Source organism: Haloarcula sp. Atlit-7R, from assembly GCF_003666065.1.
In the GTDB taxonomy this organism is placed as follows: Archaea; Halobacteriota; Halobacteria; order Halobacteriales; family Haloarculaceae; genus Haloarcula; species Haloarcula taiwanensis.
The window spans coordinates 112,604-166,343 of record NZ_QXIK01000003.1; the positions used below are offsets into that span (position 1 = coordinate 112,604).

General features: G+C 64.7%; 62 protein-coding genes, 4 tRNA genes and 1 pseudogene (1 of these 67 only partly in view). 36 read left to right on the forward strand and 31 right to left on the reverse strand.

Going from position 1 to position 53,740, the window contains the following annotated elements:
* The 3 genes in view from rpoB to D3D01_RS07800 are tightly spaced (at most 1 nt apart) and all read right to left on the reverse strand, a layout consistent with a single transcriptional unit that may run on beyond the window.
* Window positions 1-1,745: the 5' portion of a DNA-directed RNA polymerase subunit B gene (rpoB, locus tag D3D01_RS07790; protein WP_053969352.1), read on the reverse strand. 82 nt of this gene lie to the left of the window's left edge; the window shows 1,745 of its 1,827 coding nt (coding positions 1-1,745); the start codon lies at window positions 1,743-1,745; its stop codon lies off the left edge, out of view.
* A gap of 1 nt (window position 1,746) precedes the next feature.
* On the reverse strand, window positions 1,747-3,312 hold the full coding sequence (locus D3D01_RS07795; RefSeq protein WP_101351177.1) for a DNA-directed RNA polymerase subunit B'': 1,566 nt from the start codon (window positions 3,310-3,312) through the stop codon (window positions 1,747-1,749).
* Entirely contained in the window at window positions 3,312-3,539 is a 228-nt protein-coding gene (locus D3D01_RS07800; RefSeq protein ID WP_004515447.1) for a DNA-directed RNA polymerase subunit H, read from the reverse strand. The genes D3D01_RS07795 and D3D01_RS07800 overlap by 1 nt, the downstream gene beginning before the upstream one ends.
* Before the next feature lie 276 nt (window positions 3,540-3,815).
* Between D3D01_RS07800 and D3D01_RS07805 the strand changes: the two genes are divergently transcribed.
* From D3D01_RS07805 to D3D01_RS07835, 7 genes are all read left to right on the forward strand, one after another.
* Window positions 3,816-3,888, forward strand: a tRNA-Asp gene (locus D3D01_RS07805).
* 50 nt (window positions 3,889-3,938) lie between these two features.
* Window positions 3,939-4,011 (forward strand) — tRNA-Asp (locus tag D3D01_RS07810).
* A gap of 395 nt (window positions 4,012-4,406) precedes the next feature.
* Entirely contained in the window at window positions 4,407-5,060 is a 654-nt protein-coding gene (locus D3D01_RS07815) for a hypothetical protein (RefSeq protein WP_101351178.1), read from the forward strand.
* A 106-nt stretch (window positions 5,061-5,166) separates the two neighbouring features.
* Window positions 5,167-5,469, forward strand: a complete 303-nt coding sequence (locus D3D01_RS07820) for a winged helix-turn-helix transcriptional regulator (protein ID WP_121511809.1) — start codon at window positions 5,167-5,169, stop codon at window positions 5,467-5,469.
* A 68-nt stretch (window positions 5,470-5,537) separates the two neighbouring features.
* Window positions 5,538-6,026, forward strand: coding sequence for a metallophosphoesterase family protein (locus D3D01_RS07825; protein WP_101351180.1), 489 nt, complete (start codon window positions 5,538-5,540; stop codon window positions 6,024-6,026).
* Between the two features lie 107 nt (window positions 6,027-6,133).
* On the forward strand, window positions 6,134-6,907 hold the full coding sequence (locus D3D01_RS07830; protein ID WP_121511810.1) for a coenzyme F420-0:L-glutamate ligase: 774 nt from the start codon (window positions 6,134-6,136) through the stop codon (window positions 6,905-6,907).
* Window positions 6,894-7,871 (forward strand): 5,10-methylenetetrahydromethanopterin reductase, encoded by a 978-nt coding sequence (locus tag D3D01_RS07835; protein ID WP_121511811.1) that lies wholly within the window; start codon window positions 6,894-6,896, stop codon window positions 7,869-7,871. Before D3D01_RS07830 ends, D3D01_RS07835 begins: the two co-directional genes overlap by 14 nt.
* Here D3D01_RS07835 and D3D01_RS07840 read toward each other — a convergent pair.
* Both D3D01_RS07840 and D3D01_RS07845 read right to left on the reverse strand, forming a co-directional pair.
* Window positions 7,828-8,046, reverse strand: coding sequence for a hypothetical protein (locus D3D01_RS07840; RefSeq protein ID WP_004516066.1), 219 nt, complete (start codon window positions 8,044-8,046; stop codon window positions 7,828-7,830). The genes D3D01_RS07835 and D3D01_RS07840 overlap by 44 nt on opposite strands.
* Before the next feature lie 98 nt (window positions 8,047-8,144).
* Complete coding sequence (locus D3D01_RS07845; protein WP_121512094.1) at window positions 8,145-9,488, reverse strand: tryptophanase; 1,344 nt, start codon at window positions 9,486-9,488, stop codon at window positions 8,145-8,147.
* 162 nt (window positions 9,489-9,650) lie between these two features.
* Between D3D01_RS07845 and D3D01_RS07850 the strand changes: the two genes are divergently transcribed.
* The 8 genes from D3D01_RS07850 to D3D01_RS07885 all read left to right on the forward strand — a co-directional run bounded on the left by D3D01_RS07850 (window position 9,651) and on the right by D3D01_RS07885 (window position 18,832).
* Window positions 9,651-10,334: a class I SAM-dependent methyltransferase gene (locus D3D01_RS07850; RefSeq protein WP_121511812.1), complete on the forward strand. Its 684-nt coding sequence runs from the start codon at window positions 9,651-9,653 to the stop codon at window positions 10,332-10,334.
* 83 nt (window positions 10,335-10,417) lie between these two features.
* Window positions 10,418-10,687, forward strand: coding sequence for a hypothetical protein (locus D3D01_RS07855; protein WP_121511813.1), 270 nt, complete (start codon window positions 10,418-10,420; stop codon window positions 10,685-10,687).
* Window positions 10,688-10,881: 194 nt separating this feature from the next.
* A complete protein-coding gene (locus D3D01_RS07860; RefSeq protein ID WP_121511814.1) occupies window positions 10,882-11,841 on the forward strand; it encodes a MoxR family ATPase in 960 nt (319 codons plus the stop codon).
* Complete coding sequence (locus D3D01_RS07865; protein ID WP_121511815.1) at window positions 11,838-12,812, forward strand: DUF58 domain-containing protein; 975 nt, start codon at window positions 11,838-11,840, stop codon at window positions 12,810-12,812. The genes D3D01_RS07860 and D3D01_RS07865 overlap by 4 nt, the downstream gene beginning before the upstream one ends.
* A complete protein-coding gene (locus tag D3D01_RS07870) occupies window positions 12,809-15,043 on the forward strand; it encodes a transglutaminase domain-containing protein (RefSeq protein ID WP_121511816.1) in 2,235 nt (744 codons plus the stop codon). The genes D3D01_RS07865 and D3D01_RS07870 overlap by 4 nt, the downstream gene beginning before the upstream one ends.
* 44 nt (window positions 15,044-15,087) lie before the next feature.
* Window positions 15,088-15,381, forward strand: coding sequence for a stress response translation initiation inhibitor YciH (yciH, locus tag D3D01_RS07875; RefSeq protein WP_004516073.1), 294 nt, complete (start codon window positions 15,088-15,090; stop codon window positions 15,379-15,381).
* Between the two features lie 225 nt (window positions 15,382-15,606).
* On the forward strand, window positions 15,607-17,910 hold the full coding sequence (locus D3D01_RS07880) for a peptidase (protein ID WP_121511817.1): 2,304 nt from the start codon (window positions 15,607-15,609) through the stop codon (window positions 17,908-17,910).
* Window positions 17,911-17,950: 40 nt separating this feature from the next.
* Complete coding sequence (locus tag D3D01_RS07885; RefSeq protein ID WP_101351488.1) at window positions 17,951-18,832, forward strand: DMT family transporter; 882 nt, start codon at window positions 17,951-17,953, stop codon at window positions 18,830-18,832.
* Window positions 18,833-18,837: 5 nt separating this feature from the next.
* On the opposite strand, the gene D3D01_RS24010 is transcribed toward D3D01_RS07885, so the two are convergent.
* Window positions 18,838-19,002, reverse strand: coding sequence for a hypothetical protein (locus D3D01_RS24010; RefSeq protein WP_170082748.1), 165 nt, complete (start codon window positions 19,000-19,002; stop codon window positions 18,838-18,840).
* 122 nt (window positions 19,003-19,124) lie between these two features.
* Between D3D01_RS24010 and thiD the strand changes: the two genes are divergently transcribed.
* Window positions 19,125-20,513, forward strand: a complete 1,389-nt coding sequence (gene thiD, locus D3D01_RS07890) for a bifunctional hydroxymethylpyrimidine kinase/phosphomethylpyrimidine kinase (protein WP_121511818.1) — start codon at window positions 19,125-19,127, stop codon at window positions 20,511-20,513.
* 22 nt (window positions 20,514-20,535) lie between these two features.
* Here thiD and D3D01_RS07895 read toward each other — a convergent pair whose 3' ends face one another.
* From D3D01_RS07895 to D3D01_RS07915, 5 genes are all read right to left on the reverse strand, one after another.
* On the reverse strand, window positions 20,536-21,213 hold the full coding sequence (locus tag D3D01_RS07895; RefSeq protein WP_233563280.1) for a metal-dependent hydrolase: 678 nt from the start codon (window positions 21,211-21,213) through the stop codon (window positions 20,536-20,538).
* Between the two features lie 59 nt (window positions 21,214-21,272).
* Window positions 21,273-21,998, reverse strand: a complete 726-nt coding sequence (locus D3D01_RS07900) for a TVP38/TMEM64 family protein (RefSeq protein WP_121511820.1) — start codon at window positions 21,996-21,998, stop codon at window positions 21,273-21,275.
* 2 nt (window positions 21,999-22,000) lie between these two features.
* Entirely contained in the window at window positions 22,001-22,693 is a 693-nt protein-coding gene (locus tag D3D01_RS07905; protein ID WP_121511821.1) for a PHP domain-containing protein, read from the reverse strand.
* Entirely contained in the window at window positions 22,690-23,388 is a 699-nt protein-coding gene (locus D3D01_RS07910) for a phosphatidylcholine/phosphatidylserine synthase (RefSeq protein WP_121511822.1), read from the reverse strand. The genes D3D01_RS07905 and D3D01_RS07910 overlap by 4 nt, the downstream gene beginning before the upstream one ends.
* A gap of 105 nt (window positions 23,389-23,493) precedes the next feature.
* A complete protein-coding gene (locus D3D01_RS07915; RefSeq protein WP_121511823.1) occupies window positions 23,494-24,060 on the reverse strand; it encodes a GNAT family N-acetyltransferase in 567 nt (188 codons plus the stop codon).
* A 245-nt stretch (window positions 24,061-24,305) separates the two neighbouring features.
* On the opposite strand from D3D01_RS07915, the gene D3D01_RS07920 reads away from it, so the two are divergent.
* A complete protein-coding gene (locus D3D01_RS07920) occupies window positions 24,306-24,941 on the forward strand; it encodes a DsbA family protein (protein ID WP_121511824.1) in 636 nt (211 codons plus the stop codon).
* An 18-nt stretch (window positions 24,942-24,959) separates the two neighbouring features.
* Here the strand turns inward: D3D01_RS07920 and ddh are convergent, their stop codons facing one another.
* Both ddh and D3D01_RS23660 read right to left on the reverse strand, forming a co-directional pair.
* The gene (ddh, locus tag D3D01_RS07925; RefSeq protein WP_121511825.1) at window positions 24,960-25,886 is read right to left on the reverse strand and encodes a D-2-hydroxyacid dehydrogenase; all 927 of its coding nucleotides are present in this window, start codon (window positions 25,884-25,886) and stop codon (window positions 24,960-24,962) included.
* Window positions 25,887-25,940: 54 nt separating this feature from the next.
* Window positions 25,941-26,111, reverse strand: a complete 171-nt coding sequence (locus tag D3D01_RS23660; protein WP_158600446.1) for a hypothetical protein — start codon at window positions 26,109-26,111, stop codon at window positions 25,941-25,943.
* A gap of 165 nt (window positions 26,112-26,276) precedes the next feature.
* On the opposite strand from D3D01_RS23660, the gene D3D01_RS07930 reads away from it, so the two are divergent.
* Window positions 26,277-27,371 (forward strand): sulfite exporter TauE/SafE family protein, encoded by a 1,095-nt coding sequence (locus tag D3D01_RS07930; protein WP_101351192.1) that lies wholly within the window; start codon window positions 26,277-26,279, stop codon window positions 27,369-27,371.
* Between the two features lie 4 nt (window positions 27,372-27,375).
* Window positions 27,376-27,813 (forward strand): universal stress protein, encoded by a 438-nt coding sequence (locus tag D3D01_RS07935; protein ID WP_101351489.1) that lies wholly within the window; start codon window positions 27,376-27,378, stop codon window positions 27,811-27,813.
* A gap of 22 nt (window positions 27,814-27,835) precedes the next feature.
* Here D3D01_RS07935 and D3D01_RS07940 read toward each other — a convergent pair whose 3' ends face one another.
* From D3D01_RS07940 to D3D01_RS07955, 4 genes are all read right to left on the reverse strand, one after another.
* Window positions 27,836-28,354: an HPP family protein gene (locus D3D01_RS07940; protein ID WP_101351193.1), complete on the reverse strand. Its 519-nt coding sequence runs from the start codon at window positions 28,352-28,354 to the stop codon at window positions 27,836-27,838.
* Window positions 28,355-28,448: 94 nt separating this feature from the next.
* On the reverse strand, window positions 28,449-29,216 hold the full coding sequence (locus D3D01_RS07945; RefSeq protein WP_121511826.1) for a glycerophosphoryl diester phosphodiesterase membrane domain-containing protein: 768 nt from the start codon (window positions 29,214-29,216) through the stop codon (window positions 28,449-28,451).
* Between the two features lie 62 nt (window positions 29,217-29,278).
* On the reverse strand, window positions 29,279-29,626 hold the full coding sequence (locus D3D01_RS07950) for a thioredoxin family protein (RefSeq protein WP_121511827.1): 348 nt from the start codon (window positions 29,624-29,626) through the stop codon (window positions 29,279-29,281).
* A gap of 69 nt (window positions 29,627-29,695) precedes the next feature.
* Window positions 29,696-30,256, reverse strand: coding sequence for a sugar O-acetyltransferase (locus D3D01_RS07955; RefSeq protein WP_121511828.1), 561 nt, complete (start codon window positions 30,254-30,256; stop codon window positions 29,696-29,698).
* Between the two features lie 157 nt (window positions 30,257-30,413).
* On the opposite strand from D3D01_RS07955, the gene D3D01_RS07960 reads away from it, so the two are divergent.
* Both D3D01_RS07960 and D3D01_RS07965 read left to right on the forward strand, forming a co-directional pair.
* A complete protein-coding gene (locus tag D3D01_RS07960) occupies window positions 30,414-32,390 on the forward strand; it encodes a DUF460 domain-containing protein (RefSeq protein ID WP_121511829.1) in 1,977 nt (658 codons plus the stop codon).
* A gap of 113 nt (window positions 32,391-32,503) precedes the next feature.
* A complete protein-coding gene (locus D3D01_RS07965; RefSeq protein WP_121511830.1) occupies window positions 32,504-33,550 on the forward strand; it encodes a HAMP domain-containing sensor histidine kinase in 1,047 nt (348 codons plus the stop codon).
* 11 nt (window positions 33,551-33,561) lie between these two features.
* Here D3D01_RS07965 and D3D01_RS07970 read toward each other — a convergent pair whose 3' ends face one another.
* The 7 genes from D3D01_RS07970 to D3D01_RS08000 all read right to left on the reverse strand — a co-directional run bounded on the left by D3D01_RS07970 (window position 33,562) and on the right by D3D01_RS08000 (window position 39,256).
* Window positions 33,562-33,804, reverse strand: coding sequence for a hypothetical protein (locus D3D01_RS07970; RefSeq protein ID WP_101351199.1), 243 nt, complete (start codon window positions 33,802-33,804; stop codon window positions 33,562-33,564).
* Between the two features lie 38 nt (window positions 33,805-33,842).
* The gene (locus D3D01_RS07975) at window positions 33,843-34,253 is read right to left on the reverse strand and encodes an SCP2 sterol-binding domain-containing protein (RefSeq protein WP_121511831.1); all 411 of its coding nucleotides are present in this window, start codon (window positions 34,251-34,253) and stop codon (window positions 33,843-33,845) included.
* A gap of 117 nt (window positions 34,254-34,370) precedes the next feature.
* Window positions 34,371-35,093, reverse strand: coding sequence for an ABC transporter ATP-binding protein (locus D3D01_RS07980; RefSeq protein WP_101351201.1), 723 nt, complete (start codon window positions 35,091-35,093; stop codon window positions 34,371-34,373).
* Window positions 35,090-35,902, reverse strand: a complete 813-nt coding sequence (locus tag D3D01_RS07985) for an ABC transporter ATP-binding protein (protein ID WP_101351202.1) — start codon at window positions 35,900-35,902, stop codon at window positions 35,090-35,092. The genes D3D01_RS07980 and D3D01_RS07985 overlap by 4 nt, the downstream gene beginning before the upstream one ends.
* Window positions 35,895-37,004, reverse strand: a complete 1,110-nt coding sequence (locus tag D3D01_RS07990) for a branched-chain amino acid ABC transporter permease (RefSeq protein ID WP_101351203.1) — start codon at window positions 37,002-37,004, stop codon at window positions 35,895-35,897. The genes D3D01_RS07985 and D3D01_RS07990 overlap by 8 nt, the downstream gene beginning before the upstream one ends.
* Window positions 37,001-37,918 carry a branched-chain amino acid ABC transporter permease gene (locus tag D3D01_RS07995; RefSeq protein ID WP_121511832.1) on the reverse strand — a complete coding sequence of 306 codons (918 nt, stop codon included), beginning with the start codon at window positions 37,916-37,918 and terminating at the stop codon, window positions 37,001-37,003. The genes D3D01_RS07990 and D3D01_RS07995 overlap by 4 nt, the downstream gene beginning before the upstream one ends.
* A 30-nt stretch (window positions 37,919-37,948) precedes the next feature.
* Complete coding sequence (locus D3D01_RS08000; RefSeq protein ID WP_101351205.1) at window positions 37,949-39,256, reverse strand: ABC transporter substrate-binding protein; 1,308 nt, start codon at window positions 39,254-39,256, stop codon at window positions 37,949-37,951.
* A 140-nt stretch (window positions 39,257-39,396) separates the two neighbouring features.
* Between D3D01_RS08000 and D3D01_RS08005 the strand changes: the two genes are divergently transcribed.
* Together D3D01_RS08005 and D3D01_RS08010 are read left to right on the forward strand one after the other, a co-directional pair.
* Window positions 39,397-40,368, forward strand: coding sequence for a proline racemase family protein (locus D3D01_RS08005; protein ID WP_121511833.1), 972 nt, complete (start codon window positions 39,397-39,399; stop codon window positions 40,366-40,368).
* A 71-nt stretch (window positions 40,369-40,439) separates the two neighbouring features.
* Window positions 40,440-41,276, forward strand: a complete 837-nt coding sequence (locus D3D01_RS08010) for a proline dehydrogenase family protein (protein ID WP_121511834.1) — start codon at window positions 40,440-40,442, stop codon at window positions 41,274-41,276.
* 1 nt (window position 41,277) lies between these two features.
* Here the strand turns inward: D3D01_RS08010 and D3D01_RS08015 are convergent, their stop codons facing one another.
* Window positions 41,278-41,994, reverse strand: a complete 717-nt coding sequence (locus tag D3D01_RS08015) for a helix-turn-helix domain-containing protein (protein ID WP_101351209.1) — start codon at window positions 41,992-41,994, stop codon at window positions 41,278-41,280.
* A gap of 189 nt (window positions 41,995-42,183) precedes the next feature.
* Here D3D01_RS08015 and D3D01_RS08020 point away from each other — a divergent pair, with 189 nt between their 5' ends.
* The 6 genes from D3D01_RS08020 (at window position 42,184) to D3D01_RS08040 (ending at window position 46,402) form a co-directional block, all read left to right on the forward strand.
* Window positions 42,184-43,707, forward strand: coding sequence for an aldehyde dehydrogenase family protein (locus D3D01_RS08020; protein WP_121511835.1), 1,524 nt, complete (start codon window positions 42,184-42,186; stop codon window positions 43,705-43,707).
* Complete coding sequence (locus D3D01_RS24815) at window positions 43,700-43,828, forward strand: hypothetical protein (RefSeq protein ID WP_255410202.1); 129 nt, start codon at window positions 43,700-43,702, stop codon at window positions 43,826-43,828. Before D3D01_RS08020 ends, D3D01_RS24815 begins: the two co-directional genes overlap by 8 nt.
* 122 nt (window positions 43,829-43,950) lie before the next feature.
* Complete coding sequence (gene eif1A / locus D3D01_RS08025) at window positions 43,951-44,238, forward strand: translation initiation factor eIF-1A (RefSeq protein WP_004516096.1); 288 nt, start codon at window positions 43,951-43,953, stop codon at window positions 44,236-44,238.
* Window positions 44,239-44,279: 41 nt separating this feature from the next.
* A complete protein-coding gene (gene rio1 / locus D3D01_RS08030) occupies window positions 44,280-45,215 on the forward strand; it encodes a serine/threonine-protein kinase Rio1 (protein ID WP_101351211.1) in 936 nt (311 codons plus the stop codon).
* A gap of 67 nt (window positions 45,216-45,282) precedes the next feature.
* Complete coding sequence (locus tag D3D01_RS08035; RefSeq protein WP_121511836.1) at window positions 45,283-45,831, forward strand: KH domain-containing protein; 549 nt, start codon at window positions 45,283-45,285, stop codon at window positions 45,829-45,831.
* A gap of 127 nt (window positions 45,832-45,958) precedes the next feature.
* The gene (locus tag D3D01_RS08040; protein WP_101351212.1) at window positions 45,959-46,402 is read left to right on the forward strand and encodes an acyl-CoA thioesterase; all 444 of its coding nucleotides are present in this window, start codon (window positions 45,959-45,961) and stop codon (window positions 46,400-46,402) included.
* Window positions 46,403-46,439: 37 nt separating this feature from the next.
* Here D3D01_RS08040 and D3D01_RS08045 read toward each other — a convergent pair whose 3' ends face one another.
* From D3D01_RS08045 to D3D01_RS08065, 5 genes and pseudogenes are all read right to left on the reverse strand, one after another.
* Window positions 46,440-46,799, reverse strand: coding sequence for a hypothetical protein (locus D3D01_RS08045; RefSeq protein WP_121511837.1), 360 nt, complete (start codon window positions 46,797-46,799; stop codon window positions 46,440-46,442).
* Window positions 46,800-47,099: 300 nt separating this feature from the next.
* Window positions 47,100-47,246: pseudogene (locus D3D01_RS08050) on the reverse strand (type II toxin-antitoxin system RelE/ParE family toxin); the annotation flags it as partial.
* The gene (locus tag D3D01_RS08055) at window positions 47,239-47,520 is read right to left on the reverse strand and encodes a ribbon-helix-helix domain-containing protein (RefSeq protein ID WP_121511838.1); all 282 of its coding nucleotides are present in this window, start codon (window positions 47,518-47,520) and stop codon (window positions 47,239-47,241) included. The pseudogene D3D01_RS08050 and the gene D3D01_RS08055, both read right to left, overlap by 8 nt.
* Before the next feature lie 358 nt (window positions 47,521-47,878).
* Window positions 47,879-47,950 (reverse strand) — tRNA-Thr (locus D3D01_RS08060).
* 67 nt (window positions 47,951-48,017) lie between these two features.
* Window positions 48,018-48,674 (reverse strand): hypothetical protein, encoded by a 657-nt coding sequence (locus D3D01_RS08065; RefSeq protein WP_121511839.1) that lies wholly within the window; start codon window positions 48,672-48,674, stop codon window positions 48,018-48,020.
* 60 nt (window positions 48,675-48,734) lie between these two features.
* On the opposite strand from D3D01_RS08065, the gene D3D01_RS08070 reads away from it, so the two are divergent.
* Entirely contained in the window at window positions 48,735-49,409 is a 675-nt protein-coding gene (locus D3D01_RS08070; RefSeq protein ID WP_101351215.1) for an enoyl-CoA hydratase/isomerase family protein, read from the forward strand.
* A gap of 38 nt (window positions 49,410-49,447) precedes the next feature.
* Window positions 49,448-50,218 (forward strand): DUF3105 domain-containing protein, encoded by a 771-nt coding sequence (locus tag D3D01_RS08075; RefSeq protein WP_121511840.1) that lies wholly within the window; start codon window positions 49,448-49,450, stop codon window positions 50,216-50,218.
* A 6-nt stretch (window positions 50,219-50,224) separates the two neighbouring features.
* Here the strand turns inward: D3D01_RS08075 and D3D01_RS08080 are convergent, their stop codons facing one another.
* The gene (locus D3D01_RS08080; RefSeq protein ID WP_101351217.1) at window positions 50,225-51,058 is read right to left on the reverse strand and encodes an NAD+ synthase; all 834 of its coding nucleotides are present in this window, start codon (window positions 51,056-51,058) and stop codon (window positions 50,225-50,227) included.
* Window positions 51,059-51,223: 165 nt separating this feature from the next.
* On the opposite strand from D3D01_RS08080, the gene D3D01_RS08085 reads away from it, so the two are divergent.
* The 5 genes from D3D01_RS08085 (at window position 51,224) to D3D01_RS08100 (ending at window position 53,733) form a co-directional block, all read left to right on the forward strand.
* Window positions 51,224-51,294 (forward strand) — tRNA-Gly (locus D3D01_RS08085).
* 544 nt (window positions 51,295-51,838) lie between these two features.
* A complete protein-coding gene (locus tag D3D01_RS23665) occupies window positions 51,839-51,979 on the forward strand; it encodes a hypothetical protein (protein WP_158600448.1) in 141 nt (46 codons plus the stop codon).
* A gap of 150 nt (window positions 51,980-52,129) precedes the next feature.
* Entirely contained in the window at window positions 52,130-53,137 is a 1,008-nt protein-coding gene (locus D3D01_RS08090; protein ID WP_121511841.1) for an AAA family ATPase, read from the forward strand.
* A gap of 152 nt (window positions 53,138-53,289) precedes the next feature.
* Complete coding sequence (locus D3D01_RS08095; protein ID WP_121511842.1) at window positions 53,290-53,598, forward strand: 30S ribosomal protein S24e; 309 nt, start codon at window positions 53,290-53,292, stop codon at window positions 53,596-53,598.
* Complete coding sequence (locus D3D01_RS08100) at window positions 53,599-53,733, forward strand: 30S ribosomal protein S27ae (protein WP_004516109.1); 135 nt, start codon at window positions 53,599-53,601, stop codon at window positions 53,731-53,733. It begins immediately after the preceding gene.
* Window positions 53,734-53,740 lie beyond the last annotated feature (7 nt).

Consider the following 53,740-nt stretch of genomic DNA (forward strand, 5'->3'; position numbering starts at 1 on the left):
ATCTCGACCTCGTGGATGTCGGTCTCCTCCTCGCAGTTCGGACAGTAGATACGCCGCTGTTCGACGTTCTCGACTGCGGTCATCCCACACTGCCCGCAGACGTTTATCCACTCGCGGTCGGACTCATCGAGCAGTCGCTCCTTGAGCGCCATCGCCGCGCCGTGCCCGATGAGCACGTCCCGCTCCATCTCACCCACACGGAGGCCACCTTCGCGGGCGCGCCCCTCGGTAGGCTGGCGGGTGAGCACCTGCACCGGCCCGCGCGAGCGGGCGTGCAGTTTGTTCGACACCATGTGGTACAGCTTCTGGTAGAAAATGTCGCCGACGAAAATCTCTGCGTCGATTTTCTCGCCGGTGACGCCGGAGTACATCGTCTCCTTGCCCGACGAATCGAAGCCGTGCTCTTCGAGCGAGCCTCGGAGTTCCTCCTCGTCCTCGCCCGTGAAGGCGGTGCCGTCGACGCGCCGGCCTTCGAGTGCGCCGACCTTCCCGCCAATCATCTCCAGAATGTGGCCGACAGTCATCCGCGACGGCAGCGCGTGCGGATTGATGATGAGGTCCGGAACGACGCCCTCCTCGGTGAACGGCATGTCCTCCTGGGGGGCGATGTGGCCGACGACGCCCTTCTGGCCGTGGCGGCTGGCGAACTTGTCCCCGAGTTCGGGGATTCGCTCGTCACGCACCGAGACCTTCGAGAGCTTCGAGCCGTCCTCGCCTTCCATCAGCGTGACCGTGTCCACGACGCCGGATTCGCCCGAGCGCATCGTGACGCTCGTCTCCCGGCGCTTCTGCGGCGAGAGTCCGCCCATGTCGTCCGGTTCTTCGAGGAACCGCGGCGGGCTGGTCTTGCCCAGCAGGACGGCGTTCTCGCCGACCTTCGTCTCGGGGTTGACGAGACCGTCGTCGTCGAGGTGCGTGTACGCTTCCTCGCCGCGTGCGCCGCGGACCTCGTCGTCGGGAATCTCGAAGCGGTCCTCCTGACCGCCGGGGTACCGGCGTTCCTCGCCCTCGTAGGTGCGGAAGAAGTGCGAACGGGCGAGCGCGCGGTCGACCGACCCCTGGTTCATTACGAGTGCGTCTTCGATGTTGAACCCCTCGTAGCTCATGACGGCGACGACGAAGTTCTGCGCCGCAGGGCGGTCGTCATAGCCGATTTGCTCGGTTGTCTGGGTCTTGACCATCGAGAGCTGCGGGTAGTGCAGCAGGTGCTGGCGCGTGTCCGGGCGGATGCGGTAGTTCGCCGACGGCAGGCCCAGCGACTGCTTTATCATCCCCGACCCCATCGTAATCCGGGGCGAGGCGTTGTGTTCGGGGTAGGGAATCATCCCGGCACCGATACCGAACATCAGCTGCGGGTCGACTTCCAGGTGCGTGTGGTTTTCGGTGAGTTCGTCCTCGTCGACGCCGACGAGGATGTCCTCCTCCTCCTCGGCGTCGATGAACTCGACGAGGCCACGCTCGACCAGTTCCTCGAATTCGAGTTCGCCGTTTTTGACCTGCTCGACCTCCTCGTCGGTCATCAGCGGCTCGCCGTCCTCGACGACCAGCAGCGGGCGTCGGGCACGGCCGGCGTCGGCGTTGATGATGACCTCGCCGGTCCGGTTTTTCACCGAGACGTTGACCATCTGGGAGACGTCTCCCCGTCGTCGCGCCTGTCGTACCTGTTCTGCGAGCTGTTCCGGGTCGGGGTGTGTGCCGACCAGACTACCGTTTACGTATACTTTGGCTTCGCGTCCCTGACTCATGTTAATCGTCCGCGGGCTGCTGTTCTATCGACTCGATACCGGGGATGCCCTGAACCCCCATCTCCGCGAGTTCCTGTTTGAGACCCTGTGGATCCTCGACGTCCTGTGACAGCTCCATCGCCTGGGCGAAGTTCTTCACCAACCCACAGTTGGGGCCTTCAGGCGTCTCGGAGGGACAGATGCGCCCCCACTGGGTCGCGTGCAGGTCCCGTGCCTCGAAGTGGGGCTGGGAGCGGCTGAGCGGCGAGCGCAGCCGCCGGAGGTGCGAGAGCACCCCCATGAAGTCGGTCCGGTCGACCAGCTGGCTCACGCCGGAGCGGCCGCCGACCCAGTTCCCCGTCGCGATGGGGTGTTCGAGCCGCTCGGTCAGCACGTCCGAGCGAACGACCGTCGAGACGGAGAGCTGCCGGTTGCGCATGTTGGCCCGTTCGAGCTGGTACTTCACGTCCCGGGCGAGCTTGTTCAGCGCCGTCCGGAACAGGTCCGTCATCAGGTCGCCGCTGACCTTCAGCCGCTTGTTGGCGTAGTGGTCCTTGTCGTCGGATTCGCGGCGGCCAAGCGCCAGTTCGAAACACGCCTCGGCCATCCGGCAGAGGTAGAACGCCTTGTTGATGCGGACCTCCTCTTCCTCGACGCCTTCCTCGTGCAGATGCGGGAGGAGATAGCGGTCGATGACGTAGTTGGCTCGCTTGAGCTGGTAGTTCTTGCCCTGCCCGGAGGCGACGCGCTTGCCCAGCGTCTCGATTGCTTCCTCGGTCGTCTGGACCTCGGCCTCCTCTAGGTTCTCCAGCATGAACTTCACGATTTCCGGGTCCTCGCTGACGCGGTGGACGATTTCCTCGTCCGATTCCAGCCCCAGCGCGCGCACCAGCGTAACGAAGTCGATACTGCCCGAGACGGACGGGAACGAGACTTCCAGCAGTCCGTCCCGCGTCCGCTCACACAGCACCAGCGCGCGGTAGCCACGGCGCTGGGAGAACGTCTTGGCGACCTGCACCTCGTCGCCGTACTTGGTGTCGTACTCGGCCAGAATCTTGTTCGGGGCGAGGTCCTCGCTGGTCATCAGCACCCGCTCGGAGCCGTTGACACAGAAGTAGCCACCGGGGTCTGCGGGGTCCTCGCCGATGTCGATGAGCTCCTCGTCGGTGAAGCCCGCGATGTTGCACTTGTTCGACCCGACCATGATGGGCATCCGCCCGATCTTGGTCTCGGTCCGGTCGACGACTTCCTCCGGTTCCTCCTCGCCACCGCGGACGATGGCCATCTCCATGAACACCGGCGCGGAGTAGGTAATGTTGCGGAGGCGGGCTTCCTGCGGATACAGCAGTTCCTCGCTGCCGTCGGCCTCGCGGACCCGAGGGGTGACGACGCGGACGTCGCCCAGTTCGACCCACACCGGTTCCTGTCCTTCCTTGTCGCCGATGTCAGTCTCGATGGTCTCTTTCTCGTCGACGACCTGCTGCATCCCTCGGTCGAGGAATGCGTTGAACGAGCGGAAGTGGTGTTCGGCGAGCCGTTCCTTGGCGAAATATTCACGCGATATAGCGCGGCGATCTTGTGTGTCCATTATTCTACCACCAGTCGATAGACAACTGCGGTGTCGGTCGTCCGGGAGTCGCGTTCGATCCGAACCACGTCACCGACTTCGGCGTCGTCCGGCAGCGCCTTGTCGGTGCGCTTGATCTTCGGAAGGTCCGTCTTCTTGATATCATACTCCGTGAGTACTGCTTCGAGGTCGTCCTCGTCGACGACACTGTGGTCTGGGACGAGGTCGTGTTGACTTACATCTACCATGTGTGTGCGTGTGCGTTTGGCCTGCTGCTGGAGAAGGTGGCTGTCACGAGATACTACAGGGCCGTACTGTCGGGGCGCATATAACACTTACCAAGTCGCTCTGCCGTGGCTATCGGACCCGCCCACCCTCACGGACTGCGGGCGTGGTTGCTCTTACCAACCACATAACGCAGACCGGACATAGAACTTTGGGTCCCGTCATGTGCATTCATCCCGGGGCGGGTCTCTTTGGAAAGTCTTAATACTGACACCAAGGTACGAAAGAATGCAACGAAGGCCCGGATGGTGTAGTGGCCCATCATACGACCCTGTCACGGTCGTGACGCGGGTTCAAATCCCGCTCCGGGCGTTCTATTGCGACCAAACTGACGAGCGCTATGCAGTGCGTGCTCGTAGGCTGCCCGGATGGTGTAGTGGCCCATCATACGACCCTGTCACGGTCGTGACGCGGGTTCAAATCCCGCTCCGGGCGCTTCTTCGAAATCAAATCATCAAGCGACGCGTTTTATCGCCGTCTCGCTTGCTCTATTCGCTGTGTGACTGCGAGGAATTTGAACCACGCAAGCGCCGATCAGAAGCGACGAAACACGTCGCCGCCGTCGTACGGACCGCTGGTGCGTTATTAGTAGCCGTCCAGCAGGCAGTAAACACCGCCTACGTGCCGAGAAAACGGCGTATACTGATGTCACAAGAGCAGTAGCAGGTGGCCGGGGAAGTTCCCCCGTGGCCTGTCATAGTGTCCGTCCACCGGGGTCGGACGTGCTATCACTTCACGTGGGATGGCATATGTTTTGTGTTGGGTGTAAGGCGTGCCGATTAGCGGCTGCCAGCGACAAACTGTTTACCAGGCCCCGCAAAAGAGAGGCCATGGAGGACGTGGATGGCGAGGACATGCCCGGCGCAATCGTCGAGGCGTTCCTCGAACGCGAAGAGGGCGTCCGGGCGCTGCTTGAGGAACTGGAGAAGCTCACTATCGAGGGCCGGCACGAGGAGGTCCGCGACCGTGTTCGCAATCTGGCCGACAGCGACGAGTCGGTGTTTTACACCGTGGCGTTCAGCCTCACCAATTCGCGGCAGTTCTTCGGCGACGTGGAAGCACAGCTGGACGTGACCGCCGCTGACCGGTTGCGGGACCTCGCCGACACGTTTCCCGCACTAGCTGAGCCGTTCAACATCGTCCGGACGGAGCGGGCGGACGACCGCCTCAATCCGGTGACAGACACGAGCTACGCGGTGAGCTACCACCGGGGTGTCGAATCGCCAATGGTGACCTACAGCCCGCTGTCAGGCGAACAGGAGCTGTACGAATCCCGCGGGACACCAAGTGAAGTGTTGCGGGTCGCGTCTGACCTCACGGGCGCGACGACAGACGCGCTGGACGTGGCGATGGATAACGACTACTCGGTCAACACGGAGGAACTGAGCGCGCTCATCGACCGCCGCGAGGAACTGGAGACTGAGCTGAGTAAGCTCCGAGACCAGCTCGACGAACTCCGGCGGACACCGGTCTCAGACGAGTAGGGGTCGTGGACACCGAGCGCACAGTTTCAGCTGACAGACCCGAGCCACAGTGCCGCAACTGGGGCGTTTATGTATCGCGGCCGTAAATGCACAGGTACGACTTGCTATGGGAATTGACCGACTCGAAGATCAGGTCGAGAAGGAGGGGCGGGACCTGTCGATCCTCGAAGCCGTCATCGAGAACGGGCCGATCGGCATCGTTCGGCTCGCCGAGGAGACAGGGGTTCCGAAACACAAAGTGCGATACTCGCTACGGATGCTGGAAGACGACGAACTCATCGAGCCGACGCCGCAGGGAGCGATTCCGGTCGACAACATCGACGAGCGGGTAGCGACGATCAACGACGGCATCGACAGACTTATCGAGCAGTTGGACGGGCTGCGAGACGTATTCTCGTCTACAGAGTAGCCAGAACGGTCAGTCGAACCCGTTTCCGTGGCAGTAACCCTTTTCGAACGCCGATGCGATGGGTCGATATGGATGTCGCTCTCATTAGCGATTCGCATATTCCGTCCCGGGAACACGAGATTCCGCCGTCGTTCCGGGAGCGCATCGAGGTCGCCGACCACGTCATCCACGCCGGTGACTTCGACAGCAAAGGAGCACTCGCTGACAGCCAGCACATGGCGGCGGAACTGACCGCCGTCTCGGGCAACATCGACCCGCAGATCGGGTTGCCAGAACGGGCGACAGTCGAACTCGGTGGCGTCACGTTCGTCGTGACACACGGGACTGGCTCACAGCAAGGCTGGGCAGACCGTGTCGCCGCTGCGGTCCGCGAGGAAGCCGACAGTACCGCTGTCGGCGTCGCCGGTCACACTCACGAACTTGTTGACACCGTCTACGAGGGCGTGCGGCTGCTTAACCCCGGCAGCGTCACGGGAGCTTCGCCAGCAGACCGCCCGACGATGTTGACCGCGACAGTCGAGGATGGGACGCTCGACGTAGCAGAGCACGAGCTGTAAAGCGCAGCGCTGTCGCGGCTCGCTCCCGCGTACCGGCAGCTGTTGCCACTGTTGGCCGGCTTTGCAGCGAACGCGGGTCTTTTTCCCGCAGGGACCGCAGGAGTGGTATGGAAGTCTTCGCGGTCGAGGGGCTGCCCGAGGTTCGACCTGGCGATGACATAGCCGAGTTGCTCGTCGAGCAGGCCGACCTGCGGGATGACGACGTGGTCTGTGTCGCCAGCACCATCGTTTCCAAAGCCAGCGGACGCGGCCGGTCGCTGTCATCGTACGAGCCGGGCGAGCGCGCCCGGCGTATCGCGGCGACCATCGAGGATATCGCCGGTGAAGAGAAGGACCCGCGGATGGCACAGGCGATTATAGCGGAGTGTGAGGAAGTGCTGGTCGAAGCCCCGTTCATCCTCGGGGTGACGGAGTTCGGCCACATCACGGTCAACGCGGGCATTGACCGCTCGAACGTGCCCGACTCGGACCTCCTCTTACTTCCCGAAGACCCGACGGCGGAGGCTGAAGCGATCCGTGACGGCATCCGCGAGCAGGCGGGCGTCGAACCCAGTGTCATCGTTACTGACACGTCAGGCCGGCCGTTCCGTCTCGGCCAGCGCGGGGTCGCGCTGGGCTGGGCCGGTCTTTCTGCGTCACGGGACTGGCGTGGCGAACACGACCGCGACGGCCGTGAACTCGAAGCCACCGTCCAGGCCGTCGTCGACGAACTCGCCGCCGCGGCCAACCTCGTCACCGGCGAGGGTGACGGCGGAACACCCGCCGCAGTCGTCCGCGATTTCGACTTCGGCGACCACGCGGACAGCGAGCAACTGTTCCGCGACCCCGAAAAGGACGTAGTCAGACAAGCACTCAGACAGTGGTCACATGTACGCGATTGAACTCACCCCGGAACACCCGGTCGCACAGCTCGCCTCGTTTGCCGAACAGGCTGAATCGAACTCGCTCGACGCCGTCTACGTCAGTCACCACTACAACAACCGCGACCAGTTCATGTCGCTGACCGCGATGGCCGAGCGGACCGACGAGGTACTGCTCGGCCCTGGCATCGCGAACCCCTACGAAACGCACCCAGTGACGCTAGCGTCGCGGGTCGCAACGCTGGACGAACTGAGCGACGGCCGGGCGGTCTTCGGCATCGGGCCGGGCGATAAGTCGACGCTCAGCAATCTCGGCTTCGACCACGACGACGCGCTGCGACGCGTGCTTGAGACGTTCAAGACCGCCCGGAAGCTCTGGGACGGCGAGCGGGTCGACCACGACGGGACGTTTGAGGCCGTCGACGCCGGGCTGAACTACGAGGTCGGTGAGATTCCGGTGTACGTCGGCGCGCAGGGGCCGCACATGACCCGGATGGCAGCGAAACACGCTGACGGCGCGCTGTACAACGGTGCGCATCCGAAAGACCTCGCGTGGGCACGCGAGCAGGTGGAGGACATGGCCGACGAGCGATCCGAGGAGTACGGCGAGTTCGACCTCGCGGCCTACGCCAGCGTCTCGGTCGCCGAGGACGCGACCGAGGCACGGGAGGCCGCGCGGCCGCCGGTCGCGTTCGTCGCCGCCGGCTCACCCCCGGCAGTGCTCGACCGCCACGGCATCGACCACGAGGCCGCCGAAGATATCGGGCAGGCGATTTCCGCCGGCGATTTCACGGCCGCATTCGACGGCGTTACCGAAGCGATGCTGGACGCGTTCTGTATCGCCGGGACGCCGGAGACGGTGGCCGAACGCACGGCGGTGCTGGAAGAACACGCAGACAGCGTGGTGTTCGCGTCGCCGCTCGGGCCGGATGTCGAGACGGCTATCGATTTGCTTGGGGCGGTCCTCGACCGCCGGAGCCGCTGAACAGCGAAAGCACGGCCCCCAGCGACAGGTACCCGAAGAAGGCGACCGAGACGGTCGTGATGACGGCACCGACGGCGAGCATAAGCGCCGCCAGCGGGTCGTTCAGTGCCACGTCGATGAACCAGCCGGGCATGTCGATGATGCTCTGGAGCAGTTCCGACAGCAGTCCTTGCATTACCTGAACGTTAGCGTGGCCCCACTTTGCGTTTGCGTTCCCGGCCACCACACGGGCGCTCGAGAGCCGCTCTCGTCCGGAGTTACAATCGAGCGCCCTTACGCGACGGGTTCGAGTTCCGCTGAGAAGTGTCTGAGTTCTTCCATCGGTGGCTCCCAGACGATTTTCAGGCCGGTGTACTCGTCGCGGCGGTCGCGGACGCGAGCAGCGGTCTCCGCGATGTGTTCGAGGTGTTCGCGCCAGTATGTCCGGCGGGGCAGGGCGAGGCGGACGAGTTCCGGACGGTCGGTCCCGGGGAAGGCGAACGAGCCGAGTTCGACTGTCCGGACGCCGCCTTCGCGGTAGAGTTCACAGACGAGGCGCTGCCCGGGGAACTGGTCGGCGGGAATATCCGGGAACAGGGCCGCGGCATCAATGTAGACGGCGTGACCGCCGGTCGGCGTGACAATCGGGATGTCGCGCTCACGCAGGAGGTCGCCGAGGGTCGCGACCTGTTCGATCCGCTCGGCGACGTACGGCGGTTGGACCGCTTCCCGTAGACCGGTGGCCATCGCTTCGAGATCGCGACCCGCGAGGCCCCCGTAAGTCGGGAACCCCTCGTACAGGATCGCGCGCTGTTTGCACTGTTCGAACAGGGCAGCGTCGCGAACGGCGGTGAACCCGCCGATGTTTGTGAGTGCGTCCTTTTTCCCACTCATCGTGATTGCGTCTGCGGGACGCAACTGCTCGCGAGCGATTTCATTGAGGGGCGTGTCGGCGTATTCGGGGTCCCGCTGTTTGATGAACTGTGCGTTTTCGGCGAACCGACAGGCGTCGATGACGAACGTTGCGTCGATTTCCGTGGCGAAGGCGGCCGTCTCGCGGATGTTCTCCATGGACACCGGCTGACCGGCGGCGGAGTTGTTCGTGATCGTCAGGACGACAGCCGAAACAGCGTCCTCCCCGTACTTTTCGACGGCGTCCCACCCACGGTCTGTGGAGAAGTTTCCGGCAAACGTCCCGACGCTGTCGGAGGTCAGATCCGTCTCTGCCGGGCAGTCGACCGCAGTAGCGCCTTGATTCGTTACGTGTGCGCGGGTGGTGTCGAAATGCGTGTTGTTGAGCACGACGTCACCCTCGTCCAGTAGCGCCCCGAAGAGGACGTTCTCCGCGCCGCGGCCCTGATGAGTCGGGACCACGCGGTCGAATCCCATCACGTCGGCGACCGCCTCACGGAAGCGTTCGAACGAGCGCGAACCGGCGTAGGCCTCGTCCCCGCGGACTACGTCCGCCCACTGGTCGTCACTCATCGCGCCAGTCCCCGAATCAGTCAACAGGTCGATAAAGACATCATCCGAAGCGAGGTTAAAGACGTTGTGTCCGGCCTCGGTGAGCGCGGCCGCACGTCGTTCACGGGGCGGGAGCTGTATCGAGGTTACCGATTTGGCCTTGTACGAGCGCATGCTGTGTCGCAGTACGGCGACCGACTTATTCCCCATCTGATAGTCTGTGTACAGCGGTGGGCTGAGATGTCCATCACCAGCCGAGTGCGGCTATCGGTGGACAGGTGTTTCTGGCAGGCCAAAATAGCGGGCATTTTGGGGCCACAACTGCTGGAGGGACGTATGAGCGTTCGCGAGGAATTCGACGCGTGGGCGGCCGAAGGCAAAGACAGAGGGATGGAAGACCGGCACTGGCACACCGCCAAGCACGTCCTCGCCCGGATGCCGGTCGAACCGGGCGACACGGTCCTCGACCTCGGAACGGGGTCGGGCTATGCGCTCCGTGCGCTTCGGGACACCAACGACGCCGGGCCCTGCTATGGTCTCGACGGGTCGCCGGAGATGCTCCGGAACGCCCGCGAGTACACGGACGACGACGGTATCGGGTTCCTGCGCGGGGACTTCGACGCCCTGCCGTTTGCGACCGACAGCATCGACCACGTGTTCTCGATGGAGGCGTTTTACTACGCCAGCGACCCGCCACACACGCTCGAAGAAATCGCACGAGTGCTGCGACCGGGCGGGACCGCCCACATCGCGGTGAACTACTACGAGGAGAACGTCCACTCCCACGAGTGGCAGGAGTTCATCGACATCGAGATGACACGCTGGAGCGCCCCGGAGTACCGCGAGGCCTTCCGCGAGGCGGGGTTGGCCGTGGCATCACAGGACACCATCCCCGACCGCGAGGTCGAGATTCCGCCGGCGGATGCGTTTCCAACCGACGAGTTCGAGACCCGAGAGGCGATGGTCGAGCGCTACCGCGAACTTGGGACGTTGCTGACTGTCGGCGTCGCCACGGAATAACGGCCCGGATAGCCGGTCAAAACACGGACCTCGGCCGGAACGACCGACAGGGTATTTTGTGCCCGCGAGCAAAACTACGGAGTATGGCCGAAGATGCCTCGCTGGAGGACTTTCTCGACGGTGGCGACGAGAGCGAGGATGGGGGAGAGAACGGCACGTCTGCGAGAGACGAGACGGCAGAGACAGAAAGCGAAGCCTCCGACGCCGAAGCCTCGACCGACGGGGTCGACCCGGCCGTGACGACGTACGCGTGGTCGCCCGATGGAGCGGCCTGCGCCGAGTGTGGGGAGGTCGTCGAGCGGCGGTGGACACAGGACGGCATCCTCGTCTGTGGGGCGTGTAAGTCCTGGTGAGCGGCGCTACCGGCCGTGAACCGGATGTGTGTTGTTCTCACTCATCCACAGAGTTACATACGCGCACGCCATAGACGTGGCTACAACTAAACGGCCCGGAGGATGTGGTACCCCACACAAGACACTTACTGGTCGACAGGGCAGACTATCCTACCAGTCCCCGTGCCACGGCGTCGTCCCACGAGATTGCGACTATGACAGACACTGACACCTCACACAGTCAACAGTCGGACAGTCCTCTCCGCGACGCCACACGCGTCGCCAATCAGGTGATCGAAAACGTCGAACAGGTCATCGTCGGGCAACACGACGCAATCGAACACATTGTCATCGCGCTGCTTGGACGCGGTCACGTCCTGCTTGAGGACGTCCCCGGCGTCGGCAAGACGATGTTAGCTCGCTCCGTCGCGGCGTCGTTCGACGGCGAATTCAAGCGCGTCCAGTTCACGCCGGACCTCCTCCCGACCGACGTGACCGGTGTCAACATCTACAACCAGAAGACACAGGAGTTCGAGTTCCGGCCGGGGCCGATCTTCGCCAACGTCGTCCTCGGAGACGAGATCAACCGCGCGCCGCCGAAAACGCAGTCGGCGCTGCTGGAAGCGATGGAGGAACAGCAGGTCTCGGTCGACGGGACCACACACCCCGTGCCACAGCCGTTCACGGTCATCGCTACGCAGAACACGGTCGAGCAGAACCGGGCCTACGATCTGCCGATGGCCGAACTCGACCGGTTCATGACGAAGCTCCATCTGGGGTATCCGAACGAGGCGGCGGAGACGGAGATGCTGGGTGACGTGGTGGGCCACCACCCCATCGAGGAACTGTCGTCGGTCGCCACGCTCGAAGCGCTCTCCGCCGCTCGGGAAACAGTAGCCGACGTGACCGTCGAAGAGCCGATCCGGTCGTACGCGACCCGACTCGCGCGGTACACGCGGGAGAACGCACAGCTGGGTGTCAGCCCGCGAGGGAGCATCTCGCTGCTCCGGGCGGCACAGGCCCGCGCCGTACTCGACGGCCGCAGTTACGTCATCCCCGACGACATCCAGACTGAAGCGCCGGTCGTCCTGCCACACCGCATCCGGACCGAGCGCAGCGAGCAGGACGCCCGGGAACTCGTCGCGGAGGCACTCGATACCGTCTACGTCGAATGAGACCGACACGCCGTGGTTTCGCCGTCCTCGCCGTCGCCGTTGCCGCCCTATTGGTCAGTGCCAGATTCGGGCAGCCCGGGCTTACTGCCGTTGCCGGCCCGCTGTTCGTGGGTGTGTTCGCCGCCGCCGTGCAGGTTCGCTGGAGCGGCGAACCGACCGTCGAACGGGGCCGCCTCCGCCGCGGGTTTCCCGGTGAGACGAAGCCCGTGGAGTTCCGCGTCGACGGCAGCGGGATTGCGACGGTCACCGACCGGCTTTCTGAGGGGCTTGAGGGAGAGACGACAGTCCGGAAGTCCCTGCCCGCGACGGTGACCTACCGCGTCACCTACACGGCCCGGGGCGAGCAACAGGTCGGCCCAGTCGACGTGACGGTGACGGATGCACTTGGGCTCGTCAGGGAGCACTACACCATCGGAAACAGAACCGACGTGCTCGTGTATCCGCCCGTCTACCGGCTGGGCGGGACAGACGCGTTCGCACAGACGTTCACGCCGGAAAACGAAGACCGGCAGTCGTTCGACCGATTGCGCGAGTACGTCAGCGGCGACTCCTTGCGGGACGTGCACTGGAAATCCAGCGCCAAGCGCGAGGACCTGTTAGTCAAGGAGTTCACCGACAGCCGAAGCGACCGGACCCTGCTCGTTGCCGCGGAAGCCCAGCAAGGGCACGCCGACGCGATGGCCGCTGCGGCGGCGACCATCGCGATGGCCGCGCTGGAGAGCGGTCTGGCCGTCGAACTCGCCGTTCCGAACGATGGGGTCGAACAGGGGTACGGCGACACCCATCGGACGCGACTGCTCGAACTGCTGGCCTGTGCCGACGCGGGCCGGACCGACCGTGTGGACGACGCTGATGTGGTCGTCACGGCCAACGGCGACGGCGTCACGGTGTCGGTTGACGGCCGCCGCCAGTCCTTCGGCGACGTGACCGCCAGCCGTGACAACCCCATCGCGGGCGAGGTGAACGGATGAGTGCCGCCGTCACGGAACGGGTCCGCGGCCGGGTCTCGTGGAGCGGGTCCCGGATACTGGCGTTGCTTGGGGCGGCGCTGGCCATCGGCGCGCCACTGCGGACGATGTACTACCTCAGCGACGTGGTCGGCGACCCGACCCTGTTTCTGGCGCTTGCCGCGCTCTCGTTCGTGGGTGCAACGCTGCTTGCCCGCGTGCTCAGACCGCCCCTCGCGGTCGGTGTCGGCGCAGTGCTGTTCGCTGGCGGACTCGTCGCGTACATCCTGAGCCTCTCGACGAATCCGGCGGTGACGGACCTGCTGGGGGATACCGCCGCCCTGCTGACCGGGCGGTCGCTGCTCCAGATCGCCAAGGTCAGGCTGTGGGTGCTGTCGTTCGCGCCGGCACCGGTGTTTCTGACCTGGTATTTCGCGCTACGGCGCTGGTACGTGACGGCGACGGTGGCGGCCGGCACAGCGCTCGCGTTCTTTGCCCTGACGACCGACGCCGGTGTGGTGACGACCCTGCTGGGCGTCGTCGGCATCGCGGCGACTATTGGGTTCGGGACGCTCGATACACTGTCAGCGGACGAGCCGGCAGACCTGACGAGGCGACCCGACGCGATGACTGGCGGTGACGCGACGGAGCACCCGGACGACGGCGGCGAGGGAATCGACGCCGGGCGGCGCGCTGTCCTCGAACAGCTGGCGGCGATCATCGTCGTCCCGGCGGCGCTGTCACAGGTACCAATCACCCGTGACAGCTTGCTATCGTACGACGACGGGTCGGAGGGTCAGACCGTCGAGGGGAGCCTCTTCGATGCCGGGGAGTCCCTCTCGGTACAGGGGAGCATCTCGTTGACGCCTGAGATACGGTACACTGTCGAAAGCGAAGAACCGCGCTACTGGCGGGTCGCCTCCTACGACCGCTACACCGGTAACGGGTGGGTCCGGACTGGAACTCCACGCCCGTACGGCGACCAGCGCCTCGACAGCCCACCGGGTGAAACTCGGACGCTTCGACAGGAGTTCCGGGCAGAGTCGACCATCGGGACTGTTCCGGCCGCCTGGAAGCCCGTTCGCTACTCTGGGGGACCGTCGGTCTCGGTCTCCAGCGAGGGCGGATTCCAGCCCGACGGCACGCTGTCGACAGGCGACAGCTACGAGGTCAGGAGCGAGCTGCTCGTGGCGACCCCGGACGGGCTGCGTGAGGCCGGGACCGACTACGACGACGCGACCGTGGAGCTGTACACCCAGCTCCCCGACAGCACGCCGGACCGGGTTGAGGAACGGACGGCTATTCTCACCGCGAACGCCGAGAACCCGTACGAGACAGCGCTGGTCATCGAACGCTGGCTGCAGGACAGCAAGGGCTACTCACTTGACGTCGATCGACCCGGTTTCAACGTCGCCGACGCCTTCCTCTTCGAGATGGACGAGGGGTACTGCGTCTACTTCGCGACGACGATGGTGACGATGCTCCGGACCCAGGGCATCCCGGCGCGCATGACCGTCGGGTACACCTCCGGCCAGCGAATCGACGAGAACGAGTGGGTCGTGCGCGGGCTGAACTCCCACGCGTGGGTCGAGGTGTACTTTCCTGGGCAAGGCTGGGTGCAGTTCGACCCGACGCCGTCCGGGCCGCGCGAAGAAGTCAGACAGCAACGTATCGAGGACGCGAATGCGGACGGACCGTCGCCCACTGTCGGCGACGGAGACCCGGTGGAGCAGTACACGCCATCCGATACGTCGACGCCCGCCCCGTTGACTGAGACCAACGATACCGAAACCGAACCGACTGAGACGCCGACGGCCACCGAAACTGACACGCCAACCAGCACGACAGGAGCGTCCGACACGGACGAGTCGACGGAGTTGCGCCTGCCGGCGCTCCCGTCGCGCGAGGAGATGACGCTGGGCGTCGTCGCGCTGCTCGGCATCGCAGCGGGCGCGCGCCGGTCCGGCCTTAGCGAGCGAGCGTACCGGGCGGTATGGCTGCGATACCAGCGCCGCGTGGACCCCGAGACCGATGTTGAGCGGGCGTTCCAGCGGGCCATGTACGTCCTTGCAAGGGACCACCGGAACCGCAAGAGCGGCGAGACGGTACGGGCGTATCTCGACGCGATAGAGGCCGACGACCGGGTCCAGCGGCTGGCCGCGCTACGGGAACGCCTCCGGTACAGCGGCGACGTGAGCGAGGCGATGGCCGATGAGGCCGTCGGGATTGCCGACGAAATCGTCTCTGACCGGTAGTCCCCGACAGTGTTTAATAGGTCGTGTTCGTAGGCGCGATTGTAATGTCGGAAGTCTGCTCGACGTGCGGGCTGCCTGAGGAGCTCTGCGTCTGTGAGGACGTCGCTAAGGAGTCCCAGGAGATTAACATCCGCATCGACGAGCGCCGTTACGGGAAGGAGGTAACGATCATCGAGGGATTCGACCCGAAAGACGTCGACATGGACTCGCTGTCCTCAGACCTCAAGTCGAAGTTCGCCTGCGGTGGCACTGTCGAGGACGGACAGATAGAGCTCCAGGGCAATCACACGGGCCGCGTCGAGGATTTCCTCCGCGACAAAGGTTTCAACGTCGCCTGAACTCCTGACTGCCAACGGTTCTCGTGAGAGCGCCGTGGCAAGCCGCTGCTGTGACCTGCTCGCTGGCTTTTCAGCTGTGATCGCCCGCAGTGAACTATATCCAGCCGTTTTTGTGCCGTCGTGAGAACTTCTGAGTACAACCAGGAGCAGCGGCTATCGATGCGTGATACCAACACTCACGATCGGCGGTCAACTATTTCAACCATGGGACGGTAACTGTTCGCAATGTTCGTTGTACCCCGGCGGGTGGTGGCCGTCGGACTCGTGGTCCTTCTCCTCGGTGGGGGAATCGCGTCGCTCCCGGTGGCGGCGACTACTGACCACGGGGCGGTGACTGACGACGACGGACTGGCGGCTGGGGTCGGCGAGAACTGCACATACAGAAGTGAGACAGCGCCAAATCGGAGTGGGGCGACGGTCGGGACAGTGCAGTCGTCGACAGGCACTGCCGAGGCGAATAGCTCAGTAATCCGAACGAGAAGCGCCGATACACATCGACGACAGCCACGGGAACAAGGCGGGGACATAGCTACGACAGCGGCCGGCATGGAGACGGGGACAGCCATATCGGGTACAGCACAGACCAGCGATGGTGACGTAATTCAGCAGACACAGACTTACGCGCGCGTACCGGAACAGCCGGGCGAAGTCGCGGTGACTCTGACCTACGAGGTGCCAGACCGGGTTGTCGACCTCGAAACGCACGTCCCGGCGGCGGCGACGGTGACCGAAACGGACGGGTTCGAGCGCGTCAACGAGTCCGTGTACGAGTGGGAAGAGCCGACGGATACAGCGACGATCAGCTACCGCATCAACCCGAATCGGACCATCGAAAAGAGCGGTCCGGAGGGTGCCGAGGGACGGTATCTCAGCGTCGATACGGGCGAGTGGGCGCTGCTCACACGCTCACAGACGCCGACGCGCTGGCGCTACACCGGCCGTGACCCCGTCAGGTACAACCGGACACTCCGGACGGCGGGGCCTGGTGCGGCGGGCGAGGAAATCGTGTACCTCGGCGAGGTCGCGACCTTCGAGGAGACGGCGCACAACCAGACGTTCACGCTGGCTGTGCCAGAGCGTGCGACGATGACGGCCTCACCGATTTCGGTGCTGGACTCGATGGCGAACGCGTCGAACGCGCTCCGGGTCGGTGACCGTGACGAGCAGGTGTTCGTCGTCGCCGCGCCATCCGGGGCCGTCAGCTGGGGGGTCGAGGGATATCAGATCGGTGACGCAGATATGTGGGTCCAGTCCCGGCAGTCGCTGGATGTCGCGAACAACGTCTGGCTCCACGAGTACGTCCACAGCCGGCAGGCCTACGAGACGACGGGGAAGACACGGTGGACGGTCGAAGGCTGGGCGACGTACTACGCCGCTGTCCTGACGCTGGAACAGAACCGGATCGGGTTCGACGAGTTTCAGGCACAGCTCGCGGCGGGCGGGCGGCCGGTCTACAGTGACGTGAGATTGACCGATAGGACAAGCTGGACGAACGACGCGAACTACTGGAAAGGGGCGCTCGTCGCCGGACGAACCGATGTCCACATCCGTTCGGCGACTGGCCGTAACCAGACACTCCAGCGCGTGTTTCAGTCGCTGAACGGCTACCGTGACCCCGTCACGCAGTCGCAGCTCCTCGCTGAGATCGAGTCCGCTAGTGACCCGAGCGTCCGGGACGCGACCGCGACGGAGACCGAGACGGCAGCGGCCGTGACGATGTGGAACGTGACGACACATCGGCGGTTGTTCGGTTCGATTCCCGCCCGTATTGGCTACAGCCTCCCGCCGGTCGACAGGGCGGACGCCTACCGCGCAGATAGTCTCTACCGGTCGGACACACCGGTCGGCGGTAGCGAACCGATCCGGCTGGCGACAAACGAGACGCTCGCGGTCGATGCCGTCGTCGAGAACGCTGGCGGCGAGGCAGGGGCGTACAACGTGTCGCTCGCGGTCAACGAGACTGTCGTCGACGCGAAACAGGGCCAGATCGAGCCGGGAGTACGGACCGAGGTTGAAGTGACACACACGTTTGCTGCCCCTGGCCGATACGTGGTCAGCGTCGACGGTGACACCGTCACTGTCGTGGTGACGGAACCGGCGGTAGCCAGCGTGACCGACGTCACCGCGAGTCCCCGCGAAGTCAAGCAGGGGGACAGGGTCGACGTGACTGCGACTGTCGCCAACGACAACGATATTCCGGGGACAACAACGGTCGAGTTCCGCCGCAACGATGTCGTGTTCGCCGAACAGCGGCTGTATCTCTCGCCACAGGTAACGACAACAGTCACGCGGACAGTCACCCTCGATGAACGCGGAACAGTGTCGCTGTCGGTGGGTGACGGACGAACGACGACGACGGTCGACGTGGTCGTCTCAACGGAGACGGCGGCACCGCCGTCAACTCCGAGCCCGACGGAGATGCCCACAGACAAACGGACGACAGCGGGAGAGGGCGACGGCTTTACCGCGATTATCGCCGGTCTCGCGGTGTTGCTTGCAGCTCTGATTGCCCGCCAGCGTCGTTCCTGACACGAGCCCGAAGGGAACAGTTATTGCGGTCGGCCAGTCGTTGTCAACCGTGAACGTCGGAATCGCGTATGCCGTCCTGTCGGCGCTGGTGTTTGGGGTGTACCTGTTCGTGATGAAGCGGTGGTTCACCGACTACCCGTCGCCGGTGTTTCTGTTGCTTACCTACAGCCTGGTCCCCGTCGTCTACCTCCCGATCGTCTTCGCCAGCAACGAGCCGTTCCTCCCGGCGGGCAGCCGCATCAACGCCCTCTCGTCAATACTCGCTGTGACGGCGGTGACGGCAGTGGGGCTGCTCACCCTCTTTCGAGCGATCCGCGTCGGCGAAGTCTCCTACGTGTCGCCGATCAGCAAAATCGTCCCCGTGTTCGTATTGCCGCTTGAAGTCGGCCTGCTGGGCCAGCACCTCTCTGCGCTGCAGGTCGGCGGCGTCGTCGTCGCGACTGCCGCCGTCTACGTCGCAAACTGGCAGGGGACAGCGTTACTGGCCCCGCTCAAGCGGGCCCGGAAGTCCCGGCCCGCACAACTGGCGCTGCTGTCGGCTGCGGCGTTCGCGCTCGTTGATGTAAGCAAGCGGGTGCTGATGCAGGAACTGGCCATCGAACCGACGACGTACATCCCGGTGATGGCCGTCGGCATCGCCGTCTTGATGACGCCGCTCGCGTTCCGGTATCAGGTCCCGTCGGGATGGCGGGGGGATCTCCCGAAGTTCGTCGTCGCAGCGATGTTCGTCGCCTACGCAAACCACATCGTGTTGCTGTCCTTCCAGTTGCTCCCGGCGAGTATCGTGTCACCAATCGTCAACGGGCAGGCTATCGTCGCCGTCATTCTGGGTGCGATTGTACTCGACGAGGCGCAGTTCCGAGCACGGCTGGCCGCTGCGGGGCTCGCTATCGTCGGTATCGCGATGATATCGGTCGGATAAAAAAGTCAGGCCGACTTTCGTTCCGACGCGCAGCCAACCTGTACCGCATAGCTCGATTGAAGCCACGCGGTCGGGTTCTCGGTGTCGTAGACGACGACGTCGCCGCCGCCAGTGGTGAAGCTGCCGTACTGCTCGTCGGAGTCGGTAGTATCGCGCGACGCTGGTTCCATTGTGGTACAAGGGCACATCCGACACAGCGCTACATAAGTGTTTCTCGGATGTGGTATGAAGTATTATTAGCATACTAGGATTTTGCTGAACAACAGAGTCCTACTGAGAGACCAGCACCGATATGTGGCCGCCGGCAAAGGCATCTGATATGACACGAGCGGACGCCCCAGTGACACTGCCAGTCGTGCTGACTGTCGCCGGCAGCGACTCCGGTGGTGGGGCCGGTATCCAGGCTGACCTCAAGACTATCGAGGCCTGTGGCGGCTTCGGGACCAGCGCGATCACGAGTGTGACGGCACAGAACACCACGGGCGTACAGGGCCAGCATCTGCTCCCGATTGAGGAGATCGAGGCTCAGATCGAGGCGGTGACGGGTGATTTCGACGTGGCCGCAGTCAAGACGGGAATGCTTGCGACGAGCGAGGTCATCGACCTAGTCGTGGACCACGCCGCCGACCTGCCGAACCTCGTCGTCGACCCAGTAATGGTGGCAGCCTCGGGCGACCGGCTGCTGGCCGCCGAGGCCGAAGACGCCTACGAATCGCTCATCGCCGAGGCGACGGTCGTCACACCGAACGCCGACGAGGCCGCCGTCCTGACCGGGCGCGATGTCGACGACCCCGCGGCCGCGGAACAGGCTGGCCGCGACCTCGTCGAGATGGGGGCCGACAGCGCGCTCGTAAAGGGGGGCCACGTCCCGGGTGACGCCGTCGTCGATACGCTCGTGACCGAAGACGGGGTGACGACGTTCCGCCACGACCGCATCGACACCGAAGCCACTCACGGCTCTGGCTGTACGCTCTCTTCGGCCATCGCGACACAGTTAGCCCACGGCGACGACCTGCCGACGGCAGTCGGAAGCAGTGTCGACCTGCTTGCGAGCGCAGTTCGATATAACGTCGACATCGGAGAAGGTCCCGGTGCGGTCCACCACCTCGTCCAGGCGCGTAACGACGCCGCACACCATCCGACGAGCGAGGCCGTCGAGCGAGTTGTGTCGGCGCTCGTCGAGGCGGACGTGTCCGGGCTGGTTCCCGAGCGAGGGATGACCGTCGCCGGCGCGACCCCCTACGCAGAGACATCCGACGCGGTCGCGGCCGTTGAGGGCCGCATCGCCCGCACGATGGACGGCGTCCGACCGAACCGCGGCGTCCGCTTCGGCGCGTCCACAACGGTGGCTCGCGCCCTGCTGACCGCCCGTGAACACGACCCGTCGCTCCGGTTCGCCATCGACTGTCGGCTGACCGACGCCGTCGAGGACGCGCTGGCGTCGCTAGACGGCACGAGTGCCTCGTACGACCCCGGCGAGCGACCGGACAGGGTCGCCGCCGACGCCACGGCCCAATGGGGCGTCGACCGGGCATTCGGAGCCAGCGACGACCCGCCCGTCGCCGTCGTCGGCCGTGAGGGGCTGGGTACCGACGAGCACGCGATGCTGTTCGGGGCGACCGTCGATGCCATCGTCTCGCGCGTCGAGAGCGTCGAGTACGCGGTCGGAACGGACGCGTAGCTACCGGCCACGAGAGCCCGGGCTACCGGAACTCGACGGAGAGGGTTGACCCGCCGTGTTCCGATTCCGTCACGGAAACCGCCGGGAGCCACGGGAGCCGCGACCGGGCGGTCGCCGTAATCGCCGCCAGGTGCTTTCGCGCGGCAGTGTACAGCCCGGTGACCGCAAGCAAAGCGAGGAGGGCGCTGTCGGCCCACACGCCCGTCGCCGGCGAGAGGACGGCGACCGCACCACAGGCCGCCGCGAGCAGGAAGTCCTCCGGCGCTCCCGAGTAGCGGACGTACCTGCGGGGCCGGTGCCACCGGCCGAGGAAGTGGTTGTACACCGCGATGTCAGTGGTCGGGTTCCAGGGCTCGGCTTCGGGGCTGCCGGCGAACACGTCCGACAGCGAGTGGACGGCACTGGCGGCGACGGCGACGCCAGCGAGGACCACCGGCGGCGACCCTGCGGCGAGCCCGCCACCGAGGACCACCGCCGCCAGGACCGAGAAGTACACCGGGAAGTGGAGCGTCTTCCGGTGGCTGGCAAGCACATCGAAATCGGGGGCGAGGCCACCGGCGAAGGCGGCCGCGAGCACCAGTGGCGGCGCGGCATACTCGGAGAGGGCGGGGGTGGCCAGCGCGGCGACGGCGACCGTCGTGAACGCGTGCGTCGTCGCCATCATCGTTGTACTGACAGCTACGTTCGTCTCAATAGACATAAGTACTGCGTCAGGAGCGCCGTCACCGGGAGTACCTCGGCGGGCCGAGAAACCGCTGCTCATTCGCCCGGGTCGGGGTCGCCGACGCCGTCGACCACGCGCTTGCGCAGGGCGAAGACGACGAACGAGAGCACCGCGAGCGCCGTCACGACAGCGAGAAACGTTCCGACATGGCCGCCGGCCAGCCGGTCGCCGGCGTACGACGCCGCGAGGAACGACGGGGCCCGGCCGACGACGACAAACGCGAGGAACGTCCGCAGGCGCAGGTCCGAGATGCCGGCGACGAAACAGAGCAGGTCGTCGGGGAACGTCGGGAGCAGGAAGAGGACGAACAGCCCGACCAGGCCGTTCCGGGCTAGGAACCGGTCCCACCGCGCCAGCGTCTCCGGCCGCGTCACCCGTTCGACGTACGGCCGGCCGTAGCGGCGGGCGAGTGCGAACGCCGCCGCGCTCCCCAGACAGACGCCGAGCAGGCTGTACGCCGTCCCGGCGCGGACGCCGAAGAGGTACCCCCCGACGCCGCCGAGGAGCTGACCCGGAATCGGGGCGAGAAGCACCTGGAGCGCCTGCAAGGCGACGAATGCGTAGGGCGCGAACGCGCCGAAGGCCGCGAGCCGTCGGCGCAGCCAGACCGGGTCGAACAGGCGCGGTTCGACCGTGTGGACCCCCACTGTCACCGCGGCGAACAGGCCCAGTAGCGCCAGGGTCCGTACAATCACGTCCCGTCGCGCCGCCTTCGACCTGAAAAACCGCGTCGGCTCGCCGTCGGGTCGGTCCGGCGTCACGGTCAGAGCAGTGCCAGCGTCTTCCGCGTAGCGTTCTCGACGACCTTCGAGATGTAGCGCGACCGCGACGGGGACCGCCGGACTGCGGCCGTTCGCCCGGCCCGCATCGCCGCCAGCAGCGCGTCGGTCGTCAGCGGGTCGCCGGGGCGAAGCGTTACCGCCGTCGCCGCGCGGCCGATACCGCCGGGGCGATGGGCGTCGCTGCCGCCGAAGGCCGGGTAGCCCGCCGCCCGGGCGAACCGGGTCGCCTGTCTGTTCCGGATGTTCGTCAGCGCATGCGCATTGTAGACTTCGATGCCGTCGACGCCGTCGATGGCCGTTCGGCTGGCGCCGTGGCGCGACCGCTGGAACGGGTGTGGGACGACAGCCACGCCGCCACAGGCCCGGACATCGCGGGCAGTCTCGACGAGCGGCCTGCCCGGTTCCGGCGCGGCGTCGATCCCGAGCGCGAGCAGGTGCCCGTCGGCGGTCGAGACCTCACAGCCGACGATGACCGGCAGGTCCTCGGCCAGGTCGGCGGCGACGCGCGCGCCCTCGACCGTGTCGTGGTCGGTGACGGCGATCGCGTCGAGTCCCGCGGCCCTCGCGCGTGAGAGGAGCGTCTCGGGCACGGTGCGCCCGTCGTAGGAAGCGGCCGTGTGGAGGTGCGTATCGACGTGGACCGTCCGGCCGGCCGGTTCGCCCGGGCCGGTCATACGTATCCGAGTTCCAGCGCGAGCGCCAGCCCACCCGCCGCCAGCGCGACGGCGGCGGCCAGCGCGTGGCTGAGGTCCGTCTTGTACGCCTTGTAGTCGGACACCATCAGCGGGCAAGCCAAGCCGACGAGCACAGCGGCGACCCACCCGTTCCACGGCCCCACGAACGCCGCGAGGAAGTAGTTCGAGACGACGAGCAGGTTCGTGTGGACGACCGTCGTGCCGTGGTAGTAGCTGTCGCCGCCGTCGGAGCCGAACCCCTCGTTCGTGTGGCGTATCAGCCTGAGCCCGCCGAAGGCAAAGAGGAGGAAGCCGACGACGAGACTCGCAAACGGGGACGGCGAAAGCGAGACGTGGTACAGAAGCGCCGCGGGGAGCAGATACGCGAAGATGTCGATAAAGGAGTCGATTTGCCGGCCGAACGGCGAAGAGGTGCCCGTGCGCCGCGCGTACCAGCCGTCGGCCTTGTCGAGGAAGAACGCGACGAACATCGTCAGAATCCCCCAGTTGGGTTCCCCCCGGAAAAACAGCAGCGCGCTCCCCCAGCCGACGAACAGGGCCGCGAGGCTGATGTAGTCGGCACCGGTGAGCCGCCCGACGATGTCCGTCCGGTCGACCGTATCGGGGACCCGACGGTCCGCGAAATCCACCCGGTTCCAGACGCCCCGTATCGCTTCTCGCAGTGGCTCGGTCATCAACCCACTCGAACGCTCGCCCGTTCGAAGTATAAATCTTGCCTGAGAAGTATTTACTTAGTAGGAATCTATATATCTACATTCGAATACACAGCGACCCCGCTCTCAGCGCACCCGGACGGACCGCCAGGAGAGCGGCCCGACGGCGGCGTAGCGTCTCGTCCGCGCCGCGCGGAACCCGAGTCGTTCGAACAGCGCCCGCGACGGCCGGTTGTCGAGCGCGACGAGTGCCGTCGCTTCGGCCGCCCCGTCGTCGGCCGCGTGCCGACACGCCGCAGCGACCATCGCCGTCGCTACCCCGCGGTTCCGGCAGTCCGGGTCGACGAACACGCGCCTGATGTACGCGCCGTCGAACGACAGCCGCCGGTCGAGGGGGTCGATGTGATGCGTCGCACCGACCGAACAGAACAGGTAGCCCGCCGGGGTCCCGTCGACGACGGCCGCGACGACGTCTTCGCCCGCAACGAGGTCGTCGACCGGCGGGTCCAGCGGCGCGACACGAGCCGGGTCACAGCGCTCGACGGTCACGCCGGTGTCGGCGGGTTCGGGTACCGACTCCGTGAGCGACCGGGTGTACTCGTACATCCACGTCGCGGTGATGCCCGCCCGGGCGAGCGCGTCGTAGGCGGCCCGGCCGTATCGGTTCCGGGTCAGTCGCCACAGTCGCGTCATCGCCGCCCTCCGGGCCGCGCGTTCGCCGTAGAGACACCGCGGTGGAACCGCCCGACAACAGGCTCGCCCACCCGGTCACCATCGTCGTTCGGAGCGTCCACGTCGGTACTGACGGGCCGCGCCGTCGCATAATCCCTTGCTATGAAAGCTATATAGATTCGAGCGGGTGGGTCGTCGGGCGGCTGTGCGCCGACCCGGCACAGACGGTGGCCGCGTTTAACCTCGAGCGACGCATATCAGAACGTATGAGTGAGACACAGTCGAGCGAGCGGATTACGGTCTTCTCGGACTACGTCTGCCCGTTCTGTTATCTCGGACGCGAGTCGCTCAGGCAGTACCAGTCGACGCGCGAGGAGGAACTGGAGATCGACTGGCACCCCTTCGACCTCCGAAGTGGGAAGCGTAACCCCGACGGCTCCATCAACCACTCCGTCGACGACGGCAAGGACGAGGACTACTACGAGCAGGCAAAGCAGGGCGTGCGACGGCTCCAGGAGAAGTACGGCGTGGAGATGGACTTAGACATCGCCACCGACATCGACTCCCTGCCCGCCCAGATTGCCTCCTACTACGTCAAAGAGCACTACGACTACGAAACGTGGCTGACCTTCGACGTGGCCGTTTTCGAGGCGCTGTGGCAGGACGGCCAGGATATCGGCGACGAGGACCTGCTGGTCGACCTGGCCGAGGACGCGGGCATCAATGGCGGCGAAATCCGCTCGGCGCTCGCGGACGACGCGCTCCGCTCAGCGGTCCGGGAGAAGTTTACCGCGGCACAGCGCCAGGGCATCACCGGCGTCCCGACGTTCGCCTACGATGGCCACGCCGCCCGCGGTGCGGTTCCGCCAGAGCAGCTAGAGCGGCTTGTCGAAGGCACCTGAGCGGGCGCTGTCGGGCGCTCAGGCGACGCGGTTCCGGAGTGATTCGCCGCGTGTGGCCCGTTCGACGTTTTCCTGAACAAGCGCCGCGATGTCTTCGTGATACCGGTTCGTGAACGCGGCGACGTGTGGCGTCACGATAGCCGACTCGTGGTCCCAGAGCGGGTGGGTTTCCGGCAGCGGTTCCTCCCAGTGGGCGTCGAGGGCCGCCCCCGCAATCGCCCCCGCATCGAGCGCGGCCAGCAGCGCGTCCTCGACGACGACCGGCCCCCGGGCGACGTTGACGAGGTAGCCGTCGTCCCGCATCGTTTCGAGGAGGGCGGCGTCGACCATCCCCTCGGTCGCCTCGGTGAGCGGACAGCACAGCACGACGAAGCGAGCGTCGCCGACGGCGGCGGCCAGTTCGTCGGGCGTGTACACGCGCTCGACATTCTCTGTGGGGTCGCCCGAGCGCCGGACGCCGACGACATCCATGCCGAGCGCGGCGGCCCGGTCGGCGACGCCCTGGCCGATTGTCCCCAGGCCGACCACGCACACCCGCTCGCCGGTCAGCGTGAACGGCGCTTCGTACGGCTCGTGGGTCCAGTCGGCGTCGCCCTGTCGGTCCCGATAGACGTGGAGCCGGCGGGCAAACGCCGTCAGATAGCCGACGACAGTCTCCGGGACGGTGTCGCCGTGAATGCCGGTGCTGTTCGTCAGCGCCGTCCCGGCGGTCTCGTAGGCGGCCACGTCGAACTCGTCGTAGCCCGCGCGGATGCCGTGGACCCAGGCGGCGTCCAGAAACACGTCTCGGGGGGAGAACGTGACGACGCAATCACCGGCGTCGAATGAGGCGTCGTCGCCGACAGCCTCGACGGGAACGTCGGACCCCTGTAACGCGGCGACCATCGCCTCCAGCGGACAGGCCTTCGCGACCGACTCGTGGACGGCGATTCTGTCGATATCCATACCCGTCCCTGCGGCGGGGACGGTATAGTCCTTGTCCGGAACGCGCCGGACCGCTCAGTCCCGGCGGCTGTCGAGCGCGTCAACGCGCATCTCGACGTAGCGGCGGGACCACCGCTTCGAGAAGCGGTGCAGGGCTCCGAAGAGTCCGCCGTCTACGGCGTCGCTGGCGTCTTCGTCGTAACTCGACTGACCGCCCGACTCCATCGGTCCCTGTGGAAAACTCATGACGCTAGATGTTACCACGGCCTGTGAAATAAATATTAGGGATATTAGGGAGCCGGCGGAGCCATGCGTTTTTGCCGTCTTCGACGGTTTTTACAACGATTTTTGAAACAAGTACAGACAACAAGGGCTTTAACCGATAGTTCACAATGCTGGCTTCACGCGTCAATGACAACGTCGTCACCGTCTAGTCGACTCCAGAAGGGGTTTCTCAAGTACCAGCATGTCTTCGTCTTCCTGGCACCGCTGTTGTTCGTCGTCGGCGTGTACACCGCCGCGCCGACGCCCGCGGACGCGGGAAGCGGCTACTGGTTCGAGTACTGGTGGCTCTGTATCGCCTTCGTCACCGGTGCGACCATCGTCAACACGGTCGGTATCAGCGGGTCGGCGCTGTTCGTCCCGTTTCTCATCTTCGTCTTCCCGGTGCTCGCCGGGGAGACGCTGACCCCGGAGACGCTGGTGAAAGTCGGCCTCATCAGCGAGTCGTTCGGCCTCTCCAGTTCGGCGCTGGCGTTCATCCAGTACGGGCTCGTCGACCGACGACTCGCACTGAGCCTCGTCCTCGGGAGCGTGCCCTTCGTCGTCGCCGGGGCGCTGCTCTCGTTTGTCATCCCCGAACCGCTGTTTCACGCGCTGCTCGGCATCGCCCTGCTGGCGGCCTCGTACCTGCTTTTCAAGGCCGACCTCGGCCACGAAGAGCCGGGCGAGGCGGGCGACAGCGACCCCGACGTGTCGGCCGACGGCGGCGACAAGACCCTGCCCGACGACGCCAACAAGCTCGGGCCGGCTGGCGTCGAGACGGCTGACGACGGGGCGGTTACGCGCGTCGACCGCGACGGCAACGACTACGGCTACACGCGCGGCGGCTACCTTGAGCGGTTCGCCAACTACAGCATCGGCGGCGTCTTCCAGGGCCTGGCCGGCTTCGGCGTCGGCGAACTGGGCATCATCTCGATGCTCCGAACGGATGTCCCCGTCCGGGTCGCCATCGGTACGAACCACATCGTTGTGGCACTGACAGCCGTTCTGGCCTCGGTGGTCCACGTCTTCGGCGGCGGCCTCGTTCCGGGCGCTCACTCTATCGACCTCGCGTCGACGCCGTGGAACATGGTCGTCTGGACCGTGCCCGCGACAGTCACCGGCGGCCAGATTGCACCGTACGTCTCGACCGCACTGGACACCGGGACCATCAAGAAGTTCGTCGGCGGGCTGTTCGCAGTCATCGCCGCCGCGCTGTTCCTGATGGCGACGGGTGGTGTCTGAGACGATGTACGACACGGTTCTCCTCCCGACCGACGGCAGCGACGGTATCGGTGCGGCGGCGCGCCACGCCGGCACGATTGCGGGCCGGTTCGACGCGACGGTCCACGTGCTCTCTGTCGTCGACACCCGGAACCGGTTCGAGAGCCCGTCGAGCGGCCTCTCGGCCGACGCCTGGCTCGACGCTGAGCGCGAGCGCGCCGCGGAGGCCATCGAGGCGACCGTCGCTGAGTTGCCGGACGACGTGTCGGTCGAAACCACACAGCGAGAGGGCGTCCCGAAAAGCGAAATCGTCGACGCGGTCACGGAACTCCCGGCAGACCTCGTCGTGATGGGGACCCACGGCCGGACCGGGCTGGACCACTATCTCATCGGAAGCGTCGCGGAGACGGTCGTTCGGGAGTCGCCGGTGCCGGTGCTGACCGTCCAGTTGTCCGAGGAGTGACCACGGCGACCCCGCGACCGCATCAGCCGTCGACCGGGCCTGTCCGGAACGGCTCGGTCGCTCGGTGATACGCTGACAGCGCGAGCGCATGGAACGCGACGAGGACGGCGACACCGACGACGATGACTGCGACCTGTAGCGGCGTCGAGAGCAGCCCTAAGGAGACGATGAGCGTCGTCGCACAGGCCGGCGCGTGGACGGTGTCGGTCGCAATCATCCCCCAGCTGGTCACGACGAGCGAGAGCGTCGCGCTCGCGACGAGGCGGAGCCCGGCCGTGGAAAACGCGGTCGGGTCCGCGACGAGTGAGACACCGCCGGCGAGCAGGCTGTACGCGGCCAGCCCCGCGAGGCCGCCGATGAGGTGGCTCGCGACAACGCTGACCAGCCCTGTCCGGTCACCGTCCCGGTGGAAGGCGAGGACGAACGCCGAGGGGCCGAGGCTCGGGAAGATAAACGGTTGCCCGCTTGCCCACGCAAGCGTTCCGAGGACGACGAACAGCACGCCGGCGTACAGGCTCGTGCCGACTCGATGCCGTCGCATTGCTCCCGATAGGAAACTGGACGGACAAGACAGTCACGGTCCGGCAAATCGGCGCTGGAATCCTGAGTGGAGACGGCACGGCCAGCCGTTCCAGTCAGAGCGCCGTCGTCGTCGTGTCGTCCTCGCTCGGAGCCGACGGCGGCATCCCGGTACTCTCGCGTAGTTGCTCGAACGCGACTGCGACAACTGCGGTGCCGTACAGCGACGCCAGAGGTTGGATGACAATGGTCGGAAGCTGCGAAGTCGGCCCCGAAAGCGCTAGCGCGCCGACGAATCCGATGACACCACCGACGAGCGCCGCGGCGGTACCGACAATCAACAGCAGTCCGAACAGCGCCAGCCGGTTGCCCTCGGTGAGCCGATAGCTCTCTTTGAGCGCCGCGACGAAGTTCCGGTCGTCGACGATGACGTACGGCATCATGAAGATGAACGCGACGTAAGCGAAGATACCGGGGATGAGGAGCAGGACCGACCCGATGAACACCAGCAGGCTGTAGACGATTCCGCCGACGAACACGTTCACCATCGCCAGCGGTACGTTCCGTGTGAGCGCTCCCGTTGGGAAACTGTCACGCGCTCCGGCAGCGAACGTCCGGAAGGACACGATGGTGAGATACAGTGAGACTACGGAGCCGATGGCGATACCGGCACCCGCGACGGAAAGCGGGATGTCGAGGGTGAGCGGTAGGGCTGCAGCGATTTCGCCGTATCCCATTCTGGCGTAAGTCGTCGCCAAGATTGTGTTGAACAGCGTTTGAAAACCGATCATCAGGGCGAAAAACGCTGCAAGTAGTATCGCACCGGTACGACTGAACAGCCGATACCCCGCCTCTTCGAGGACGGAGCCGATTTGGAGGGCCATCAACGGAGCGCTTCGACAAGCAATGGCAAAAGTGTTGCCTCAGTGTGACACTGCCACTCAGTTCACGTGCCCGGTTCCGACTCACTCTCGACGAACTCGATAAGCTCCTCTGCCGGGACGAACCCGTCGGCGCGGCGGTCGAGAAGCGTCCCGTCGACAAATAGCAGGAGCGTCGGGACGCTCCGGACGTCGAATGCGTCGACGGCATCGAGGTCGCGTTTGGGATTGAACACGACCACCGTGGCATCAGTCGCCTTCGCTGCGATGTCGAGTATCGGCTCCATCGACCTGCAGATTGTACAGCCGCTTGTCCGGACCATCGCCAGTACGCGGTCAGTCGTCGCCAGCACGTCGTCGAGTTCGTCCCGCGTTTCGACCGTCCGAACGCCGTGTTCCGTTGTCGTGTCCATACGGCTAGTACGTGCCACAGCGCGAAGAACCCCGCGACAGGCCACAGCCGCGGTTGCTGTGCGTGGCCGTCAGTCCTCGATCTTCCGCACGACCGATGCTGGGTTCCCCTGAACGACGGCGCCGGCCGGAACATCGTCGGTGACGACTGCACCAGAACCGATGACCGCGTCGTCACCGATTGTGACGCCCGGGTTGATGACCGCCTGCCCGCCGACCCAGACATTATCGCCGATAGACACCGGCTTCCCGTACTCGACGCCGCTACGACGTTCATCCGGGTCGAGCGGATGCGTTGCGGTGTAGATGTGGACGCCCGGCCCGAGCAGGCAATCGTCGCCGATATCCACCCGGCAGACGTCCAGCACGACGCAGTCGAAGTTCGCGTAGAAGCCCTCGCCGACGTGGATATGCTCGCCGTAATCACACCGGAACGGCGGTTCGACGTGACAGTCCGGGCCGACCGAGCTGAACAAATCCTCGATGAGCGCCTGTCTGGTGTCGGTCTCCGACGGGTCGGTCCGGTTGTACTCCCGAGTGAGCGCGTTCGCATGCTCGCGGGCAGCGACGAGTTCCGGGTCGCTCGCGTCGTAGCGTTCGCCCGCGAGCATCTTCTCCTTTTCAGAGGGCATCCCGACTGACCTCCGGAGCGGTACCGCGACGCCGCTGTGCAATCATGTCCGACAGTTGACTGGCCCGACCAAGAGGCGTTTCGGTTGACCGTTGGGAGTCAGTGCGGGGACTCGTCCCCGGAACGGATTTATAATCGACCGTCGCCTACCATGATTCGTGAACCGCACGGCAGCGCTCGACGCAGTCGTCTTCGGTGTCGACATCCAGAGCGGCGACGTACGCGGCGACGCGCCGTCGTACGCGCTGGTGGTCTTCGACGGGGAATCAGTCGAGCGGGACGTGGTCTCGCGGCGGAAGCTCCGCCGGCGCATCGAGGACGAAGAGCCGGCTATCGTCGCGACGGACAACATGTACGAGCTCGCCGAGGACAAGGACGCCCTGATCCACGTCCTGGGCTCGCTCCCGGACGAGACGAAACTGGTGCAGGTGACCGGCGACGAGCGGCCCGAACCGCTGTCGCGGGTCGCCAAGCGCCACGGCGTCCCCTACGGCAAGGACCCGATGGAGGAAGCCGAGGCCGCGGCACGGCTGGCCGCCGCGAACGTCGGCCAGGAGGTGTCCGCCTTCACCGACACGACGGAGGTGAAGGTCTCGCGGGGCCGCTCGACCGGAAAAGGGGGATGGTCAGAAGACCGCTACACGCGACGCATTCACGGCGCGGTCAAGAAACGCGCCCGCGAGGTCGAGTCCGAACTCGACGCTGCCGGCCTGGAATACGAGCGGGACGTGACCGAGAAGTACGGCGGCTTCTCCAACGCCGTGTTTCAGGTGTCGGCTCGACCGCAGGACATTCCGGTGTCGAGAGCACGGTCGGGCGACACGCGCGTCGAAATCGAGCGCCAGCGACGTGACGGCATCGAGTTCAAGCCGCTGGCGAAACGGCGCGACCACGTCATCGTCGGCGTCGACCCCGGGACGACGACGGCCGTTGCCATCGTCTCCCTCGACGGCACTGTGCTGGACGTGTACTCCTCGCGGACCGACGACACCGCTGCGACGACGGAGTGGATTATCGAGCGCGGTCGGCCCGTCGTCGTCGCCGCCGACGTGACGCCGATGCCGGAAACCGTCGAGAAACTCCGGCGCTCATTTAGCGCCGCGGGCTGGGAGCCAGACACCGACCTCCCGGTCGACGAGAAGAAACACCGGACCCGCGAGGAGGCCTACGACAACGACCACGAGCGCGACGCGATGGCCGCCGCGCTCTACGCGTTCGACCACCACGCCGACCAGTTCGAGCGCGTCGCAGGCAAGGTCCCGCCGCAGTACGATGTGGGACCGGTCGTCGACCGCGTCGTCGCCGGCGAGGAGAGTGTCGAGACGGTGCTGCGGGACCTCGAAGACGACGACGGCGAGGACGAGGAGGCCACGGCGCACGAACCGCGGGAACTCACCGACGACGAGAAGGAGATCAAGCGGCTGAACGCCCGCATCGAGCGGCTCGAATCGCACGTCGACGACCTCAAAGAGACGATCAAGCGCAAGGACGAGCAGCTCTCTGAGAAGGACAAACAACTGGAGAAAGCCCGCAGCGAAGGCCGACGCGAGGTCCGGAAGGACCGCGAGGTGACGCGGCTCCAGCGGCGCAACGAAGCCCTCGAACGGAAGGTCGAGGAGGAACAGGAGAAGCGGGAGACGCTGGCCGACAAGCTCGACCGACTGAAAGCGCTGTGGAAGCTCGACCACTCGAACTTCGCCGACGTATCGGAGAAGCAGGAGGGACTGACCCCGGTCAAGGTGGTCGAACAGTTCACGAGAGATGCCATCGCCGACGCCGACGAGCGATTTGGCCTCGTTGAGGACGACATCGTCATGTTTCGGGATGCCTCGGGCGCGGGCCGGTCGACGGCCCAGCAACTGGCGGATATCGACCCGAAAATCGTGCTCCGGAACGGGAACCTCTCTGACATCGCCGATCAGGTGCTGTTCGACAACGATATTCCCGTCGCACCGGCAGAGCTAGTCACCGTGCAGGAAGTCGACGAACTGGCCGTCGCCCGCGAAGGCGAGGTCGAGGCGGCAATCGAGGACTGGGAAGAGCGGGCCGCCGAGCGACGGAAGGAGCAGAACGCGGAGATGGTCGACCAGATCATCAGCGAACACCGGGCTGACCGGCCGACGAGCGAGAACTAAACGCTGTGCTATGACCCGGCAAGCAGTAACGGGGCAGCTCTGCTACCGGGGTGCTGCTCCGATAGTGCGAATCTGTACTGAGTAGTTATGTTCTTCGGGTGCGTTTGTCTCGCATGGAAGACCAGTGTCGTGTTCTGGCGGCCGCGGTCGAGACGCTCGACGACGTCTTCTACGTCTACGACGCCGACGCCAAACTTGCGTACTGGAACGCTCGGCTGAACGAACTGTTCGACCTGACGGATAGCGAACTGTCAGGCACAGCGCCGACCGAGTTCTTCGTCGCGGACGACCGGGCAGCCGTTGAAGCAGCCATCGAGGAGGTGTTTGAATCTGGTCAAACGAGCGTCGAAGCGCGGGCGGAGACAACAGAAGGGGTAGTGACGTTCGAACTTAGCGGTCGACTTCTTACGGGGGACGACGGCACAGTGCAGGGGTTCAGTGGTGTCGGTCGCGACATCACGGACCGGCGCGAACGGGAGTGGCACCTCCAGCGACAGAACGAGCGGCTCACAGAGTTCGCTGACCTGCTAGCACACGACCTCCGGACGCCGCTTGCCGTCACCAGCGGCCACCTCGAACTCGCTGCCGAGGAGCTGTCGCCCGAGCGTATCGACGCCGCCAGAGACGGGTTACAGCGGTTAGAATCGATTATCAACGATCTGCGGACGGCGACCAGAGAGGGCGCGCTGGCAACCGACGAGCAGGCGGTGGATATCGCCGACGTGGCGACGACGGCGTGGAACCACGTCGAAACCGGCAGTGCAGTGCTGGAATCGCCGCCGCCGATACCGGTCGAGGCAGACCCGAAGCGGCTGCTCCGACTGTTCGAGAATGTCTTCATCAACGCCGTCACACACGGTCCGGAACCCGACGAACACGTATCTGACGAGGAAAGCGATGGTGACACGACCGGCATAACAGTTCGCGTCGTGCCGACGCCCGACGGCTTCGCGGTCGAGGACGACGGTCGGGGGATCGCCCCCGACGACCGGGAGCGGGTGTTCGAACCGGGCGCGTCACAGGCGGCTGACGGCACTGGGTTCGGCCTCTACATCGTCAGGACAATCGCCGAAGCCCACGGCTGGACAGTGCGTGCCACGGCAGCAGAACACGGCGGTGCACGGTTCGAGTTTGATGTCGGTGCAGACACCGCCTGTTAGTCGTCTCCGTCTCAGGGCATGCCGTCGCCGCCCATACCGCCACCGCCCATGCCGCCGCCACCCATACCGCCCATGCCGCCGAGTCCGAACGCGCCGAGCAGGCTCGTGACGAGTCCGTAGACGACCAGCCCGAGGCCGCCAACGACCAGAGCGATACCGACGGCGACGATGGGAGCCTTCCACGCGACCAGACCGATGCCGGCGAGCAACACGACGATGCCGCCGATACCAACCGCACCGAGTTTATCGAGCATACCCGTGTAGGCCAAGCGGGCGGACAAAAGCCCGTCGGTCAGTACTCGAACTCGGTGTCGACGTTCTGTGCCGCCGCGACCATCTCGGCGATAGTGTCCTGCCGGCGAAGCAGTCGCATCGTGTCACCCTCGACGTCGAACGTGCCGTCCATCGCGGCGGCGGAGATATCCAGATCGCCCTGCAGCATCGTGACCCACTCGCTGTAGGGGCCACGGAACGCGAAGTCGTACTCGGGGTCCGCGACCGTCCCAGCGGCGGTACAGACGCCGTCCTCGATGGCGACGGAGAACTGTATCGGCTCACCAGTGTAGGCGTCGTCGGCACGGATTTCGAAACAGAACGCGGCGGTGAAGCCGTCGGCGCTGTCAGCGAACGCGGCCCGCTGGTTGATCCGGTCGCGCCACGCAGCGGCCCAGTCATCGGCTTCAGTCGGCAGCGTCACAGTCATTGGCAGGCGGTATGCAAGGGGGGCTTTTCTGTGTTGCCTTGTCTGTTCGAGTGCAACACCCGGACAGTCGTTGCTGTGGCTCCGCGACGAGCGCGACGAAAACAGCGAACCGAGGCCTCAGCGACGGGATTCGCCGCCGAGATACAGCCGGGACACCTCCGGGTCGTCGAGCAGCGAGTCGGCCTCGCCCTCGAACTTGACAGTCCCCTGATCGAGGACGAACCCGCGGTCTGAGATGCCCAGTCCCTCGCGGGCGTTCTGCTCGACCATCAGGATCGAGGTGCCCAGTTCGTTGACCGTCTCCACGTCGTCGAACACCTCTTTGGCAGTGTTCGGTGCCAGCCCGGCGCTTGGCTCGTCGATGAGCAACACGTCGGGCTCCATCACGAGCGCGCGGGCGAAGGCCAGCACCTGCCGCTGACCGCCCGACAGCGTCTTCGCGTTCGCGCTGCGCTTGTCGTCGAGGATGGGGAACCGGTCGTACAGTTCGGCCACGACCTCGTCGAGGCCGCCGTCGCGGGCGACCCCACCCATCCGGAGGTTCTCGTCGATGGTCAGCGACCCGAACACGTTCTCGGTCTGTGGAACGTAGCCGACGCCGATTCGGACGATGTCTTCTGGAGCCATCCCGCCGATTTCGCGGTCGCCCAGACGGACCGAGCCGGTCCAGGGCTCCAGCATCCCGAACACCGTCTTGAGGACAGTAGACTTGCCGGCCCCGTTCGGGCCGACGAGGCAGGCGATCTCCCCCTCGCCGAGCGTCAGCGAGAGGTCGTCGAGCACCTGCACCTCGCCGTAGCCGCTGTCGACGCCGTCGACGGTGAGGATTGGGTCAGTCATTCCGACGGCCCTCCCAGATAGGCGTCGATGACGCGCTCGTCGCTCCGGACCGCCTCGGGCGGCCCCTCGACGAGGACACTCCCCTGATTGAGGACGATAATCGGGTCGGCCAGTCGCATGATGAAGTTCATGTCGTGTTCGATGATGAGGAAGGTGATGCCCTCCTCGTTGAGCTCCTCGATGAACCCGGCCAGTTTGTCGGCCAGCACGGGGTTGACGCCGGCGACGGGCTCGTCGAGCAGGAGCAGGTCGGGTTCGGCCATCATCCCGCGGGCCAGTTCGACCAGTTTCATCTGTCCACCCGAGAGGTCCGTCGCGGGCTGGGTGGCCAGATCGCCGATCTCGAACCGTTCGAGCATCTGCTGGGCCTGTTCCAGCGAGCGCCGTTCCTCCTGTTCGACGGTGCTCGGCGAGGTGAACAGCGGGATAATCGATTCCCCGGTCTGGTTGTGTGGCCCAACCAGTAGCGCCTCCCGAACGGTCATCCCCTCCGGTTTCCGCGGCGTCTGGAACGTCCGAATCATCCCCTGATCGGCGATTTCGTGGGGCTTCTGGCCGGTCACGTCGACGCCGTTGACCGAGACGGAGCCTGCATCGGGTTCGTAAAAGCCCGAGACGAGATTGAACAGCGTCGATTTACCGGCCCCATTGGGACCGATGAGGCCCGTAATCGTGCCGCGTTCGACCTCGATGGACGCGTCGTCAGTCGCCACAAGACCGCCGAAGCGTTTCTCCAGTCCTTCGGCCCGGAGCACCGGATCGTCCTTTCCGAGAATTGGCCCGTCTGAGACGAGCGACTGCTCACTCATCGCGACCACCGCCCAGCGAGTCGGGCCAGATGAGTTCGCGCTCCGGCGGGAGAATCCCCTCCGGGCGGAGCCTGACGATGAAGATGATGAGCAGGCCGACCAGCATGAGTCGGAGCGGTGCCGCGCCGATTGGCAGCGCGCCGGTGTCGGTCATGAACCGGGTTCCCTGCTGGATGGCGACGATGGTGAACCCGCCCAGCATCGCGCCGCGGTCGCTGCCGGTGCCGCCGAGGATGACGGCGACCCAGACGTAGAACGTCGTGATTGGCTGGAGGTCCTGTGGGCTGACGAACAACACGAGGTGGGAGTAGAACACGCCGGCGAGCGCCATGATGAGGCTCCCGATGACGAACGCCTGCATCTTGAACGCGAAGGTGTTCTTGCCCAGCGTCTCCGCGAGGTCCTCGTCGGTCCGAATCGTCCGCAGGACGCGGCCCCACGGCGACCGGTGGATGCGGCGGAGGAACAGGTAAACCGCCGCCACAATAACAGTGACGAGGACGACGTTCAGGAAGCTGGTGACGACCGACTGCGTCGTGTAAAACAGCGGAGCTCCGCCCACGTAGAAGACGTACGGGTACGTCAGGTCCCCGAGCACAGGCCAGTCGGAGAAAAACAGCGGGATGCCGGTCAGGCCGGCGCTCCCCGCCGTCCACTGCGATTCGTTGAGGATGAAGATGCGGACGACTTCTGCAAGGCCCAGCGACGCGATTGCGAGATAGTCGTCGCGGAGCTTCAGCGTCGGGTAGCCGATGATGACCGCAAGCACTGCGGCGAGTCCGAGACCGCCAAACAGCGCGATGACGGGGCTGACCCCCCCGGAGATAGGCGAGCCGGACGCCGTCAGCAGTGCGGTCCCGTACGCGCCGAGGCCGAAGAAGGCAGCGACACTGAAGTTGATCATGCCGCCGTACCCCCACTGGACGTTCAGCCCCATCGAGAGGAGCATATACATCGCCGACAGCCCAACGAGATACAGCAGGTACGCCGGGGCGAGGAAGCCAGTCACAACCGCCAGGAGCAGGAGTGCACCGAGCGCGCCGAGCAGTCCCACGACGCCTTTCTCGCGGGCCGAATAGGCACCGACATCAAGCGTGCTCATGTCATATCACCCGCGATGCCGCGAGGCCTGACAAGCAGAACCGCGACCATGATGACGAACGCGACAGCCGGCGCGTAGGCGTTGCTAATCGGAAGGCCGACATCGCTGAGCAGCGGCGTCAGTTCGTGGAGCATCCCGATGAGAAGGCCACCGAGCATCGCGCCGTACACCGAGCCGATACCACCGAGGATGACCGCGGCGAACACGACCAGCAGGATGTTGAACCCGATTCGGGGGTCCAGTTGGCTGTACAGCGCGAGGAAGACGCCGCCGGCGGCGGCCAGGGCGCTGCCGACGACCCACATCACGAGGATGACGCGGTCGGTCCGGATACCGCTCACGCGTGCGAGGTCGGGGTTGTCGGCCGTCGCGCGCATCTTCCGGCCCAGCGTCGTCCGCTGAAGCAGGAGGTGCAGGGCGACGACGAGCACCGCCGCGCTGACGATGATCGCCACGTCTCGCTGTGTCACGGCGACATCAAGTGTGTCCAGCAGCAGCGGAATCGGTCCGCTACGGCTGATGTCGTACTGTAGAAAGTCAGTCCCGAACGTCCCCTGTAGCACCGCACGGTAGACGAACGCCACGCCGATGCTCGTGATAAGCAACCCGATTGAGTCCGTATCGAGGGGCTTGTACACGAGCACGTGGGTGAGGACGGCGACAACGGCAGCAAGCGCCATCCCGACTGCAAGGGCCAGGAAGAAGCCGATTGGGAGGCCGAGAACGGTGCCGCCGAGACCGCCGAACACGCCGAAGGCGACGAACGCCCCGTACGCGCCCAGGGTCATCGTATCGCCGTGTGCGAAGTTCGCGAAATCGGCGATGCTGTAGACCAGCGAGAGCCCGATACTCCCGAGGATGATGATACTACTGAAAACGAGCCCGTTTGCCAGGTATTGTAATATCTGCGCCATTGGTGAAAATGGGAAAGAGTCGTGGCCGCCTTAGCCCTCGATGAAGCCAGCGGATTCGTACGCGTGGTCAACGACTTCGAACACCTGTAGCAACCCGACGGGGTCGCCGTTCTCGTCGAGGTCGATGGGGCCGCTCACGCCGGTGTAGTCCACGTCCGACGGCGAGCCACCGTTGGCCAGAATTTCGTGTGCCTCCTCGTACGTGGTCGCTTCCTCACCCTCGGGACGGGTCACGTCCCGGACGACCTCCATGAGTGCCGAGCCCGTGAACTCGTCTGCAGCTTCGATAGCGAGTGCGCTGACGATTACCGCGTCGTACGCGTACGCCGACCACGACGTGGGTTCCTCGCCGAAGCGCTCCTCGAACTCCGAGACGAACGCCTGGTAGTTCTCGGCGTCCTGTGGGACGCTTGGAACCACGGCTTTCATTCCGTCGAGGCTCCCCTCGGGAGCGGATTCGAGGACCTTCGGCCCTTTGACGCTGTCACCGCCGTACCAGGCGGCCTGATCGGTGACGCCCAGGTCGAACGCCTCCTGAGACATTGTCGCGAACTCCGGCTGGTAGGTGATGAACACCCACGCGTCAGCGTCGGTGTCGGACATCGAGGAGATGGTGCTGCTGTAGGAGGACTGGCCCTGGTCGTGGGGTTCGTTGTAGACGATTTCTCCGTCGTAAGCCTCGATGAATGCCTCGCCCACGGACTGGCCGTAATCGTTGTTAATCCAGGCCAGGGCGGCGGACTCGTTGCCGTCCTCGCTGAGGAGCGACGAAATTGCCTCCGCCTGGGCCTTGCCTGCCGGCGGCATCCGAAGCAGGTCTGGGAAGTTCGTCAGGTTCGGGCTGGTGCTGTTCTGGCTGATCTGGACGACGTCAGTGTTCTGGACGACGCTTTCGTGGATAGCCGTGCTGACACCGCTGCCGACGGTACCGATGAGCAGCGGGACACCCTCCTGATTGACCAGCGTCTGTGCTGCGCTGACGCCACCCTGACTCGTGCTCTGGTCGTCCTGCTGTGAGATTTCCAGTGTGCCGCCACCGACGCCGACCGAGTTGACGTCGTCAAGCGCGATTTCCTTGCCGCGCTGATTCCGCTGTCCGAACGCCGATAGTGAGCCGGAGAGGCTGTCAACCATCCCGATGGTGTAAGTTTCGGACCCGGAGTCCGTCGCGGAATCCGTTGATTCGCCATCGCTGCCACTACCGTCGCCGCCGTCTCCACCATCGCCACCGTCTTCGGGAGCACCACCTGAACAGCCAGCGAGGCCGACGAGTCCAGCACTGGCAGCGGCTTTGATTACGGTTCGCCTGTCAATCGAACGCTTATCATGGTCGTTCATGGTATACTGATATCCTTTTTTGTAACTCCCTGTATAACCGTGTCCCCGTCCATGGTAGGCACCATGTTCTCCACGGCATACGAGAAGCCATGAATTAATACTTCTGGAACGCGTTCGGTGTATAGAGTATCGCTACGGCTATGCAACGAACGGAGTTTATTACAGTAGACACACACACGGGCGGAGAGCCGACGCGCATCGTGCTCAACGGGATCGAGGCCGACACACTCACCGGAGAGACCGTCCGGGAGAAGCGCGACCGGTTTGCAGCTACGGCTGACGATGTCCGGAAACTCCTCATGCAGGAGCCCCGTGGGCACGCAGATATGTTCGGAGCGGTCCCGGTGCCGACAGACCGGGCCGACCTCGGGGTTTTCTTCATGGATACTGACGGCTATCTGAACATGTGCGGCCACGGCCTCATCGGGGTCGTGACCGCACTCATCGAACAGGGCGAACTCCACGAGACACCAGAACTGACCGTCGAAACCCCCGCCGGACTGGTTGACGTGACGGCCGAGATAGCTGACGGCGTCGTTCGCCGTGTTGCGTTCAAAAACGTCGACAGTTACGTCTGTGGGACGATCACCGTCGAACAGGACGGCGTCCCGGTCGAGGCTCGTATCGTCTATTCGGGGAACTATTTCGCCGTTGTCGACGCCGACAGTCTGGGCGTCACGCTCGACCGTGAAGACGCCACGCAGTGTATCGACCCCGCACTGGAACTCCGCCGAGCAGTCAACGACGCCGCACCGGAGGACCCAGTCACCGGAGCACGGGTGACCGTCTCGGCAGTCGAACTCACCGGTGGTGGCGACAGCGACCGGAGCTGTGTGGTGTTCGCCGACGGTTCCGTCGACCGCTCCCCTTGTGGAACAGGCACGTGTGCGCGATTGACCCTTCACCACGCCGACGGCGATCTCGCTATCGGCGAGCGTGTCGAAGTGACCGGGCCGGTCGGATCAACATTCGAGGGGTACATCAGCGAAACCAGCGTCGCCAACGGCGTCACCGTGACCAGCCCAGTCGTCTCGGGCACAGCGCATATCACAGGCGAGCACACGTTTTACCGGACCGACGACGATACGCTCGGCAGTTTCACTCTCGCTTGATTTCAGTCAGTAACTGCTGATTTTTTTGGTAGGGGGTGCGTTTAGGCTGATATAGTGGCGTAGTTTCGACAATGATTCCGCCGATAGCGAACAACTTCGTCGCCGGGGAGACAGCGTCGGGGGCACTCGACCACGTCGCTTCACTCAACGACGACGATGTCAAGGGCATCCTAAATCTGTTAGGCGAACACTACGACGAGCGCCAGCCGGCTGACGAGGACGCAGACCAGTACATCGAGCTGATAGAAGAAATCGACAGGAGCGGCCTCGACTGCGCTGTCTCGGTCAAGCCCTCGCAGATCGGCCTCGACGTTGGCGACGAGGTGTTCGTCGAGAACCTCGAACGCATCGTCGCGGCGGGTGACGACTGCGATGTCTTCGTCTGGGTTGATATGGAGGACTACACCACGACCGACGTGACCCTCGACGCGTACGAACGGCTCGTCACGGAACACGAAGGCGGCATTGGCGTCTGTACACAGGCAAACCTCAAGCGAACGCCCGAAGACCTCGAACGGCTCGCGCCCCTTCCCGGGAAAGTCCGGCTTGTCAAGGGGGCCTACTCCGAGCCCAAGGAGGTCTCGTACAAGAAGAAAGAGCGCGTCAACGAAGCCTATCGGGACTGTCTCGAACTGATGTTCGAGGAGTTCGATGGCGGCATCGGCGTCGGCAGCCACGACCCGGCAATGATAGACTACGCCAAGGACCTCCACGACGAGTACGGCACTGACTACGAAGTGCAGATGCTGATGGGCGTCCGCGACGACGCCCAGCGTGACCTCGCCGCTGAGGGCGTCCCAATGTGGCAGTACATCCCCTACGGCGACAAGTGGTTCTCCTACTTCTACCGGCGTGTCCGCGAGCGCAAAGAGAACGCGTTGTTTGCCGTCCGGGCCGTTCTGAGTTAAACTACTGGTCCGGGTCGAGTAGTTTCGCTTCTGCTTTGCGAAGGTGTTCGAGCAGCGTCGTCTTCGAAACGCCGAGCTTCGACGCGAGTTCGCGCGTCGAGATACCCCGTGGCCACGCGTAGTAATCCTCCTGCCGGGCGAGTTCGAACGCTTCGCGCTGGCTGTCCGAGAGTCGGTCCATCCGCCGGAGCTGCTGCGGATTGCCGCCGCCGGCGGACGTGATTCGCGTGACTTCGATATCGGCTGACTGCTCCTCGCGGATCTCGTCGAGAAGTGACTCGGCTTCGTCGCGAGAGTCCGCGAAAAACACCGGCCAATGTTCGCGACCGTGCCGGACCCGAACCGGGTCGTTGTGAATGAACCCGCGCGAGAGCAGGCTGTCGCTGATGGTGTTGTCCGGATCGTACTCAACGAACAGTTCGCGGGTCGTGTTCCCCGGTGACGAGCCCGTGCCAGTCGCCCCGTGGCGCTCGCGCAGTTCCAGCACGGAGTCAGTCAGCGACGAGTCACGAGTCGCGTCGATGAGGTCCTCGACCTCGCTAATACTGTCGGCGTACGCCGTGAACAGGCCCTTTACACTACCGTTCTGTGTGTTGTACACGCCGTGTGCCAGCAAACCAGCCGCCGTCTTGTCGGTCACTTCGAGCGTCCAGCAGTCAGGATGCCAGATGCTCAGGGTAAGCTGGAGTCCCCCGTGTTCTGCTTGTGCTTCACTCATACTGTGCGCCCTCCGTATGAAGGGGTGCTAAAGGGAGTCACGATATGGACGCAAATAAAGGTGCGGTTCATAAGGGGAACACCGACCATGGGAAATAATGCCGGGTTGTAGATGATGTATCAGGGTGGTACCGGCCCCCTGACCATGGACGGTGGAACATATTGGTGGGGGACGCGTACAGTACCTACCATGAGTACAGACGACTCACGACGACACTACATCGACGGTGAATGGACAACAGGCATCGGCGACGAAACGTTCACAAGCCAGAACCCGGCCACCGGCGAGGCGCTCGCCTCGTTCCACCGCGGAACCGAAGCCGATGTCGACCGCGCACTGGCCGCGGCAGAGGACGCATACGACGAGTGGCGCTCGCTCTCGCACATCGACCGCGCGGAATACCTCTGGGACATCTACCACGAGCTGCGTGACCGCCACGAGGAACTCGGCGAAATCGTCACCATGGAGTGTGGCAAGGAGATCAGCGAAGGGCTGGCCGATGTCACCGAGTCCTGGCACATGGTCGAGTGGGCGGCCGGCAACGCCCGACACCCCCACGGCGACGTGGTACCATCCGAAATCGCCAGCAAGGACGCCTACATGCGCCGCAAGCCGAAGGGCGTCGTCGGCTGTATCACGCCGTGGAACTTCCCGGTCGCCATCCCGTTCTGGCACCTCGCCGTGACGCTGGTCGAGGGCAACACCGTCGTCTGGAAGCCGGCAGAGCAGACGCCGTGGTGTGCTCACATCATCGCCGAGATGTTCGAGGACTCGGGTATCCCGGATGGCGTGTTCAACCTCGTGCAGGGCTACGGCGACGCCGGCAACGCCATCGTCGAAGACGACCGCGTCGAGACGGTCCTGTTTACCGGCAGCGCCGAGGTCGGCCACAAGATAGCCTCGAAGGTCGGCGGCGAGCCCGGCAAGATCGCGGCCTGCGAGATGGGCGGGAAGAACGCCGTCGTCATCACCGAAGAAGCGGACCTCGACATCGCTGTTCACTCGGCCGTGATGTCCAGCTTCAAGACGACCGGCCAGCGCTGTGTCTCCTCGGAGCGACTCATCGTCCACGAGGACCTTTACGACGAGTTCAAAGAGCGCTTCGTCGACGTTGCCAAAGACATCGCTGTCGGCGACCCACTGGAGGAAGACACGTTCATGGGGCCGCTCATCGAGGACGATCAGGTCGAGAAGTTCAAGAGGTACAACGACCTCGCCCGCGAGGAGGGCGCGAACGTGCTCGTCGACCGCGCCGACCTCGGTGCCGAGGAGATTCCCGAGGGCCACGAGGAGGGCCACTGGGTCGGCCCGTTCGTCTACGAGATCGACTACGACGAGGACCTGCGCTGTATCAACGAGGAAGTGTTCGGGCCCCACGTCGCGCTACTCGAGTACTCGGGTGACTTCGATGAGGCGCTGGAGATGCACAACAGCGTCGACTACGGGCTGGCCGGGGCCATCATCTCCGAGGATTACCGCCAGATCAATCAGTTCCGCGACGAGGCTGAAATCGGCCTCGCCTACGGCAACCTCCCGTGCATCGGTGCGGAGGTCCACCTGCCCTTCGGCGGCGTCAAGAAGTCCGGCAACGGCCTCCCGAGCGGCCGCGAGGTCATCGAGGCCGTCACCGAGCGCACCGCTTGGACACTGAACAACTCCAAGGATATCGAGATGGCACAGGGTCTGTCAGCCGATATCATCACCGATGAGTAAGTCCGTGCAGTCGGCGGAGATCGGCTCCGTCTGTCCGCGCTGCCGCGGCGAGACGACAACAGCGAAAGGCATCGAGACCTGCACCGACTGCTCGTGGGTCGGTTGCCTCGGCGCTGACTGACGCGACGACCGCGCGTTTCTGTACGGCCCCAGCGTCTGTCCCACACCGAAACGGGGGCCACGGACCGGGTTCACGGTCCAACTTTTCCAAACCTTAAACCTCTCCCCGTCGAAGTACCGTCTATGAGCGACAACGACAGCAGAAAGAACCTGCGGATGCCGGAAGAAGACGAGGTGTTCGCCGTCGTCATGGACATGCTTGGCGCGAACCGCGTCAAGGTACGCTGTATGGACGGCGTCGAGCGCACAGCCCGGATTCCGGGCAAAATGCAAAAACGCATCTGGATACGCGAAGACGACGTGGTCCTCGTCGAACCATGGGACTGGCAGGACGAGAAAGCCGACATCACATGGCGCTACGAAAAACAGGATGCCGACCAGCTGCGCGAGGAGGGACACATCCAGGAGTAGCCTGACATGTATCTGGCCGCGGTACAGACGGAGGCGCAAGCGTGACCGAGGGGCAGTTCGGCCTGCTCGATACGGACGATGTCGACTCACCGGGTGACGAGTGGGAAGAAGTCGACGTCTCCGACACGGAAGCCGACCGTATCGCCCGCAAGCGGGACCGCGAGTTCAGCGAGTTCCGCAAGCGAATCAAGGACGCCGACCAGTTCAAAGTCGAGGCCAGCGTCTTCGATGACGCGACCTACGGGGCACTGTACAAGCTCGTCCAGGACGGCCATATCGACGCCTTCGGCGGTCCCATCTCGACTGGGAAAGAGGCCAACGTCTACACGGCGCTGTCGGGCGAGACAGAGGTCGCCGTCAAAGTGTACCGCATCAACGCCTCTGATTTCAAGGATATGCGGAGCTATCTCGACGGAGACCCTCGCTTCGAGGGTATCGGCTCTGATAAAAAGAAGGTCGTTACCGCGTGGGTTCGCAAGGAGTCGTCGAACCTCACGCGCGCCCGCCGGGCCGGCGTCCGGACGCCGGAGCCCATCGCCGTCGAGCGGAACGTCCTCGTCATGGAATATCTCGGGACGGAAGAGGGCCGCAGCAAACGTCTCAGCGAAGTTCACATCGAGAACCCCGAGACGGCATACGAGGTCGTCAAGGAGTACGTCCGTCGGCTGTACGACGCCGGCCTCGTCCACGGAGACCTTTCAGAGTACAACATCGTCTTTCACGAGGGGCAACTGTATATCATCGACCTCGGGCAGGCGGTTACGATCCACCATCCCAACGCCGACGACTTTCTGGAACGGGACTGCCGTAACGTCGCGAACTTCTTCGCCAGACAGGGCGTCGACGCCGCGCCAGCGGACCTGCTCGCGTACGTCCGAGAGTACGCGACGCCGAAAGACGAAGCCGACACCGCGCCGGGCAGCGACGACGACGCTGTCCCACAGGGAACACCGGCCGACCGCCGCGACGACGAGTGAACGGCGGCACGGCGTGACCGACGCCGAAGTTTTAAACAGGCAGACCCCCGTAAAAGCAGGTATACTTATGCAACATGTGAAGATTCCGCAGGACCGTATCGGTGTGTTGATCGGCGAGGGCGGTGAGACCATGCGCGAGATCGAGAAGCGCGCAGAGGTCCGACTGGATATCGATTCCGAGGACGGCACGGTGAAAGTCGAGTCCGTCGGCGACCCCGTGACGGCGCTAAAAGGCCCCGACATCGTGAAGGCCATCGGCCGCGGGTTCGCGCCCGACGACGCGCTGGCGCTGCTTGAGGACGACATGATGATGTTCGAACTCATCGATATCGAGGCCGCCTCCCGCAACAAGAACGACTTCCGCCGCCAGAAGGGCCGTCTCATCGGCGAGGGCGGCCGGACTCGGGAACTCATGCAGGAACTCTCCGGCGCGGCCGTCGTCATCTACGGCTCGACGCTGGGCATCATCGGCGGCCCCGAACAGGTCGACGCCGTGCGAGAAGCCGCCGAAATGATTCTCGACGGCGCGCCCCACGGCTCCGTCTACTCGTTCCTCGAACGCAAACACAACGAGATGAAGCACAAGGGCCTCGAATACCACCAGTTCACCGGGTAACGCCGGGAGTTCGGCCGCGTGGCTGTCGGCTGCGAGCCGCGGCGACAGCATCGGTTCGGGCGGTCGCCGTCAGGCAGTATCAGGTGCGCACCACACCGTTTTGCCGCAACAGACGCTACGTGGAGGTATGCCGACCATCGCCGAGACGCACATCGTCAACCGCGAGCGCGTCCAGCCGACTCACGCGAACAACTACCAGAGCGCCCACGGCGGCATCGTCATGAAGTGGATGGACGAAATCGGCGCGATGTCGGCTATGCGGGCCGCCAGAGAGACCTGCGTGACCGCACAGATGTCTCGCGTCGACTTCGAGCGCCCGATACCCATCGGTGACACCGCACTCATCGAGTCATACGCCTACGCTACTGGCCGAACTAGCGTCCGGGTCCGCATCGAGGTTGCCCGCGAGGAGCCACACACGGGCGAAACAGAAGAGACGACCAGCGCGTACGCCACCTTCGTCGCCGTCGACGACGGGGAACCGACGCCCGTCCCCGAACTGACCGCCGAAAGCGAGGAGTGCCGTGAACTGCGGGACAGAGCGCTGGCCGAGGAACCCGAGCGAGACTGAGGCGAGTCAGTCGGCTGGGAGGCGCGCCGGCCAACACTTAGACGCTGACGAACTTCTTGCTACGGCCTTCGGGCCGCTCGGCTATCTCTGGGAGTACGGTGAGCCACTGGCCGAGCGTACTCGCTCGGCGAGCCACGCTCGACTCGGACAGGTCCGTCTCGGCAGCCAGTACCGCCTTCAGCTCATCGTACGAGAGAGACCCGCGCTCCGCTATCACCGTCGCAAGGCGGTCGACAACTTCGACCTGTCGAAGGCCAGCGATGAGTCGCTCACGGGCCGCTTCGGTGTCACCCGACTCGTGCAGTCGGAGGTACTCGACGCCGTTCTTGGTCAACCCCCAGCGACGGACCTCACGACCGTCGACCGCCGTCGGCGTGTCCTCGTGTACAAACCCCAATACCGTACGAAGTCCACGTTACCCCCAATACTCCAATAAAGAACGCAACTCCGTACCACCACCGTGAATCAGGAGACCGACTGGATAACGTACTTGACATAGACTACGTGCTGGAACGTTGTTCGTTGGAGTGTATAGATTCAGTGACCCGACGATTTGGTTGATAACAGTACAGGATAGCTCTCCTGTACTTACCGAGGCTACTCACCACATCGAGGGGCAGAAGGAACAGTTTTCTCGATGATATGGCTCACGACCCACGACGACCGGGGCCAAATCCGCTGAATCCTCCACTCATATCTCGCCGTAGTCTGGTGGATCGCGCCACGGCGAGGAGACGATTTCATCGAGCTTGTCGAGTATCCGGTCTTGTTCGGCGGGGGACAGTTCATCAAGGTCGTCTTGGGCCGTCGAGGAGAGTTCCCACGTCCACCCGTCGTCACTCATCGCTCGTGCCGAACCGCTCACGGGCTTCCTCGGCGCTCGTCGTTCGTCCCTCGCGGATGTCTTCCTCGGCTTCGAGGAGCGCAACGAGTTCGTCGCGGTCGAACGTCGGGAACTCGACGGCGTCCCGAAGCGTGTACCGGATGAACTCGCTCCGACTGTTGAACCCGCGTCCCTGCCACGTATCGTCTATCTGTTCGAGGAACGACTCGGTGAGTTTGAAGTTGACCGTGGCGATGTCGTCTCCGCCGTCGTCGTTTGTGGCCGCTCCAGACATATAGACGTAATACGCTGGTCTTACCAATAGTCGTTTCGGCGGAGCCTCACTCACCGCGTAACCGATGTAGATAGACCGCATCGAGGGGGTATTCTATCACATTCCTGACTAAGATTCAGTCATCCCTTTGCGAGCGTTGATTAGCGAAATCAGGAGTGTCCCTTGAGGGGACGCGCCCCCGGTCGATTTCGGGTCTAATCCGCCGCTGTCTGTGAATTAGTTTGTGTGTGCTGACACTTTACCGAATCGCATTACGGCGAGGGATGCCCCGTTTAGCGAGAGACGCGAATCTTGAACGGGTTTCGTTCAGACGAGTGTAGACAGAAAAGTGTGCGTACAAGGAGTGTACGGCAGAAAGAGCCTAGGCCGGAATTTGAATCCGGGGTCTCGTCCTTACCAAGGACGCGCTTTACCGCTAAGCTACCCAGGCACGCATCAATGTGTATCCGGCAATTGTCTAAAGTCGTTTCGATTCGGGGCCGGTGTGTCGGTTAGTCTCAGTGGTCGGCGGCGGCCTCGGTCCCGTCGCCGGTTGGCTGTTCTGCCCCAGCTCGCGCTCGGAGCGCGTCAGCGACCTCCTCACCGAGCAGGTCGGCGTTCGACGGGAGGCCGTCGACGGCCAGCTCGGTCGCGTACTCGCGAAGCGTCGGGGTAGGTCGGATGCCGGCGGCAGTGACGCCAGCGACCACGGCGAGTTCCAGAATGTCCGTTTCCAGCGCGGTGTCGAGGCTTTCGTCGTCGGTCGTCTGGCGGACTGTCTGGTCGTGGCCAAACGAGCGGACGACAGCGACAGCAGCGTCGGCGGCCTCGGTTCTGGCGAGCAGGTAGAAGCCACGTGAGACGAGGATATCCGCGATAAGGATGTCCAAGTCGGCGGTGTCGCGGTCACCGTTGACCCAGGGGTCGTCCCGGGCCAGGTGCCGAGTGAGCGAGAGCCCCTCGTAGATGAGCTGGACGCCGGCGGCTCGGTCAGCGACGCCGTCAGCCAGATCGACCGGTGGGTCGCTGGTCGCGCCCGCGCTGACGAGCGTCAGGACGCCGGGCGCCAGCGACGCGTCGTCCAGGCGAGCGTCAATCCGCTCGTGAAGCCGGTCAGGCTCGACATCGTCGACTGCCGCCAACGCCGCTCGGCGAACTGCCGCCACTTCCTCCATTATGAGGGTCTAGCGACGGGAAGGGCAAAGACCTTTGGAAACCGCAGAGTCACAGCAGGCATGGTACAGACCACGAGCAGCGATGGTATCCGGACCCTGACGCTCGACCGGCCCGACCAGCGCAACGCGCTCACCAGCGCGGCGCTGCGTGACCTCGAAGCAGCAATCGAAGCAGCGACCGAGTCGGTGCTGTATCTCCACGGCGCTGGCGAGGCGTTCTGTGCCGGCGCGGACCTTACCGAAGTCAAGGCCCTCGATTCGGAGAGCGCCGAGACGTTCGCGGCGCTGGGCCAGCGGGTCGCTCACGCACTGGAATCCTACGACGGGGCCGTTGTTGCTGGTATCGACGGCGCGGCGCGGGGCGGCGGCGTCGAACTGGCGCTGGCCTGCGATATCCGTGTAGCGACACCCGATGCGACGCTGGCCGAAACCGGAGTCAAGCTCGGCCTGTTCGGCGCGTGGGGTGGGACGGCACGGCTCCCCGAGGTCGTCGGGACAGGCGACGCCTTAGACATCGCACTTTCCGGCCGAACGCTCGACGCAAAGACGGCGCTGCGGATGGGGCTGGTTTCGCGGCTCACTACGGAGCCACGGGCCGTCGCTGAGGAGTTAGCGGGCGTCGACGGGGACGCGCTTCGAGTGCTGAAAACACGGATCCGAGACGACGCGGACAAGGAGACACAGGAGCGGCGCGAGCAGCAGGCCTTCGCCGATCTCAACGCAAAGACCGAGTAGGCAAGGGTACAAGACGCCGCCTCGCATACGGGTTGGCAATGGTCGACTGTGAGTATTGCTCGGAATCGTTCGACGGCGAGGACGCCTACCTCGACCACCTCGCCGACGCCCACGACGGCGAGTTGGGGGCTATCGACCGTCGGCGCGTCGAGGCACAGACCGGCGGCGCAGACGGGAACGCCCTTCCGGTCGGCCCCATCGTTATCGGCGTCGTCGTCCTGTTCGCCGTCGGGCTCACGGCGTACGTGACCCAGCTGAGTGGCGGTGATGGCGGAAGTGGCGCAGATCTGGTCGGGACCGCAGGCGCACAGCCCCTTTCCACGGTCGAAGCCTCCGGAATCGAGGCGTCGTCGCTCAACGAGACCGGCGACAGCGACCGTCTGGCCGGCGTCCAGCAGTTCCCGGACCGGGGTGCCAACCACGTCGAAGAGGGCAGCGCCATCGGCTATCAGCGGGTTCCGCCGCTCTCCGGGACACACTATGCGTCGACGGTGGGTGCGGGCTTCTACGAGGCGACGCCGTTGCTTGGCTCGCTCGTCCACACGCTCGAACACGGCGCGGTCATCGTCTACTACGACCCCGACGAGATATCGCCCGGTGCCAGAGAGAGTCTTCGGGAGTTTTCCAGCACACACACCGGCACTTGGCGGAGCGTCGTCGTCGTCCCGAACCCCAGCGACGACCCCCGCGCACCCTACGTCATGACGGCGTGGCGACACGAGCTGACGATGGACGGCTACGACGCCGAGACCGTCCACGCGTTCCTCTCGGAGTACCTGGGCCGCGGCCCGGAGAACCCGGTCCGCTGAGGTGACTCAGTACAGCGGGTCCGGACCCGGCGGCATCGCTCGCTTGTGGGCGCTCGACTCGTGCATCTCGCGGACCGTCTCGACGGCGTCCGTCGGGACGCCGACGTGGTCGGCCGTCGCGGCCGCCGGGACGCCGCCGTCGACGTGCAGGGCGAGGATAGAGTCGAGCGTGTCGTAGTCCATCCCCATCTCGTCGGCGTCAGTTTGCCCGGCCCACATCTCGGCGCTCGCGGTCTTTTCGGCGAGGTCGTCGGGGACGCCGACGTGTTTCGCCAGCTGTCGGACCTGTTGTTTGTACAAGGGCGCGATAGGGTGACAGTCGACCGCACCGTCGCCGTATTTCGTGTAGTAGCCGACCAATGCCTCGCTCCGGTTTCCAGTCCCCAGTACCAGCGCCTGTTCGTGGTTGCCGGCGAGATAGTTCAGCACCGCTCGACAGCGAACCCGGAGATTGCCGACGGCAAGCTGGTCGCCCTCAGCGTCTGGATAGGCGTCGAGGAACGCGTCGACCAGCGGGTTGATTTCGATGACGTCGTACTCGATGCCGAGCAGGTCGTTAGCGACCCGCTCGGCGTCGCTCATGTTGTCCGCGCGGTTGGCCTCGCTGGGCATCACGAGCCCGTGGACGGCGTCGCGGCCGAGCGCCTCGACGGCCAGATGGGAGACGAGCGTGCTGTCGATGCCCCCCGACAGCCCCATCACGACGGTGTCGACGCCGGCGGCGTCGACCTGGTCCGTAATGAACGAGGTGATGTGGTCGCGGTGCGCCTCCAGCTCGGCGTCGGAAAACGACAGGTCCAGCGGCTCATCGGCACGGACAATGGATTCGGCCGTTGCCATGTCTACTGGTTGGACGGGCGGAACTAATACCCATCTATCGACGTGATATTTTCGGACGCGCGTCCAGTCAAAACGCTACGTTCAAGTGCGGCCGCTGTTGACAGTCCGGTACGAAGCACGCCGGCGGTTGGCGGTCCCGCAGGGGCCGCAAGCCCCGGTCACCGAGCGCCGGTGGTCCAGTGGTAGGACATTGCCTTCCCAAGGCAATAGCCCGGGTTCAATTCCCGGCCGGCGCATTCTGCGACGAACGGATGTGAGGAGCGAATGGGCTACAGAGGGAATTGAAGCACAGAAGACGCAGCACGAGCGAAGCGAGTGACCGTCTTCGGGCGGTTCAATTCCCGGCCGGCGCATTCTGCGACGAACGGATGTGAGGAGCGAATGGGCTACAGAGGGAATTGAAGCACAGAAGACGCAGCACGAGCGAAGCGAGTGACCGTCTTCGGGCGGTTCAATTCCCGGCCGGCGCATTCTGCGACGAACGGATGTGAGGAGCGAATGGGCTACAGAGGGAATTGAAGCACAGAAGACGCAGCACGAGCGAAGCGAGTGACCGTCTTCGGGCGGTTCAATTCCCGGCCGGCGCACTCCCTTCGGTCGTTTCCCGCCCGATGTTCGCAATCGCTCTGCGATTGCTCACTCCCGGCCAGCGAATTGTACTGCGAACCGCCCGAAACCGACAGGGAGAGCCGAAACGGGGCACGCACGGACAGCCCTGCGGAGGGTTCTAGGTACGTAGGGTGAACAGTTATGTCCGAAGAATGTAAATCACGTTAACATATGCCTCGACCATCCACTCGGCCACACAACCCCCTGCTGGAGTGTAAGGAATGCAACGAGCCGGTAATCAAGACAGCCGACGGGAAGTTCGAGTGCGTGGAGTGCGGGTGGCAGCCCGAGGCCGAACGCATGGACTCGTAACCGGCCGTCTCGGTCGCTTCGTGTGCGTGCGAGCCGATAGCTGGGGCAATCAGCGCCCCGTCCTGTTCTGCTGTGGCGAGTGAGGTCACTCGGCGTGAACCCGCGGACCGCGGGATACTTGTCGGGGCCGGGCATACCCAGTGCCAACAGATGGACGCGCCGCTGTGGACGGAGACACACGCCCCGGAGTTGTCGGATATCCGCCAGCCGAAGGCCCGCGAGCACCTACAGGGAGCCATCGAGGAGCCGATGAACCTCCTGGTCCATGGGCCGAAAGGCAGCGGGAAGACGGCCGCTGTCCGGGCTTTTGTCCGAGAGGTTCACGAGAATCCCGACGCGGACTTCACCGAACTCAATATGGCCGACGTGTTCGGCATGACAAAAAAGGAGGTCGCCAACGACCCGCGGTTCGCGTCGTTCATCGACAGCAAGCGACGGCGCGAGTCCTCGAAAGCCGACCTCATCAACCACGTTCTCAAGGAGTCGGCCAGCTACTCGCCGGTGTCGGGCAGCTACAAGACCATCCTGCTGGACAACGCCGAGGGGATGCGCGAGGACTTCCAGCAGGCGCTGCGCCGAGTGATGGAGCAGTACTACGAGGCGACGCAGTTCGTCATTGCGACGCGCCAGCCCTCTGCTGTTATTCCGCCGATCCGCTCGCGGTGTTTCCCGGTCGTGATGCGCGAGCCGACCCACGAGGAGACGGTGTCGGTACTTGAGGACATCGTCACCGCGGAGGGGGTCGACCACGACGACGACGGCATCGAGTACGTCGCCGGCTACGCGGAGGGGGACCTCCGGACGGCCGTGCTGGCCGCTCAGACGACCGCCGAGGCGGAGGGCGAAGTGACGATGGACGCCGCCTTCGAGACGCTGAACGCCGTCGAGGCCGACGACCAGGTCGAGCAGATGGTCGAGGCGGCCGAGAACGGGCGCTTTACCGACGCGCGGTCGACGCTCGACGACCTGCTCGTCGACGAGGGCTACGGCGCGTCCGACGTGCTCGACGACGTGCTGGACGTGGCCCGGTCGCGCTACTCCGGGGACCGACTCGCGGAGGTCCACCGACTGGCCGGCGAGACGGACATGGCGCTGGTCGACGCCGCCAGCGAGCGAATCCACCTCTCGCGCCTGCTGGCACAGCTGGGCCAGCAGTAGGCCGCTCTCGACCGAACGTGCCGCCACGGCGGACCTCGGCGGAGCCGCCGGACAGCGTCAGGACGCGGTAGCAGGGAATCGCGGACGGAGACGGCGTCAACCGCTTCGAAATCCTTTTACGCGCTTCGGCGGGTAGATACGGACAACGAACCATGGATATCGACATCATCGAAGAAGACGAGAATCCCATGTTGCACCGCACGGACGTCCGGTTCGAGGTCGTCCACGACGAAGCCACCCCCTCCCGTCTCTCTGTCCGCGACTCTCTTGCGGCCACGCTGAACAAGGACGCCGAGGAAGTCGTCATCCACAAGCTCGACACCAAGTTCGGCATGCGGAAGACGGTCGGCTACGCGAAGGTCTACGAAAGCCCCGAGTACGCCCGTGACGTCGAGCAAGACCACATGCTCGAACGCAACAAGATTGTTGCCGACGGCGAAGAGGAAGCGGAGGAAGCATAGATGCCACACAACGAGTACTACAACGACGACGGCGAACTCGACCGCGAGACCTGTCCCCGGTGTGGCGACACCGTCCTCGCCGAACACGAGGACCGCCAGCACTGCGGGAAGTGCGGCTACACCGAGTGGAAGTAAGGCTGCC

Coding starts and splice junctions, on each gene's coding strand:
- D3D01_RS07795 (WP_101351177.1), bottom strand. CDS start 3,312: ATGGACACACAAGATCGCCGCGCTATATCGCGTGAATATTTCGCCAAG.
- D3D01_RS07800 (WP_004515447.1), bottom strand. CDS start 3,539: ATGGTAGATGTAAGTCAACACGACCTCGTCCCAGACCACAGTGTCGTC.
- D3D01_RS07815 (WP_101351178.1), top strand. CDS start 4,407: ATGGAGGACGTGGATGGCGAGGACATGCCCGGCGCAATCGTCGAGGCG.
- D3D01_RS07820 (WP_121511809.1), top strand. CDS start 5,167: ATGGGAATTGACCGACTCGAAGATCAGGTCGAGAAGGAGGGGCGGGAC.
- D3D01_RS07825 (WP_101351180.1), top strand. CDS start 5,538: ATGGATGTCGCTCTCATTAGCGATTCGCATATTCCGTCCCGGGAACAC.
- D3D01_RS07830 (WP_121511810.1), top strand. CDS start 6,134: ATGGAAGTCTTCGCGGTCGAGGGGCTGCCCGAGGTTCGACCTGGCGAT.
- D3D01_RS07835 (WP_121511811.1), top strand. CDS start 6,894: ATGTACGCGATTGAACTCACCCCGGAACACCCGGTCGCACAGCTCGCC.
- D3D01_RS07840 (WP_004516066.1), bottom strand. CDS start 8,046: ATGCAAGGACTGCTGTCGGAACTGCTCCAGAGCATCATCGACATGCCC.
- D3D01_RS07845 (WP_121512094.1), bottom strand. CDS start 9,488: ATGCGCTCGTACAAGGCCAAATCGGTAACCTCGATACAGCTCCCGCCC.
- D3D01_RS07850 (WP_121511812.1), top strand. CDS start 9,651: ATGAGCGTTCGCGAGGAATTCGACGCGTGGGCGGCCGAAGGCAAAGAC.
- D3D01_RS07855 (WP_121511813.1), top strand. CDS start 10,418: ATGGCCGAAGATGCCTCGCTGGAGGACTTTCTCGACGGTGGCGACGAG.
- D3D01_RS07860 (WP_121511814.1), top strand. CDS start 10,882: ATGACAGACACTGACACCTCACACAGTCAACAGTCGGACAGTCCTCTC.
- D3D01_RS07865 (WP_121511815.1), top strand. CDS start 11,838: ATGAGACCGACACGCCGTGGTTTCGCCGTCCTCGCCGTCGCCGTTGCC.
- D3D01_RS07870 (WP_121511816.1), top strand. CDS start 12,809: ATGAGTGCCGCCGTCACGGAACGGGTCCGCGGCCGGGTCTCGTGGAGC.
- yciH (WP_004516073.1), top strand. CDS start 15,088: ATGTCGGAAGTCTGCTCGACGTGCGGGCTGCCTGAGGAGCTCTGCGTC.
- D3D01_RS07880 (WP_121511817.1), top strand. CDS start 15,607: ATGTTCGTTGTACCCCGGCGGGTGGTGGCCGTCGGACTCGTGGTCCTT.
- D3D01_RS24010 (WP_170082748.1), bottom strand. CDS start 19,002: ATGGAACCAGCGTCGCGCGATACTACCGACTCCGACGAGCAGTACGGC.
- thiD (WP_121511818.1), top strand. CDS start 19,125: ATGTGGCCGCCGGCAAAGGCATCTGATATGACACGAGCGGACGCCCCA.
- D3D01_RS07895 (WP_233563280.1), bottom strand. CDS start 21,213: ATGTCTATTGAGACGAACGTAGCTGTCAGTACAACGATGATGGCGACG.
- D3D01_RS07905 (WP_121511821.1), bottom strand. CDS start 22,693: ATGACCGGCCCGGGCGAACCGGCCGGCCGGACGGTCCACGTCGATACG.
- D3D01_RS07910 (WP_121511822.1), bottom strand. CDS start 23,388: ATGACCGAGCCACTGCGAGAAGCGATACGGGGCGTCTGGAACCGGGTG.
- D3D01_RS07915 (WP_121511823.1), bottom strand. CDS start 24,060: ATGACGCGACTGTGGCGACTGACCCGGAACCGATACGGCCGGGCCGCC.
- D3D01_RS07920 (WP_121511824.1), top strand. CDS start 24,306: ATGAGTGAGACACAGTCGAGCGAGCGGATTACGGTCTTCTCGGACTAC.
- ddh (WP_121511825.1), bottom strand. CDS start 25,886: ATGGATATCGACAGAATCGCCGTCCACGAGTCGGTCGCGAAGGCCTGT.
- D3D01_RS23660 (WP_158600446.1), bottom strand. CDS start 26,111: ATGAGTTTTCCACAGGGACCGATGGAGTCGGGCGGTCAGTCGAGTTAC.
- D3D01_RS07930 (WP_101351192.1), top strand. CDS start 26,277: ATGACAACGTCGTCACCGTCTAGTCGACTCCAGAAGGGGTTTCTCAAG.
- D3D01_RS07935 (WP_101351489.1), top strand. CDS start 27,376: ATGTACGACACGGTTCTCCTCCCGACCGACGGCAGCGACGGTATCGGT.
- D3D01_RS07940 (WP_101351193.1), bottom strand. CDS start 28,354: ATGCGACGGCATCGAGTCGGCACGAGCCTGTACGCCGGCGTGCTGTTC.
- D3D01_RS07945 (WP_121511826.1), bottom strand. CDS start 29,216: ATGGCCCTCCAAATCGGCTCCGTCCTCGAAGAGGCGGGGTATCGGCTG.
- D3D01_RS07950 (WP_121511827.1), bottom strand. CDS start 29,626: ATGGACACGACAACGGAACACGGCGTTCGGACGGTCGAAACGCGGGAC.
- D3D01_RS07955 (WP_121511828.1), bottom strand. CDS start 30,256: ATGCCCTCTGAAAAGGAGAAGATGCTCGCGGGCGAACGCTACGACGCG.
- D3D01_RS07965 (WP_121511830.1), top strand. CDS start 32,504: ATGGAAGACCAGTGTCGTGTTCTGGCGGCCGCGGTCGAGACGCTCGAC.
- D3D01_RS07970 (WP_101351199.1), bottom strand. CDS start 33,804: ATGCTCGATAAACTCGGTGCGGTTGGTATCGGCGGCATCGTCGTGTTG.
- D3D01_RS07975 (WP_121511831.1), bottom strand. CDS start 34,253: ATGACTGTGACGCTGCCGACTGAAGCCGATGACTGGGCCGCTGCGTGG.
- D3D01_RS07980 (WP_101351201.1), bottom strand. CDS start 35,093: ATGACTGACCCAATCCTCACCGTCGACGGCGTCGACAGCGGCTACGGC.
- D3D01_RS07985 (WP_101351202.1), bottom strand. CDS start 35,902: ATGAGTGAGCAGTCGCTCGTCTCAGACGGGCCAATTCTCGGAAAGGAC.
- D3D01_RS07990 (WP_101351203.1), bottom strand. CDS start 37,004: ATGAGCACGCTTGATGTCGGTGCCTATTCGGCCCGCGAGAAAGGCGTC.
- D3D01_RS07995 (WP_121511832.1), bottom strand. CDS start 37,918: ATGGCGCAGATATTACAATACCTGGCAAACGGGCTCGTTTTCAGTAGT.
- D3D01_RS08000 (WP_101351205.1), bottom strand. CDS start 39,256: ATGAACGACCATGATAAGCGTTCGATTGACAGGCGAACCGTAATCAAA.
- D3D01_RS08005 (WP_121511833.1), top strand. CDS start 39,397: ATGCAACGAACGGAGTTTATTACAGTAGACACACACACGGGCGGAGAG.
- D3D01_RS08010 (WP_121511834.1), top strand. CDS start 40,440: ATGATTCCGCCGATAGCGAACAACTTCGTCGCCGGGGAGACAGCGTCG.
- D3D01_RS08015 (WP_101351209.1), bottom strand. CDS start 41,994: ATGAGTGAAGCACAAGCAGAACACGGGGGACTCCAGCTTACCCTGAGC.
- D3D01_RS08020 (WP_121511835.1), top strand. CDS start 42,184: ATGAGTACAGACGACTCACGACGACACTACATCGACGGTGAATGGACA.
- D3D01_RS24815 (WP_255410202.1), top strand. CDS start 43,700: ATGAGTAAGTCCGTGCAGTCGGCGGAGATCGGCTCCGTCTGTCCGCGC.
- eif1A (WP_004516096.1), top strand. CDS start 43,951: ATGAGCGACAACGACAGCAGAAAGAACCTGCGGATGCCGGAAGAAGAC.
- D3D01_RS08035 (WP_121511836.1), top strand. CDS start 45,283: ATGCAACATGTGAAGATTCCGCAGGACCGTATCGGTGTGTTGATCGGC.
- D3D01_RS08040 (WP_101351212.1), top strand. CDS start 45,959: ATGCCGACCATCGCCGAGACGCACATCGTCAACCGCGAGCGCGTCCAG.
- D3D01_RS08055 (WP_121511838.1), bottom strand. CDS start 47,520: ATGTCTGGAGCGGCCACAAACGACGACGGCGGAGACGACATCGCCACG.
- D3D01_RS08065 (WP_121511839.1), bottom strand. CDS start 48,674: ATGGAGGAAGTGGCGGCAGTTCGCCGAGCGGCGTTGGCGGCAGTCGAC.
- D3D01_RS08070 (WP_101351215.1), top strand. CDS start 48,735: ATGGTACAGACCACGAGCAGCGATGGTATCCGGACCCTGACGCTCGAC.
- D3D01_RS08075 (WP_121511840.1), top strand. CDS start 49,448: ATGGTCGACTGTGAGTATTGCTCGGAATCGTTCGACGGCGAGGACGCC.
- D3D01_RS08080 (WP_101351217.1), bottom strand. CDS start 51,058: ATGGCAACGGCCGAATCCATTGTCCGTGCCGATGAGCCGCTGGACCTG.
- D3D01_RS23665 (WP_158600448.1), top strand. CDS start 51,839: ATGCCTCGACCATCCACTCGGCCACACAACCCCCTGCTGGAGTGTAAG.
- D3D01_RS08090 (WP_121511841.1), top strand. CDS start 52,130: ATGGACGCGCCGCTGTGGACGGAGACACACGCCCCGGAGTTGTCGGAT.
- D3D01_RS08095 (WP_121511842.1), top strand. CDS start 53,290: ATGGATATCGACATCATCGAAGAAGACGAGAATCCCATGTTGCACCGC.
- D3D01_RS08100 (WP_004516109.1), top strand. CDS start 53,599: ATGCCACACAACGAGTACTACAACGACGACGGCGAACTCGACCGCGAG.